This is a genomic window from Vreelandella lionensis (assembly GCF_044543515.1).
Classification (GTDB): Bacteria; Pseudomonadota; Gammaproteobacteria; order Pseudomonadales; family Halomonadaceae; genus Vreelandella; species Vreelandella lionensis.
On sequence record NZ_JBITWC010000022.1, the window covers coordinates 1 to 56,835 of the forward strand.

A 56,835-nucleotide genomic window follows, 5' to 3' on the forward strand; every position below is an offset into this window, starting at 1 on the left:
GGAAGGGTCTTTGAGCATATCGGCCACCACTAAAAACGATACGCTTATCAAAGCAAAACCCTGGCCGAAGGGCCAGGGCTTTGTCAGCAGTCTGAAACCCCGCTTCGGCGGGGTTTTTTTATGAGTGGTAAAGATGAGCAGACGTTAGATCACCCGCGGTTCTGGCTCTAGTAATACACCAAACCGATCAAACACGGTCTGAGCAATAGTGTCTGCAAAACGCAGCAGTCCTGGGCGATCTCCTCCCCCAAAGTGTACTAACACCAATGCCTGGCGATCATGAACGCCAAACGCCCCCTGCCGATGGCCTTTTAAACCACACTGATCAATCAGCCAACCTGCTGCCAGCTTAGTTTGGCTATTGGGCTGAGGAAAATGCGGCATGTCTGGATACTCCTTCAACAGCCGATGCGTATAGTCATTACTCACTAGCGGATTCTTGAAGAAACTGCCCGCATTCGCTAGCACAGCTGGGTCAGGCAATTTTTCCTGGCGAACCGCACAGACCGCTTGAGCCACGGACAAAGGGGTCGGTGACTCCGACACGCGAGCCGCCAAATCGCCATAGCCAAGCACAGGCTTAGGCATGGCAGACAGCCGCAGCGCAAGTTGGGTAATGACGACCCTCCCCGCTAGTGTTCGCTTGAAAATACTGTCGCGATAGCCAAACTGGCACGCGTCAGCGTTCAACCAGTGCATCTCGCCAGTTGCCAACTCGACAACCTGGACCGCTTTCAACACATCGCTGAGCTCGACACCATAGGCACCAATATTTTGTACCGGTGCGGCGCCGCAATCGCCAGGGATCAACGCTAAATTTTCAACCCCCCACAAGCCATGCGTCGCCAATGCCATTACCAGGGCATGCCAGCTCACACCGGCACCCACATAGGCGGTGACGTCATCACCACTGCGCTCCAGCCACCAATGGCGAAGTGCCGGGCGAAGCGCCATACCATGAAGCGTTGGTGGCAGCAGCACATTACTGCCACCGCCTAGCAGGGTAATTGGCCACTGATGAATACGCGCACTATACAAGGCGGCCTGCAGGCTAGAGAGCGTTGTCGGTGCAATGTAGCGCGCCGCTTGGCAAGGTAGGCGAAGCGTATTGGCTGTAGTGAGGTCCACCCAGACGGATGCCCCGTCCAAGCTATTAGCGCCCACAGGTCAGCTCTGCAATCAGTCCGGTACTGGCTTGCTCAATCATATCCAATACCTGCTCAAAGCCCGCTTCTCCGCCGTAATAAGGATCAGGAACATCGGTATTCGCGAGTCCTGCATACTCCAACAGCAGCCCTACCTTAGCCTGGCTGTCGGCCGGTTTTAGCGCCTGCATCGCCGCCAGGTTATCGCTGTCCATGCCCAGTACGTAGTCGAATTCCAGGAAGTCACTCGTTTTTAACTGACGGGCGCGCAGATGGCTAATATCGATACCACGGCGCAGCGCGGCTGCCTGGGCACGGGGGTCGGGCGCTTTGCCAACATGCCAACTGCCAACACCGCAGGAGTCGATTTCAACGCGTTTGCTTAACCCTGCACGGTCGAGCGCCTGCTGAAAAACGCCCTCCGCGGTTGGTGAACGGCAAATATTGCCCAGGCAAACAAAGAGAACACGCGTCATGAAATGCCTCCTTCACGCTCGGCAGACAACAGCGACCTTACCCGCGCCAAATCCTCTTCCGTATCGACTCCAGCGGGATTTATCGCGCTCGCCAGCGCCACTTGAATAGCATAGCCATGCTGTAGCGCCCGGAGCTGCTCCAACTGCTCCAGCTGCTCCAAGCTGGAGGGCGCTAGATCCCGATAGGCGGCTAAGAAGCTCGCCCGGTAGGCGTAGATACCAATATGGCGCAGCCAAGCATCGGTTTCTAGTAGGCTTGGCTGTGCTTTAAAGTGCTCGCGGTCCCAGGGAATCGGCGCTCGCGAGAAGTAGAGCGCCCGCCCCTGTAGCGACCGCACGACTTTCACCACGTTAGGATTAAACAGCGTATCAACATCCGCAATCGGCTCGGCTAGGGTGGCAATCGCCGCCTCGGGGTCATCCGCCAGGCGCAGTGCGACCTGATCAATAAGTGCCGGAGGAATCAGCGGCTCATCCCCCTGCACATTCACGACCAGCGTGTCATCACTTAGGCCTAGATGGTCGGAGACCTCGGCGAGCCGGTCAGTGCCCGAGGGGTGGTCATCGCGAGTCATCACCACGTCAGCCCCATAGGGCAGCATGGCATCGCGAATCCGCGTATCGTCTGTCGCCACCACTACGCGGTTGGCCTGGCTTTGACAGGCTCGCCGCCACACATGGGCCACCATGGGCTCACCGGCGATCTCTAATAGAGGTTTGCCCGGCAAGCGAGAGGAGCCAAAACGAGCGGGTACAACGGCAATAAATTGCGGCGCAACATCAGACATCACGCCTCTCCGGTGCGGCCAGGCGAGGTAGGTAACTTTTCATCAGCATCCATTTGCCGCGCCTCTTCAGGCAGCATGACAGGAATCCCATCCTGTATGGGATAGGCTAAACCGTCGTAGTGGCAGCAAAGCTCCTGGGCGTCACGATCATACTTCAGTTTGCCGTTGCAGAGCGGGCAAACCAGCATTGCCAATAGTTCCTTATCCATCGGTGCATCCCCTTTGTGTCAGTACGGACAGCCTGTTTGCCAGCCAGTCCTCAAATGCTTGTGGAAGCTGCGCCTCCACCTCTAATACCCAGCTATCAGACGGTGCAAACGCCTGACACTTTACGGCGTCTTTCGCCGTCATAATGATTGGGCGTGGCGGCGTAAATTGAAACACGTGTTCATCAAATGGCTGGTGGTCTGCCAGGGGATGCATCTCCCCTTCCACGCCTAACTCCCGCAGCGTATTGAAAAAACGCTGAGGGTTGCCAATACCTGCCAGCCCATGCACCGGCAGCGCAAATGGCAGCGGCTGCAACGGATAGTGCTGCCCAGTAGGCAGCTGCCGCCAGCGCTGAGGTACCAGCTGCATAGCCACACTAGACACTTCCAGCGGGCGTTGTAGCGCTCCGTTGACAATCACAGCGTCCACACATGCAAGTCGCCCGGGCGCTTCTCTTAAAGGCCCAGCGGGCAGGCAGCGCTGATTGCCTAGCCCACGAGCACCATCGATAACCACCAGTTCAATATCGCGCCCTAAAGCCAAGTGCTGCAAGCCGTCATCGCTAATCAGTACATCGCAGCCCTGTTGCACCAGTCTTTCAGCACCCCGCGCTCGCTGCGGGTCCGCCACCACCGGTACTCCGGTTTGCTGTGCCAGCATCAGCGGTTCATCACCGCTATGCGCTGGGTCTGTAGAAGGCGTTACTAACAGAGGATAGTGCGGCGCTTTACCGCCATAGCCGCGGGTGACGATACCGGGTGAAAATCCCTGCTGTACCAGCCAACGGCTAAGCCAGGCCACAAGCGGTGACTTGCCCGTACCGCCTAACGTAATATTGCCCACCACGATCACCGGCACCGGTGCTTGCCAAACTGGTTTATTTCCCTCGCGGTAGCACTGTGCTCGGCGCCCTATAAGATAACGGTATAAATCACCCAACGGATAGAGCGGTGCTAGCCAGTTACTGCCGCCATAGGCAGCCTTTATCCAGCGCTGAGCAAGGCTCATTCACTCTCCTGAAACTGAAGCTGGTGCAGCGCGGCGTAGGCCCCACCTTTTTCAAGCAGCGCCTGATGGGTACCCTGCTCAATAATCCGCCCTTGATCCATCACTAGAATGCGGTCGGCACGCTCAATGGTGGAGAGTCGGTGAGCAATAACCAGGGTGGTGCGCCCTTCACACACGTGCTCCAACGCTTTTTGGATATAGCGCTCTGACTCGGTATCCAGTGCGGAGGTCGCTTCATCCAGAATCAGAATGGGCGCATCTTTAAAAATGGCCCGGGCGATGGCGAGCCGCTGGCGCTGCCCACCCGAGAGCATCACCCCATTCTCGCCGACGACCGTGGCGTAACTTTCTGGCAGCTTTTCAATAAACTCGCTGGCGTAGGCTGCCTCGGCAGCCGCCTTAATGGCGGCCGAGTCTGGGTCAGCCACTCCGTAAGCAATATTGTCAGCAATGGAGGCGTTAAACAGGGTGACCTGCTGGGACACCAGGGCAATATTCTGGCGCAGCGGCCCTAAGGCGTACTCATCGGCATTCACGCCATCAATCAAAATCTGCCCTTCACTGGGGCGATAGAAACGCGGCAGTAGGCTGACGAGTGTTGATTTACCGCTGCCCGAGCGGCCCACAATAGCCACCAGCTCGCCGGGAGCAACGTTAAGATTCACGTTGTGCAGTACGCTGGGCTGGTCGTCACCATAGCGGAAGCTGACGTTCTCAATCACCACATTGCCCGTTAGCTTGCTGGGAATGCGAGAGCCTTCATCCTGTTCAGGGGTGAGGTCTAACAGGCCAAACAGCTCAGAGGCCGCTGCGATGCCCTTCTGAATCTCGCTGTTAATCTCGGTGAGCTGGCGCACCGGCTTAATCATCAGGGCAGCGGCGGTGATAAAGGCGACAAACTCCCCCGGCGTCATGTTTTCCATCAGCGAGGGCGCCATGGCCAGCCACACTAGCAGCGCCATAGAGATCGCCACCAGCATCAGCACGACAGGCGAACTAACCGCTCGGGTCATGGCCTCTTTCATACTCTGGCGACGGTTCTCTTCGCTCACTCGCTCAAAACGCTGTTTCTCGTACGCTTCTGCGCCGTGGGTACGTACCACGCGATAGCCCGAAAGCGCCTCAGAAGCCACATGAGTCACATCGCCCATGGAGTGTTGAATACGCTTGGAGATACGCCGAAAGCGCTTACTCACATAGCTCACCACACCGGCAATAATCGGAGTAACACCCAAAAACAGCAGCGTTAGCATCCAGTTGGTCCAGAATAGATAGCCTACCAGCCCCACGACAAACAACCCCTCACGCAGGATGATCGTCACCGCATTGGTCGCTGCACCGGCTACCTGCTCAACGTGGTAAGTGACCCTTGATACCAAGTGGCCGCTGGAGTGGTGGTCGAAGAACCGGCCTGGCAGATGCAGCAAGTGGGCAAACACATCGCAGCGCAGCGTGTGAATGACGTAGCGGCCTACATAAGCCATAAAGTAGGTGCTTAAGAAGGTTCCCAACCCGCGAGACGCGAACATCAGCACCACGAAGAGCGGCAGGAAAAACCTGAAGGCGGCATCTGGGTTTTGAATTCCATCAATCAGCCGCTTCATCATTTCCGCCAGCGCGGTACTTGAAGCTGCGTAAATCACAAAACCCACCACCGCCAGCGCAAACGCACGCCAGTGTGGCTTAACGTAACCCAATAACCGTTTATATAACATCCAACCTGAATCAGTCACACGCGCTCCCAGCAGTAGTGTGCAGTGTGGGCGATTCTACCTGATGGTGGCGCGCTTCAACACCGCTTATGGCCACCTGCCAAGGCGCGCAGCGGCTGAAAGGTGACTGGCTGCTGCGGTATCAGCGTAAATTTAAGCGCGCCGTCCTGGGCGGTGTTCCATAGGCAGCTATGCTGCTGCCGAAAGCGCCGCACAACGTCGTCGGCAGGGTGGCGGAACGCATTGTCTCGCCCAGCGCTGAAAACCACGTGATGTGGCTGCGTCTCGCGCACAAACTGAACACCCGAGCTGGTGCCGCTGCCGTGGTGGCCCGCCACCAATACACTCACGTTGCCATTCAGCTGCGATAGAAGCTGTCGCTCCACTTGGCGCCCTACGTCACCGGTGATCAGCAGGCTATGCTCACCCGCATACACTGCTAACACACAAGAGCGATCATTAGAGGATAGAGTGTTCTCACCGCTCGGTGGCCAGAGTATTCGATACGTAATACCGTCACGCTGCCAGCGTTGCCCCTGCTCGCAGCGCTGGCTTGGGATAGATAGCGACTCCTCTGCTGGCGCCCACCACTGCGCTACTTGGTGATCCGCCAGTAGCGCATCTACGCCTCCGGCGTGGTCAGTATCCGCATGACTGACCATTACTTGGTCAAAATCTTGACCTGGGGGCCATAGGCTTTGCAGGGGCATAAAGCCACTGCGAAAACGTGGCCCCGTATCATAGAGCAGCCGAAAATTGGCACTGCGCAGCTCTATTAACTGCCCTTGGCCCACATCGTAAACCGTCACTTGAAGCTGCCCAGGCGGAATCGCCTGCTCTCTCGGCCACCAGGGAATTGTCACCAAGAGTACCGCCGCACCCACGCGTAACCAACGCGGCACGGCGGGCAAGCCCCAGCACAGCGACAGCAGCACCAAGCTCCCCGCCAATGGATAGGCCAAATGCGCGGGAGGCTGCCAGAGCGGTGCGGCTTCCACAGCGACAACCAACAGCTGATGAAATACCGCTAAGGCTTGCTCAAACACCCACCAGGGCACTAGACCAACAAGCGGAAGGGGTGACAGCAGCCAGCCGAGTAGCGCGGTAGGCACCATGACCGAGCTGACCCATGGCACCGCCACTAAGTTGATCAAAGGGGCCGTAGGGGCTACACGCCCAAAGGCAAACAACACCGCTGCGGCCATTAAAGGGGCCAATAACAGTTGAGAACGCAGCAGTGCCCAGCACCAGCCTTTTACACCGCGCGGCCTGGACCGACCCTGCCAGATAATAATCAGCCACCCTACCGCCATAAACGAGAGCCATAACCCAGGCCGCCAAAGTGCTAGCGGGTCAACCATCAGCACCAGCGCCAGTGCAAGCCACCAAGCTTGCCAGGGCCCCGGTGCATGGCGGCCACTTAGTACCCACAACCCCAGCAACGTCATAATCATCGCGCGCATTGCCGGTGGCGCCAACCCGGCCAACACGGCGTAGCCAACGGCGGCCGCGCCCGCAAGCCACCAGGGCCAAGTGCGCAGCCGCCAGTTGGTAGGCGAAACGACACGCGCAGCATAACGTCCTAGCAGCAGCACGAATGACGCCACCAGCCCCACATGCAGGCCCGAGATCACCACGAGGTGCGTGGTACCCGTAGCGTTTAACAGCGCCCAGTCATCTTGGTTAAGCTGTTCGCTATCGCCAAGCGTCAATGCGGCCAGCCAGCGCTGGGTACGTGCCTCTAAAGGCAGCTGTGCTAGAAAGTCGGATGCCAATTGGCGCAGCCGAGGAGAAGCGTGCGTAAGCCGCTGCGGCGCAGGATCGGGGCGAATATATCCAGTAGCGTGGATGCCTTCACGCCATAACCACTGCTCATAATCAAAAGTATTGGGGTTGATAAAGCCATAGGGCGGCCGTAAGCGCAGCGTCATTTGCCAGCGCTCGCCAACCACATACTCATGGTCGTAAGCGCTCACCCGAACGCTGTTTAATTGATCACAACGGGGAAGATGGGCAGGGGCTGTGCAGCGCTCGATACTCAATCGCAACCGCTGAACCCCTGACTGCTGCTGTACATCGGTCACTTTGGCATGCACCGCTATATCCTGCCCGCTCAGCCCAACGGGCAGCCGATGCCCCCACTCCTGCTGAATACTAAAGGCAACGGACCCGCCTAAGAGAAACCATACTAGGGCCCGTGGCCGCCATACGCCAACGCTTAGCCCCGCCATCATGAGGACCAGTGGCAGCAGCCATGTACCGCCCTGCCCACCGGCCCACCAAGCCAACAGGCTACCGCCAAGCGCTGCTAATGCCGTGGGCATTGCAATGCCCTGCCCCATCCGCCCCTCCCTGGTGCTCAACCATTACTGTGCGCGCCGTAGCCGAAGCCCTACGCTATATGGATAATAGAAACGATCTAAAGTAAGAGTACCTGACATGCCGCGCCGTTTCCTGCAGCGCTACATGCCAAAACCCGATACGCTAAGGCGCCAGCGTTCGTTGCGCTTTATGGCACCGCTGATTGCGGATCCGGGCTTATGGCTACTAACTCGACGCAGCGTTGCGAACGCGTTTAGCGTCGGGCTGTTTTGCGCGATGCTACCCATCCCCTTTCAGATGGTGGCGGCGGCTCTGGGTGCGCGGCTAAGTCGTTGCAATTTGGCACTTTCGGTAGGGCTTGTGTGGGTCACCAACCCACTTACCATGCCGCTGATTTTTTATGTGAATTATCGAATAGGCACTTTTTTGCTTGGGGCGCCCGCGCGGGAGGCCCCTTCCCGCATCTCAACCCGCTGGGTAGCTGAGCAGATGCACGACATCTTGCCACCGCTGCTACTGGGCTCTCTGATTACTGCGATTGTGCTTGCGGTCGTCGCTAACATTGGCATTCGCCTTATCTGGCGCTGGCACGTCTCCCATAACTGGAAGCGCCGCCGCCTTAAAAGACGGCGGCGCAGGGCTCGCATCGAATCAGAGTTTGACGACTAAACTAGCGCATCGCTATGCCTGAGCGACCAAGCGCCCCCCATCCAGCTTCATGACACGGTCTTGATGGGCAGCCAAGCCCACATCGTGAGTCACAATCACAAATGCACAGGCGCTCTCTTTGGCCAGCTCATCCATCAGCGCCAGAATAGTCGCTGCAGTAGCTTGATCCAGGTTACCGGTCGGCTCATCCATTAATACGAGGCTGGGGTCGGTCACTAGCGCCCGGGCAATCGCCACTCGCTGGCGCTCACCGCCCGATAGCTCACCCGGCTTATGGTCGGCACGCGCTTTCATCCCCACCCGCTCTAGGATCTGCATAGCGCGCTGTTCAGCCACTTTTTTAGACTGGCCGCGAATAATCAGCGGCAGCGCAGCATTCTCCACCGCCGTAAATTCCGCCAGCAGATGGTGGAACTGATAAACAAAACCAATATATTGATTGCGGAAGCGGCCCAGCGCGGCTTCATTCAGGCCCGAAAGTGCCTCACCGCCAATCACGACGCTGCCATCGCTCGGGCGGTCTAGGCCGCCCAACAGGTTTAACAGCGTGGTCTTGCCTGAACCCGAACTTCCTACAATCGCAACGCGTTCACCGGCACGGACGGTCAGTTCAAGCTGATCCAGTACGGTGAGATCCTGAGGGCCTTCGCTGTAAATGCGGGTGAGTCCACGGCACTCCAGCATGACGGCGTTAGAGGGTGTTGACGTCATCGGGGCATCCTTATTCATAGCGCAGTACATCAGCAGGCTGAACGCGAGCGGCTCGCCAGGCGGGATAGAGCGTGGAGAGGAACGTCAGGCCAAACGCGGCCAGCACGATGTCACGCACATCGCTCCATTCCAGACGCGACGGCAGGTCGCTGATGAAGTAAACCCCCGCATCCAGGAATTGAATACCAAACGCCGTTTCAAACCAGCCAATCAAATCGGAAATGGTGAGCGCCAGCAGAATGCCCACGGTAACCCCTACCGCAATGCCGATCAGGCCAATCGCTAGTCCCTGCACAATGAAAATACCCATAATGGAGCCCGGCGTAGCACCAATGGTGCGTAAAATGGCAATGTCCGCACGCTTATCCGTCACCACCATCACTAGCGTCGACACAATATTGAACGCGGCAACCGCAATAATCACGGTCAACAGCAGCGCGATCATGCGTTTTTCCATCTGAATAGCTTGGAAGAGATTGCCATGGGAGAACGTCCAGTCGGAGCCGCTGTAGCCTGGGCCCAACTCGTTCACAATGGCCTGAGTTTCGCTACCGGCGATAAACAGGTCGTCTAGCTCTAGGCGCAAACCACCAACCGCATCGCCCATGCGTGCCAGCGTTTGCATATCTTCAATATTGGCGTAGGCCAAATTGGCGTCTAGATCGGCACCTACGCTGAAAATACCGCTGACGGTAAACCGCTTCAGCCGGGGGAAAACGCCTGCCGGAGTAATCGATGCCTCGGGCACCAGCAGCGTCACGCGGTCACCCACGCCAACGCCTAGCCTGCGGGCGAGCATCGAACCCAGCACAACATTCCACTCACCGGGCACAAGGTCGGCCAACTCACCCTGGCGCATGTGCTCGCCAATAATAGAGACCTGGTCTTCCCAATCCGGATGAATGCCGTTGACCATCGCGCCTTGGTTGCGGCCGCCAGCGGAGAACATGCCCTGCTGTTCAACGTAAGGGGCCGCACCAATCACTCGATCGCGCTGTACTAATTGCTCTGCCAACGCCTCCCACTCTACCAGCCCTTCCTGGGACTCAATTTTGGTGTGGGGCACCATGCCTAAAATGCGCGTGCGCAGCTCGTGATCAAATCCGTTCATAACCGACAGTACAAGAATCAGTACCGCCACCCCTAGCATCAGCCCCAGCATCGACGTTAAGGAGATAAACGAAATAAAGTGGTTCCGGCGTTTAGCGCGCACATAGCGCAGCCCCACCAGAAAAGGCAAACGATCAAGCATGGCTACATTCCTTAATAATGGGCGTCCATGGTACGGTTTTTTTAACATGGCTGCATGTGCAAACGCAGCCTTAGAGTCGCCCTCTCCAAGGCCGTTCCCTTTATAACGGTATCGCTTGCAAGTTGAGGAGCAACCCCCTAAATTGCGCCCGACCCTCTTGCCCGCCGGGTAAGCTTATTCTGACTAGTGAGAGCACCTTTTACGTTGGCTACCAAGACTCACCGCTTATTGCCCGAATGGCACCCTCAAGATGGCCTACAGCTCACCTGGCCCCGTCCAGACGGAGACTGGGCTTATATGCTGTCGCGTATCGAAGCAACGCTTGAGCGCATTGTGCTTGCCACGGCGCGCTATCAGCGCGTGATCATCAGCGTGCCAGACGAGGCGACCCATCAGCGCCTGACCGCCACGTTCGATGCCTACGGCATCCCCAAACATCAGCTGCTGCTGATTGTCGCACCCACCGACGATACCTGGGCGCGAGATCATGGGCCGATCACGGTATTGGACGAAGATAACCAGCCGCTGCTGCTGGATTACACCTTTACCGGCTGGGGCGGTAAATTCCTTGCTGAGCGGGACAATCAGCTAACCCAGTGGCTAGCCGATGCGGGCGTATGGGCCTGCCCAGTCTCTTCTCGGGAGATGGTGTTAGAAGGCGGGGCTATCGAGACTGACGGCGAAGGCACGCTGCTCACCACGGAAGCGTGCCTGCTCAACCCAAACCGCAATCCGTCGCTCTCTCGAGAAGACGTTGAAGCGCGTTTGGCGGATGACTTTGGCGTAGACCGCGTGCTGTGGCTAGCCAATGGGCATTTAGAAGGCGACGACACGGACAGCCATGTGGATACGCTGGCACGTTTTTGTAACCCCTCGACCATTGCCTATGTGCGTTGTGACGACCCCACTGACCCGCACTACACGGCCCTGCAGGCAATGGAGCAGGAGTTAAAAGCCTTCCGTCAGCGTAACGGAGAGCCCTACCAGCTTATTCCGCTGCCCTGGCCCCAGGCTTGTTTTGACCCGGAAGATGGGCATCGCCTACCGGCCACCTATGCGAACTTTTTGATTATTAATGATGCGGTGCTGGTGCCTACCTATGGCGACCCAGCGGATGTCACCGCACTGCAAGCGCTGGCCGTCGCTTTCCCAGAACATACGCTGATCCCCATTGAGTGCGTCAGCGTAATTCGTCAGCACGGCAGTCTGCACTGTTTAACCATGCAGCTACCCAAAGGTACGCTTGCTCCTGCTACCACTCACTCTTAAGGAGGGCAGCATGTCCCAGACACTTAACGTGGCGGTGATTCAACAAGCCGCATGGCCCGATAAAGCGCTCAGCCTGGCCGAAAGCGAGGCGGGCATTCGCAAAGCAGCCAGCCAAGGGGCACAGCTAGTGCTGCTGCAAGAGCTGCATGCTACCCACTACTTCTGCCAATACGAAGACCCGGCACTGTTTGATCTCGCCGAACCGCTGGATGGCCCGACGGGACAGCGGTTGGCGGCACTGGCAAAAGAGCTGGATATCGTGCTGGTAGGCTCGCTGTTTGAAAAGCGCGCGGCGGGGCTCTACCACAACACCGCCGTGGTGTACGACCGCGCCAAAGGGCGGGTTGGCCAGTACCGCAAGATGCATATTCCAGATGACCCAGGGTTCTATGAGAAGTTTTACTTCACCCCTGGCGACGCCGACGACGCACGCAAAGAGGGCTTTACGCCGATTGATACCTCAGTGGGTCGGTTAGGCATTCTGGTGTGCTGGGACCAGTGGTACCCGGAAGCCGCCCGCTTAATGGCGCTGGCGGGTGCTGAGCTACTGCTCTACCCCACCGCCATTGGCTGGGATCCTAATGACGACGACGCGGAAAAAACCCGCCAGAAAGATGCCTGGACGCTGATTCAGCGCGCCCACGGCGTCGCGAATGGCCTGCCCGTCTTGGTGGCAAACCGCGTAGGCTTTGAGGCCGACCACTCCGGCGTGGGTGATGGTATCGCGTTTTGGGGCGGTAGCTTTATTTGCGGCCCACAAGGTGAGCTACTAGCCCATGCCGGTGAAGAGACTGAGCAGTTGGTCGTGAGCCTGGATATGGCGCGTAGCGAAAACACCCGCCGTATTTGGCCCTACCTGCGCGATCGCCGTGTCGACGCTTATGGCGACCTAACCCGCCGCTACCGCGATTAAGCTTATTCGAGCATCTGAAAATCAAAAACGCCTGCTCTGTTACCAGAGCAGGCGTTTTGCTATCAGCACTTAAGCCGACATCGTTTATTTCCCGGCACTTATTTCCAGAAATCGCGAATCGACGCAATACCCTGAGCACCCACCGCACGAGCGTGGTTGGCGTCAAAGCGGGTCATACCGCCCAGCGCGAACACCGGCATACCCGCCCGCTCTACCAGCTGCTGGAAGTCGTGCCAGCCCATGGGAGCCACTTCTGGATGCGACGGCGTAGTGCGCAGCGGCGACAGCGTAACAAAATCACAGCCCAGCACTGCCGCTTGGGAGAGCTGCTTTTGATCATGCGTGGAGGCGGACAGCCACTTGTTTTCCGCAATCGGGCGACGGTCCAGCTGCATTAAACGCGCACTGGTCAGGTGAATACCATCCGCATCGACCTGGTCCAGGAGTGCAGGCTCACCGTTGAGCAACAGCTTAGCGCCGTACTCACGGCAAAGCTTGAGCGCTCGCTCAGCACGGGCAACGTAGGCCGCGTCATCTAAGCTTTTGGCACGCAGTTGCACAAGGCGAATGCTGTCTTCGCGCAGAGCGCGCTCCAGCAACGACGCGAAGCGCTCATCGTCAGGCTCTTCACCGGTAATCAAGTACTCGGTGGGTAGCATCACCGCACGCAGAATGGGCAGATTCGCCGCTGGGAACGGGTAGTTCACCAACTCATTCATCGGCACCCAGCGCACCGCCTGGCCTTCACGACCAAACGGTTCTCCAGCAAACTCATGCACCTGCCACACATCGAGCAGAATGTGCTTATCAGGATACTCATGGTGAACGCGAATGAGCGGTTGGGCACGAACAATCTCAACGCCTAACTCTTCATGCAACTCACGTTTAAGGCCTTCCAGCCCAGTTTCATAAGGGGCTAGCTTGCCACCGGGAAACTCCCAAAGACCGCCGTGATCGACGTTGGAAGGCCGGCGCGCGATCAGCACGTGCTTTTGATCGGCGCTGATCATCGCAGCTGCCGCGACATGAACCCGTCGTTTTACCATTACACTCATTACGTCTTATCCACTTTGTGCGCGCCGCCTTTATATTGCACGGCGCTATCTCGCTGCGTTAGCACGTTGCCGCAGCCTTAGCTGCGGTAATCCGCGTTGATGGACACATAGTCATGGGAGAGATCCGAGGTCCACACGGTAGCGGCCTCGTCACCACGCCCCAAATTAATGCGAATTGTGATCTCTTCCTCGGCCATTACGGCACTGCCAGCCGCTTCGGTATAGCTACCGGCGCGGCCACCGTTCTCCACTAGGCGCACATCGCCTAAGTCAATCACGACCCGGCTGACGTCAAACGCCTCAACCGGCGCTCGACCCACCGCCGCCAAAATACGCCCCCAGTTGGCATCCGAGGCGTAGAGCGCGGTTTTTACTAGAGGCGAGTGAGCTACGGTAAACGCCACATCCAGCGCTTCTTGGCGAGTGCTGGCCTCATTCACCTGTAGTGTGATGAATTTGGTCGCCCCTTCGCCATCGCGAATAATCGCCTGGGCGAGCTCGGTCATCACCCGCTGCAGAGCGTTACGGAAAACAGCAATGTGCTCGTCGCTTTCGATACGCGCGCCCGTGCCGGTTGCCGCTAGCATACAGGCGTCGTTGGTAGAGGTATCGCTATCCACAGTGATGCAGTTGAACGAGCGATCCACCGTTTCTCGCAGCAGCGTGGCGAGCAAGGACTGCTCAATCGCCGCATCGGTGACTACAAACCCCAACATGGTGGCCATGTTGGGTTTAATCATGCCCGAACCTTTGGTAATCCCGTTGATGGTGACCTGCTGATCGCCAATATCAACGGTGACTGTGGCACCTTTAGCACGGGTATCGGTGGTTAGAATGCCCTCCCCTGCCCGCTGCCATGCTTGGCTTGAGTCGGCCAGCGTATCAAACGCACCAGGCAAGCCCGCCAGCAGGCGATCCATGGGCAGCGGCTCGCCTATCACGCCCGTTGAGAACGGTAGCACCTGGGCTGTCTCAACGCCCGCCTGCTCTGCCACGGCCGCACAGCTTGCATAGGCATCCTGCAGGCCCGTCTCGCCCGTTCCCGCATTGGCATTGCCGGTATTGATCAGCCAGTACCGGGGCGCAAGGCTGTTGTTAGCACACGCGTCCAGATGCGCTTTAGCGACGACCACTGGAGCAGCACAAAAGGCATTCCGAGTGAATACGCCTGCCACGGTGGCAGTCTCTGGTAGCTCGATCACTACCATGTCACGGCGATCCGGCTTCTTGATGCCCGCCATTGCAGTGCCTAGGCGCACCCCGTTAAGGGGTGGCAATTCCGGAAAGGGAAGGTTTCCCACCGCCATGTTTCTCTCCTCTACGTTCGCTTACGCCATACGTGATTAGCTTAATTTGCCGCAGCACTGCTTATATTTTTTACCCGAGCCACACACACAGGGGTCGTTGCGGCCAACTTTCGGGTTTTCCCGGCGCAGCGGACGGCCATCAGCCCCGGGCGCTGTCTCGCTAGTACCGGCATCAGGCGCATCGTGGCGGCTGGCGGCAGTCGCTTTTTCACGAGCAAGCTCTTCACGGCGTTTCTGCTCTAGGGCATCCACTTCTTCTGGCTGACGCACCTGAACGTGGCTGAGAATACGCGTGACATCGGCTTTGATGTTGGTCAGCAGATGTTGGAACAGCTCGAAGGATTCGCGCTTGTACTCCTGCTTGGGGTTCTTCTGTGCATAACCACGCAGGTGGATACCGCGACGCAAGTGATCCATGGACTGCAGGTGCTCTTTCCAGCGGGTATCCAGCACTTGGAGCATCACCTGCTTCTCGAAGCGGCGAATCAGCGCCGCACCTGCGGACTCGATTTTAGCCTCATAGGCCTCGCGGTGCATGGTTTGCAGACGTTCACGCAGCTTCTCTTCGCTAAAGCGCTCGTCTTCCTCGGCCCACTGCATCACTGGCGCGTCGAGATTGAACTCGGTTTTCAAGTGGGCTTCCAAGCCGGGCAGGTCCCACTGCTCAGCCAGGCTCTGGGGCGGCACGTACTCGCTAATCGCGTCTTCCATCACCTCTTCACGAATCCCCACCACCGCGGCGGAGACATCGTCAGACGCTAGAATTTCGTTACGCTGCTCGTAAATCACGCGGCGCTGGTCGTTGGCCACGTCGTCGTACTCAAGCAGCTGCTTGCGAATATCGAAGTTACGCCCTTCCACTTTCTTCTGAGCGCGCTCTACCGCATTAGAGACCATTTTGTGTTCAATGGCTTCACCACGCTCAAGGCCCAGCGCCTGCATTAAGCGCTTCACTCGATCGGAGCCGAATAGGCGCATCAGGCTATCTTCCAAAGAGAGGAAGAAGCGTGTGGAACCCGGATCGCCCTGGCGGCCTGCACGGCCACGAAGCTGGTTATCGATACGGCGGGATTCGTGGCGCTCAGAACCTACGACATGCAAGCCACCAGCTTCCAGCACCGCGTCGTGGCGCTTTTGCCATTCGGCTTTTAGCGCATCAATTTGTGCTTGGCTAGGGTTTTGCAGCTTCGCGGCTTCGGCTTCCCAGTTACCGCCCAACATAATGTCAGTACCGCGACCCGCCATGTTGGTAGCGATGGTAATCGCACCGGGCCGGCCAGCCTGGGCAATAATTTCCGCTTCGCTTTGGTGCTGTTTGGCGTTCAAAACGTTAAATTTCAGCCCAGCCTCACGCATTAGGCGCGCCAGATACTCAGACGTTTCGATAGAGGCGGTACCCACCAGCACTGGGCGGCCCGCTTCGGTCTCTGTTTTCACGTCTTTGATGATGGCTTCGTACTTCTCTTCCGCGCTCAGGTACACAAGGTCGTTGAGATCTTTACGCGCCAGCGGGCGGTTGGTGGGAATGACGATCACATCAAGACCGTAAATCTGACGGAATTCGAAGGCTTCGGTATCCGCCGTGCCCGTCATGCCCGATAGCTTTTCATACAGGCGGAAGTAGTTCTGGAAGGTGGTAGACGCCAGCGTTTGGCTTTCACGCTGAACCGTAACGCCCTCTTTAGCTTCCACGGCCTGGTGCAGACCTTCAGACCAACGGCGCCCCGGCATGGTACGGCCGGTGTGCTCGTCGACAATCACCACCTGCCCTTCGGCAACGATGTAATCAACGTCCAGATGATAGAGATGGCGAGCGCGCAGCGCCGAGTGCATATGCTGTAGCAGGTTGAGGTTTTGCGCTGCGTAGAGCGATTCGCCCTCACCCAGCAGCCCTTCGGCCCGCATGAGCTCTTCGACTTTATTGTGACCCTGCTCGGTCAGCTCTACCTGCTTCTGCTTTTCGTCGAGCACGAAATCGCCGCTCACCGGTGCTTCGTCATCTTCGGAGACTTCACCCTGCTCGAGCTGTTGGGCGAGGCGGTTCACGATGCCGTAGAGGTCGGTGTTCTCGTCTACCGCGCCGGAGATAATCAACGGCGTACGTGCTTCATCAATTAGGATGGAGTCGACTTCGTCCACAATCGCGTAGTGCAGGCCGCGTTGGACTTTATCTTCCAGCGAGAACGCCATGTTGTCGCGAAGATAGTCAAAGCCAAACTCGTTGTTGGTGCCGTAGGTAATGTCGCACTGATAAGCATAGCGCTTCTCTTCGCCGGTCTGCCCTGCAAAGATAACGCCTACCGTTAGCCCTAAGAATTCATAAAGCGGGCGCATCCATTCCGCATCACGGCGGGCGAGGTAGTCATTCACCGTCACCACGTGAACGCCTTTACGGGTCAATGCGTTCAAGTAGACTGACAGTGTGGCGACTAGGGTTTTACCTTCACCGGTTTTCATTTCCGCGATACGGCCACGGTGCAGGGTCATACCACCGACCATCTGCACATCAAAGTGGCGCATGCCCATTACTCGCTTACTGGACTCACGAACGACAGCAAAGGCTTCTGGAAGCAGGCTATCCAGCGTCGCCCCATCGTCTAACCGCTGACGCAGCTCAGTGGTTTTCGCTTGAAGTTCCGCATCGCTTAGGCCCGCCAGGGTCTCTTCTAACGCATTAACGCTCTGCACGCTTTTATGCATGCGCTTTACTTCACGGTCGTTTTTAGAGCCGACCACTTTACGTAACAAGTTATTAATCATGAAATTTCCAGATCATCGTGAGCGACCCATCCAGGTGCGCCCTTATATAAGGCAAATAGGCGTAATGTTAACCAATGCGTTGTTCGGCGGGCGGGCCACGAGGGGTCACTACATCGCTGGCAGCAACAAGTCGAAGCGTGATCAGCGGTAGCAATAGAGGACGGCTGCAAACGCTGGGCAATCGGCGCGTTTGGCGACTAACCCAGCGACGAAGCGCACGGCGCTTCTTGGCAATCCAGTACGATTGAGCCCGTAGCATCGCAGGCACCCAAAAGCAGATGCAGACATTGCGGCCACTGCTTCTCAATGCATCTGAAGGGTGTAAACTAGCGGGCAATAAGCAGCTCACCAACAGGCCAGCCAGCCACCAACGCGCTAAGCCATAGCGTCGTTGACGCCTTGGCGAAGCAGATACTATCTCTGACGTTGATGACATGCTGTGGACTGGCTCCCGAGCGTGTTAGGCTCTTTTCATTGGCGGTCAATCACAGGCGCTGTTTGTATTCGCCAGTACGACGTCACTAGCAACACCCTAGGAATTAAGTTGATGAGTATAAAGGTTAAGCGTTCTCGCGCACAGCCCATTGCCCAACTGCTGACCAAGTCTGGCGGCGTTGGACAGCTAATGCGCCAATCACGCTTAATTGATCAAGCGCAACGCCACCTTCGCGCCCATTTGCCTGAAGAGATGCGCGAGCACATTTTCGTCGGCGGCTTCAGCAACGGACGCCTTACGCTGATCAGCGGACAAGCCAGCTGGTTAACGTGGCTACGCTACGAGCAGTCGCGGCTACTGTCACTGCTTCACCAATTACCGGGCTTTGAAGGCGTGACAGGGTTTACGCTCAAAGTTCGTCCAGTGCGCCCGATCGAGTCACCTAAGCGTTACACGCGCACACTGTCAGATGATGCGGGCAAAACCCTGGCCGAATGCGCCAAAGACACCGACAACCCCGCGTTAAAAAACGCTCTGGAGCGGCTTGCTTCTCACGCGCGCTCTACAGAACCAAAACCTTAGCAACGCGAGCCCTTAAACGCATAAAGCACCGCCTTAGCGATGCTTTATAAAGTGGGGGGCCGTTTCGTTATTTCAACTCAACTCCCCCAACATTTTGCCTTATGCCTAATTACGCCATGGCAGGAGCGGCATAGGAAATAGGCGCCACTGCTTTCTCTTCTTCAAACGTAACGATTTCATACGAATCGGGCTGTGCCATCAGCTCCCGGCAAAGCTGGTTATTCAGCGCATGGCCGGATTTAACACCTCGGAACTCGCCAATCAGGCTGTAACCAAGCTGATAAAGGTCACCAATGGCGTCTAGCACTTTATGTTTGACGAATTCGTCTTCGTAGCGCAGGCCGCCTTCGTTCACAATACGGTAGTCATCCACCACAATGGCGTTTTCTAAGCTACCGCCCAGCGCCAGATTGTTCGAGCGAAGGTACTCTAAATCGCGCATAAAACCGAAGGTTCGTGCACGAGAGACTTCTTTCACGAACGATGTGGTCGAGAAATCGATCAGCGCCGTTTGCTTCTGCTGTTCAAAGACCGGGTGGTCAAAGTCGATAGCAAATGACACCTTGAAGCCTTGGTGAGGCAAAAAGGTAGCCTCTTTATCACCATCGGTAACGCTAACCCGACGCTTAATGCGGATAAATTTCTTCGCTGCCTCCTGCTCCAAAATGCCCGCTGATTGAATCAGAAACACAAAGGGGCTGGCACTGCCGTCCATAATTGGCACTTCGGGCGCACTGATATCGACGTAGGCGTTATCAATCCCCAAACCGGCAAAGGCTGACATCAAGTGCTCAACGGTCGCGACTTTGACGCCTTCATGGGAGAGCGCTGTGCATAGCATGGTGTCTTCCACCAATTCGGCACGGGCAGGCACGTTCACCACTGGGTCCAGATCGGTTCTGACAAACACAATACCGGTGTTGGCCGGCGCCGGGCGCAAAGCCATGTGGACTTTTTTGCCAGAGTGCAGACCCACTCCAGTGGCGCGGATGACGTTTTGTAATGTGCGTTGTCTGATCATGGGTAGTGGTCAAGCTCTGATGACGGCGGATCGTAGCCTAACGCTACAAAGTCCGCAGGGGGAAAGAAAGTTATCAAACAGTGTTCACTTTAACAGCAAACGAGCGTTTTAACCAATAAAACTCTCGTTTGCTGCCTCAATGAGCCTGATAGCGCGGTTTAATCCGCTTGGCGGCGCAAAAATGCGGGGATATCGAGATAGTCATCAGCATCCGCTGAACGACGTTTTTCTGGACGCGGCTTTGCCGCTGCTTCCGGCGCTTCTGCGCGTGCAGCAGCCTGCTGACGCATGACCGTCGGCTGCTGCAGCTTGCGGTAGTCGGAAGAGGAGGCATCTGCCGCAGAGCGACGCGCAGGTTCGCGAGCTGCTGCTTTTGATTTGCTGCCATCTAGCCCTGCTGCCACTACCGTCACACGCAGCTCGTCGGACATTTCCATATCGATTGAAGTACCGACCACAATCGTCGCTTCTTGAGAGGCGAACTCTTGTACCGTCGCCCCCACATCGTTGAATTCGCCAATGGAGAGATCCGGCCCAGCCGTGATATTGACCAGGATACCGCGAGCGCCATGTAGATCGATATCTTCCAGCAGCGGGCTGCGGATGGCTTTTTCTGCCGCCTCACGTGCACGGTTCTCACCCGTCGCGCCGCCTGTACCCATCATCGCCATGCCCATTTCGGACATCACGGTGCGTACGTCAGCAAAGTCGACGTTGATGATACCTGGGCTAGTGATCAGCTCTGCGATGCCCTGTACCGCACCTAGAAGCACATCGTTAGCTGCGCTAAAAGCCGTCAGCAGCGTGGCATTCTTGCCCAGCACCGATAGCAGCTTTTCATTGGGAATAGTGATCAAGGAATCAACGTGCTCAGAGAGCTCTTTCATGCCCTCTTCCGCAGCGCGCATACGCTTGGGCCCTTCAAACGGGAACGGACGCGTAACGACCGCAACAGTCAGAATACCCAACTCCTTAGCCACCTGAGCCACCACCGGAGCGCCGCCCGTGCCTGTACCACCACCCATACCGGCAGTAATAAAGACCATATCGGCGCCGTTTAACAGCTCAGCAATGCGCTCGCGATCTTCCATCGCGGCTTGACGACCCACCTCTGGGTTAGCGCCAGCACCAAGACCCTTGGTGATTTCGCTACCTAGCTGCAGCACCGTTTTTGCGGATACACGTTTAAGTGCCTGAGCATCCGTATTGGCGCAGATAAATTCAACGCCTTCGATATTGCTCTCGACCATGTGGTTGACAGCATTACCGCCGCCGCCGCCAACACCGACTACTTTGATGACCGCACTGCTCGAGGGTGCGTTATCTACCAATTCGAACATAAGCCCCGTCTCCTGAACCGCGCTTGCGGCCCTATCAGAAATTTCCTTTGAACCAGCCTTTGATTCTTGCCAGCGCCGAATGGCCATCCTTGATATCACGCCGGGCTAACTCATTACGTCCTTTATGGGCCGCAACGACTCCCCCGTGGCTTTCTAGGCCTTGCCCATGACGAGTTTCCTGCAGTGCATAATGCAGTAAACCAACGCCCGTCGCATAGATAGGATTGCGAACCACATCTGCCAAGCCTCTGACATTTTGCGGGCAGGCAATACGAACCGGCATATGGAAAATTTCTTCCGCCAGTTCGCTTACACCTTCCATGCGCGAGGTGCCGCCGGTGAGCACCACACCCGCAGCCACCATATCTTCATAGCCGCTGCGACGTAATTCGTCTCTTACTAACGTAAAGAGTTCCTCGTAACGAGGTTCGACCACTTCCGCTAGCGCCTGACGCGATAGATCTCTGGCTGGGCGATCACCCACGCTAGGCACTTTAATCATCTCATCGCTTGCAGCAAGCTGGGTTAATGCGCAAGCGTATTTCACCTTGATTTCTTCAGCGTGCTGGGTCGGCGTTCGCAGTGCCATCGCGATGTCATTGGTGACTTGGTCACCTGCAATGGGGATCACCGCTGTATGGCGAATGGCACCTTCTGTGAAAATCGCCATATCGGTGGTACCACCACCGATATCCACCATACATACCCCGAGCTCACGCTCATCTTCAGTCAGCACAGCCATACTAGAGGCCAACTGTTCCAAAATAATGGCATCCACATCTAAACCGCAGCGCCGTACACACTTTTCAATGTTTTGCACAGCATTCAGGGCCGCCGTTACTAAGTGCACTTGTGCTTCAAGTCTTACCCCTGACATCCCCAGCGGCTCACGGATGCCGCCTTGGGTATCAATGGAAAACTCTTGAGGTAACACATGTAACACTCGCTGGCCTTCTGAAATCGCTCGTGCGCGGGCCGAGTCGATCACCCGTTCAATGTCTGAAGGTGTTACTTCACGCTCCTTAATCGCGACAACGCCGTCGGAATTCATGGAGCTAATATGGCTACCCGCCACGCCCACATAAACCGAGTGGATGTCGCATCCTGCCATCAGTTCGGCTTCTTCCACCGCACGCTGAATGGACAGAACCGTTGACTCAATATTAATCACAACGCCGCGCTTCATACCGCGCGAGGGGTGGGAACCGATACCGGCAATCTCAATCCCCCCATCATCGGTGGGTTGACCGACTATCGCGACGACCTTGGACGTTCCGATGTCCAGCCCGACAACCATATTGGATGCGTTGGGTGAGCCTGCCATGAGTCGGTAAATCTCCTTGCCGTCATTTTAATAGGGTAGATATTGCCAATTGGCATTAAAACGCCAACGCAATAACCAATTTGCGTTTAATAACTTTAACTAGAACACTATCTAACCAAGCTAACCAAGCTAACCAAGCTAACCAAGCTAACCGCTGACAGGATAATAAAACTCATCCACATCACCGCTAGGGACATAGTATAGAAACAATAGTCGCAATACGACTAGCGCACACCCACGATAATTGGACTGGATGGCAATTTAAACCCCATTCATGGGTTTTTCGGCGTTGGCAACCACTCACATTTACCTACTTTTTGCACATTGCCACGAGCGGTTACTCATTGACCTCTTGCTGTTCACGCTCTTGAAAATCCGTTTCACCATGCCAAGCCACCGCAACACCATTAGGATAGCGTAAATCAATATAGCGGATATGCTCACTAAAGCTTGCAAGTTCGCGCTGCCAAGAAGCAGATAACCTTGCCAAACGCTCTCCATGCTGACGTCTACCTAGCATGACCCAGGCCCCGTCTCCCAGCTGTAAGCGCCAAGCACCGCGAGGCTCTAAGCGTAGCTGAGAAAGCGATAGCGACAAACTGGCAAAATGGGGAGTCAACCGCTGGTAATACGCCAACACCTCTTCACTGTTGCCCGCTGGCCCTGAGAGGTCGGGCAACCCTTCAGGTGCATCTAACGGCGCAAATGCAAACGGCTCCCCTTCAGGATTAAGCAGGAAATCATCGTTCCAACGCGCTACAGGCACCTGCTCCACTAGCTCAAACACCAAAGCGTTAGGCCACTCGCGGGAAATTCGCACTTCATTCAGCCAGCCAATACCTAGCGCACGCTGGCGTAGCTCGCCTAGATCTGCCGATAGCCACGTTGCATCCTGCACAAGCGGCGCTAACTGCGTACGCAGATAATCAGCACTAACGTACTCCCATTCGCCACGAATCGACACGCGCTCAATGGGACGATCAAGCCATAGCCACAGTGCACGGCCGCCCGCACCTAGTAGCAGCGCCAGCAGCACAACGCCCAGCCATGCGTTGCGTTTTTTCATAACGCTCCTATTGCCCAGCTACTCATTACGGCATGCTCGGCTGAACGGCGGTCTGTAAAATACGCATGACCAACTGATCAAAATCGATCCCGGCGTAGGCGGCTGCCTGCGGTACCAGGCTGTGGTCGGTCATGCCGGGCACGGTGTTAACCTCTATCAGCCAACACTTACCAGCTGCGTCACGCATTACATCAATACGCCCCCACCCTTCGCCACCTACCGCTAAAAAGGCCTCTTTACATAGTGCTGCCAGCGCTTGCTCATCTTGCTCAGACAAACCACAGGGCAGATGGTACTGCGTGGTGTTAGCAATGTACTTAGCTTCGTAGTCATAGAATCCACCCGGCACTTCAACGCGAATAGCGGGCAGCACGTCATCACCCAGGAGCGCGACCGTGTATTCATCCCCGACAATAAACCGCTCAGCCATTACCCGCGCATCAAACTTTGCGGCAGCCGTGTAGGCGGCTTTTAATTCATCCCGGTTTTTGACAATACTGATGCCCAAGGTGGAGCCTTCATGGACTGGCTTGACCATCATAGGCAGCCCAAGCTGGTTTACTACGGCCGCCCAATCAGCGTTTTCACTTAGCATGATGCTTTCAGGGGTAGGCAAGCCAACGGCCTGCCACACCTGTTTAGTGCGCTGTTTATCCATGCCCAATGCAGATGCCAGTACGCCGCTGCCGGTATAGGGCACGCCGAGCAGCTCTAACGCGCCCTGAAACGTGCCGTCTTCTCCACCACGCCCATGTAGCGCCACAAACACGGCGCTAGGCGCCAGACGCTCAAACCCTGCTAGACCACCCTCTTTAGGGTCGTAGCCGAGCGCATCCACACCCTGACGTTTTAAAGCGGCAAGAATAGCGGCGCCGCTTTTCAGGGAAACATCCCGCTCAGCCGATGTGCCACCGTAAACCACTACGACGCGGTCTAGAGAACCGGTTTGCCCGCTGTTCATAGCGCCACCTCATCCATCTCAAGTTTTGCCTGAGCAAGGCGCAGCGAAATACCGCCAACGTCGCCGGCCCCTTGAGTAATCAAAATATCTCCAGGCCGTAGCACATTATTCAACAAGGCAGGCAGCTCCTGCTTGTGCTCGACAAACAGCGGATCGACTTCACCACGCTGTCGAATAGAGCCCGCCAGCGTTTTCCCTTCAGCTCCCGGCAGCACGGCCTCACCTGCGCTGTATACATCCAGTAGCACCAGGGTATCCACCTGAGAAAGCACACGCACAAAATCCTCAAAAAGATCCCGCGTACGGCTGTAACGGTGGGGTTGGTAAAGCATCACAAGGCGTCGATCAGGCCAACCTGCTCGCACCGCCTGGATTACCATATCGACTTCACGAGGATGGTGACCGTAGTCATCCACTAGCATGATATCGCCACCGCCGGAAGGTGCTGGAAAGTGTCCATGCACTTGAAAGCGTCGCCCTACCCCGGCGAACCCAGTTAGCCCGCGCTGGATCGCATCATCACTTACGCCTGCGTCAGTGGCCACAACGATAGCCGCCATCGCATTGAGGGCGTTATGACGGCCCGGCATAGCGAGCCGAATGGCCAGCGGTGCCGCATCACCAGGGCGCAGAGCGGTAAACGAGACTTCTCCCGCCTGTTGAGAAAAATCAACGATGCGGTAGTCGGCATCTTCATCAAAGCCGTAAGTGACAAACTGGCGTTTAACTTGGTCACACAGCCCACGCACATGAGGATCGTCAATACACAGCACCGCAAGACCATAAAACGGTAGATTGTGCAAAAATTCGATGAAAGTGCTTTTCAGGCGCTCAAAATCGCCGCCATAAGTCGCCATGTGGTCAGCATCGATATTGGTAACAATCGATACCATGGGCTGAAGGTGAAGGAACGAGGCATCGGATTCATCAGCTTCAGCGACTAAGTAATCACCTTCACCTAAACGAGCATTGGCGCCTGCGCTCGTCAGTTTTCCGCCAATCACAAAAGTAGGGTCCAGGCCACCCTCGGCCAATAGTGTTGCTGTCAAGCTAGTGGTGGTTGTTTTACCGTGAGTCCCCGCGACGGCAATACCGTGACGGAAGCGCATCAATTCTGCCAGCATTTCGGCACGGCGCACTACCGGCACGCGGTGCTCATGTGCCCAGCGTATTTCAGGGTTGGTTTCATCGATTGCGCTGGAGACAACAACCACGTCGGCCCCCTGCACATGCTCTTCAGCATGACCAATGGCCACGCTTACTCCGCACTGGCGCAGCCGCTCAACCACGGCGGAGGCTTTCATGTCGCTACCGCTAACTTGGTAGCCCTGGTTGGCTAATACTTCGGCAATACCGCACATGCCTGCACCACCGATACCTACAAAATGCAGCCGCTTAATACGACGCATACCGGGGCCAGTTGGGCGAGCCCCCTGCGGCGACATGTTAGTCACTGAATCGGTCACGCAGTTTCTCCTTGCTTCACTAATCCCAAACAGCCTGCTGCAAGACGCTCGGTGGCATCTAAATAAGCGGCTTGGCGCGCTTTAGACGCCATTTCCGCCAGCCTGTCGGGATGAAGTAATTCGTCTAATAATTGAGTTAAGCGCTCAGGCGTGAGGGCTGATTGGATGACACACTGCGCCGCTCCCGCCTTCACCAACACATCAGCATTGACTCGCTGATGGTCATCTACTGCAAATGGAAATGGCACTAACAGCGCAGGCTTTGCCGCTGCAGCCAACTCGGCAACCGTTAACGCACCAGCGCGGCAAACCACAAGATCCGCCCATGAGTAGGCGGCCGCCATATCATCGATAAAGGGGCTAACATCGGCCACAATGCCAAGCTCTGTATATGCCTGGGCGGTGGCTACGTCGAGCTCTTTACCGGCTTGATGGCGCACATCCGGGCGCCGCTCTGGTGGTAGCGCGGCAAGCGCTGGCGGCAGTCGCTCGTTTAGTGCTACAGCACCGAGCGAGCCACCCACAACCAGCAGCCTAAGCGGCCTATTAGACAGCTCAGCCACCTGCTTAGGGCTCTCGCCTAGCGCCGCAATCTCTTCACGCACGGGGTTACCAATAACTACTGCACGACTGCCAAACGCATCCTCAAAGGCGGCGTAAGTACGCGTCGCCAAGCGCGAAAGCACTTTATTGGTGAGGCCTGCGACGGCATTCTGTTCATGAATGACCAGCGGTACACCCGACAGCCGCGCCGACAGCCCACCCGGGCCACTGGCAAAGCCCCCCAGGCCGACCACAACATCAGGTTTAAAGCGTTTAATGATGCGTCGCGCCTGCATCACCGCTCGGGAAAGATTGATGGGCGCTTTGCACCAGCCTGCCAGCCCTTTGCCCCTCAGCCCTTCAATGGCAATCGTGTGTAGCATAATACCAGCATTAGGCACTAGCCGATTTTCGATACCACGCGGGCTTCCCAGCCATTCAACGTCGACACCCTTGGCCTGTAAAGCATGCGCCAAAGAGAGCGCAGGAATAACGTGCCCACCGGTTCCACCGGCCATAATCAATATCCGTCGACGCGAGTTCGTCGCCACAAACGACTCCTTGAATAATTACGATAAACGCGGTTCTCGGCGTGCTCGGTAGGGGGTGGGCGTACGCCGGGGGCGGTGCCGAGTCTCAGCATCCACACGCAGCAGTAGCCCAATCATCATTCCCGTCACCAACAGACTTGAGCCGCCATAGCTGATTAGCGGCAGAGTAAGCCCTTTTGTGGGCAGCAACCCAGAGCTTACGGCCATGTTAATGAACGCCTGAGCCGCCACAATAAATCCAATGCCGTAGCTAACGTAGGCGCCAAACAGGTGTCCTGCCAGCTCCGCGCGGCGGCCGACCCACATGGCGCGTACAATAAATAGAGTAAACAGTAGCACCACTAAAATGGCACCAATCATCCCTAGCTCTTCGGCCACTACGGCAAAAATAAAGTCGGTGTGGGCTTCCGGCAGGTAGTGAAGCTTTTGAACGCTATTGCCAAGACCGGTACCTGTTACATGCCCACGACCAAACGCAATCAACGCCTGGGTTAACTGATAGCCGGTGGCAAATTGATCGGCCCAGGGGTCAAGAAAGCTTGTCCAGCGGGCCAAGCGGTAAGGCTCCATTACTACCATCATCACCGCCCCAACCCCCAGCACGCTTCCACTGCCGAGCAGTAAGGTCAGCGAGGCGCCGCTCATCATTAACATGCCAATGACACATACGGTGTAAACCACCATGCCACCGAAATCTGGAGCTAAGAACAGCAGGCTCGCGGGCACGGCAAGCACGGCCAATGGCCGCCACATGGTAAACGCCCGCCGCCGCAGCTCGTAGGTAAAGCGCGACATAAATGCCGCCATGTAAAAAATAAGGCCCACTTTCGCCAGTTCCGACACCTGCAAACTCGGCAGCGGCCCAGGCAGTGAAATCCAACGCTTACTGCCGTTCACCTCTTGGCCAATAACTAGCACCACCACCAGCATAAAAATGCTGACGAGTAGAATAAGCGCTGCGTTCTGCCGCCACAGCTCCAAAGGCACGCATAACATAAAGAGGCAGGCAACAATGGCTAATAATAGAAAGATGCCGTGCTGACGGGAGTAGTGGTAGCTGTTTTCCAGCAGCCCCACCGACGCAGAGCTGACCATAATCCAGCCAAGCCCCGCCAACGCCACCACCGCAACAATCAGCCAGATATCACAAGGCAGGTGCTGGGTCGTTAAGGCAGCGCGCAGGCGCTGTACTCTACTGAGAGATTCATCGCTCATGGCGTCAACTCGCTGCGTTTGTGCTCAACCCAGTGACGAAAGGCGTCACCGCGTGCCTGATAGTTGGCGAATTGATCCAAACTGGCACAGGCGGGTGACAGCAGCACGCAATCACCGGATTTGGCCATGGCGAAAGCAACCTCCATAGCTTGCGTTAAGTGTTCTACACGCTCAACCGGAATCGCCTCATTAAGCGCTTCAGCAAGGCGCGGCGCATCGGCCCCAAACACAATAGCAGTGCGAGCGCTATTCGCTAGCGGCGCAGCCAATGGAGAAAAATCCGCACCCTTGCCAACGCCGCCTGCCAAAAGAAGCAGCTTTCCTTGCAGGGTGGTGCCAATCCCGTTGATGGCAGCCAGCGTAGCGCCCACATTGGTACCTTTGGAATCATTGACCCAGCGAACGCCGTTTAGCTCGGCAATGGTTTCACTGCGGTGCGGCAAGCCTACAAACGCTTTTAGGGCACCGCACATACTGGCTTTATCAAAGCCTAGTGCGCGCCCCATCGCCAGCGCCGCTAACGCATTGGCGTAATTATGCTGCCCAGTTATACGCAGTTCATCGGCCAACAGCCATGGCATTTTGCCCTGCATTAGCCACCAATGGCCCTGTTGCTCGACCAGTCCCCACGCAGCATCACGGGGAGTATGTACCCCAAAGTGCTCGATATGCTCTAGCGGCTGATCCGGCCATGTTTGCGGATCATCAGCATTCACCACGGCGTGCTCTGCGCCGATAAAAATACGCTGCTTGGCCTGTCGGTAGCCCTCTAGATCGCCGTGGCGATCAAGATGATCATCGCAGAGATTTAAGAAGGCCGCAGAGGCCGCGCCTAAAGAGGGCGTGGTCTCCAACTGAAAGCTGGATAGCTCTAGGATGTATAGGTCGGCGTCTGGCTTTTGCGCCAGAAGATCAAGCGCGGGCGTACCTAGATTGCCGCCCACGGCGGCATTAATGCCAGATGCGGCAGCCATCTCGCCAAGTAGCGTCGTCACTGTGGACTTAGCATTGGAGCCCGTAATGGCCGCAATGGGTGCTTTCACGGCACGCTTGAACAGCGCGATTTCGCCTACCAGCATGGGCTCGCCAGTGGCAGGGTTATGGCGCTCAAGCAGCCCCTCCAAACCAGCCGTGCGAGGATCTACACCTGGGCTAATCACGACCTCGTAGGCCTGACAAAAATCCAAAGCAGCCAGAGAGCCACAATGCACCTGAACATCCGGGTACGTTTGGCGAAAAGCCTCCACCCCTGGAGGCGCTTCACGGGTATCAGCCACCATAAACGGCCTACCCAGCTGGGTAAGATGGCGGCAAATCGCCTGACCAGAGAGCCCTAGCCCAACGACTACCGTAAATCCGTTCGGTACCTGCACCATGTGGCTCCTTCTGCCATACGCCAAAGGCGGCCTGTGCGCCGCCTACTATTTCTTTGATTAACGAACTTTGAGCGTGGCCAAGCCTAGCAGCACAAGTACCACGGTAATTATCCAGAACCGCACGATAACCCGCGGCTCTGGCCACCCTTTCAGCTCGTAGTGGTGATGTAGCGGTGCCATGCGGAAGATGCGGCGTCCAGTTAGTTTGTAGGAGCCTACCTGGAGGATCACCGAGACGGTTTCCAGTACAAAAATACCGCCCATGATAAATAGCACGATCTCTTGACGGACAATGACCGCAACTACCCCTAACGCAGCCCCTAGGGCAAGGGCACCTACGTCGCCCATAAATACCTGGGCGGGATAGGTGTTAAACCATAAAAAGCCAAGACCTGCACCCGCGATGGTGGCACAAAATACTGCCAACTCGCCGGTGCCGTGGATAAAAGGGATATGCAGGTAGTTGGCAAACACCGCATTACCGCTGGCATAAGCAAATACAGAGAGCCCCATCGCCACCAGCACAGTGGGCATAATCGCCAAGCCATCCAAACCGTCGGTAAGGTTGACGGCGTTGGAGCTGCCAACAATAACGAAATAGCTCAGTACGATGTAGAAAACGCCCAGCGGCAGAGCGACATCTTTAAACATCGGAATTAGCAGGCTGGTTTCCGCAGGCGTGGTCGCCGTGGCATAAAGCACTACTGCGGCACCAATACCAACCACCGACTGCCAGAAATACTTCCAACGGGCAGGTAGGCCGCGCGGGTTCTTCTCGACGACCTTGCGGTAATCATCCACCCAGCCGATAGCACCAAAGCCCAGCGTTACCAGCAAAACCACCCACACGTAGTGATTGGTTAAATCTCCCCATACCAGCGTGCTAATCGCAATCGCCAGAAGAATCATCGCCCCACCCATGGTAGGCGTGCCTGCTTTAGAGAGATGCGACTGCGGGCCATCATCGCGTACCGCCTGACCAATTTGGCCTTCCACCAAGCGGCGGATTACCCATGGGCCTAACCAAAGACAGAGCATCAGCGCAGTGAGCGCTGCTAAAATAACGCGCAGTGTCAGATAGTTAAAAACTTGAAACACAGACTGGTATTGGGCTAAAAAATTCGCCAAGTGAAGTAACATGAACGGCGCTTACCTTGTTTCATCCGCACGCAGCGCAGCAATGACCGTTTCCATGCCTGCACTACGTGACCCTTTCACCAGCAGAGTGGTGTTAGGCGGAAGAGTATTAATAACATGACGCACAAGCGTCTCGTGGTCGTCAAAGTGTTGCCCGCGACCAAAGGCACTTGAGGCCGCGCGCGCCGCCTCGCCAAACGTTAATAGCGTATCGATGCCTAACGACGCGGCGTAGCGGCCAATCTCTGCATGTAAAGCTTGGGACTCGCTGCCCAACTCACCCATTGCCCCGAGTGCACACCAGCGTGGCGCTGGGAAGCTAGCGAGCGCATCCAAGGCAGCTTTAACCGCCCCTGGATTTGCATTGTAAGTGTCATCCAACAACGTTGCATTGCGTAACCCCGGCACCACGCTTAGCCGCCCGGAAAGCGAGGTTAAACCGCTTAATCCTGTCACGACGTGCTCTGGCGTTACTCCTAGCGCTAGCGCTGCTGCCGATGCGGCCAGGGCATTACTGACATTATGTTTGCCGATAAGCGGCAACTGCACTTCACCCATGATTTGGCCGTGCGCAACAAGCGTGAAAGCATACCGCCCCTGGGGGTCGCAGGAAAGTGCCCTCGCGTGAACGTCCGCATCGTCATGTAAGCCATAGCTTACAATTTGCCGAGGGGCAGCACAGGCGGCCCAAAAAGCGTAGTAGCGGTCATCCCTATTAATGACGGCAGTACCATGACCGCTAAGACCCGAGAAAATTTCACTCTTCGCCTGAGCAATTTGGCCCATGCCGCCAAACTCGCCCACATGAGCGCCAGTCACGTTAGTGATAATAGCGACCTGCGGTGCAGTGAGCTGGCTAGTCCAGGCGATCTCGCCTAAATGATTAGCGCCTAGCTCAATAACGCCCGCTTGATGTTCGCTCGATAAGCGCAGCAGGGTTAATGGCGCACCAATATCGTTATTCAAGTTGCCTGCTGTCGCCAGCACGCAACCTAGCGGTGCTAGCAGCGCAGCAGTCATCTCTTTTACCGTGGTTTTACCGCTATTACCCGTCACCGCCACCAGCGGCAGGATAAAGCGCTGACGCCAAGCCCGCGCGACCAACCCAAGTCCTAACCGCGTATCGGCGCACACCAACTGAGGTAGAGCGCTATCCACCTCGCGCTCTACCAGGGCTGCTGCGGCCCCTTGCTCTTTGGCATGCTCTACAAACTCATGGCCATCAAAGCGCGGCCCTTTTAGCGCGATAAATAAACAGCCCGGCACAACTTTACGCGTGTCGGTCACTACCGCTGAAATGGGCAAGCTGGCGCTCTCAGACGAGATATCGCAGCCAAGGGCGGCGGCTACTTCTGCCAACGCCCACATTAGGGGGTTCCCCGTGTGGCAAGGGCGTGGAGCACCTGCTCGTCATCTTGATAAGGGTGGCGAACTCCGTCTATCTCTTGATAGGTTTCATGACCTTTTCCTGCGACGAGAATCACATCGTCAGGAGCGGCTTGATGAACCGCGTGAAGAATAGCTTGTCGGCGGTCACCTCTATCATCTACTGGCACACTACCGGCAAAGCCTGCGTGGATTTGCTGACGAATCTGCTCGGCAGACTCACTGCGTGGGTTGTCATCGGTGACGACCACGTGATCAGCCAGTTGCTCTGCTACTTTCGCCATTTCAGCGCGCTTCCCTGTATCCCGCTCACCGCCGCAGCCAAACAGGCACCATAGCTTGCCTTGACTGCCCAAATGGGCACGCAAAGCACCCAACGCACTCTGCAGTGCATCTGGCGTGTGGGCATAATCTACCACCACGCTAGGGGCGTTATCACCACCGTAGCAGGCCATGCGTCCCGGCACAGGAGAAAGCGCTGCTGCTGCTTCAAAGATCGCATCCAGCGGCTCACCTAATCCGTAAAGTACGGCCATGGCAAGTAGTACATTATCCAGGTTGAAACGCCCCACGAGCCCTAGCTGCAGGACTTTTTCGCCTTCTGGGGTGGCTATCAGCGCCTGCTGCCCAAGGGCATGGGGCTGCCAATCCAGAACGCGCAGCGTCACGGCTTCATCACTGCCAGTGGCCAATACACGTACGTTCTCGTCGCACCCTGCCAACATTAAACGCGCCAAGGGGTCATCACCATTAACGACCGCAAGGGCTAATTCTGTACGGCGAAATAGCTTGGCCTTTGCCGCCGCGTAGGCCGCCATGCTGCCGTGATAGTCCAGATGATCTCGGGTGAGGTTGGTAAAGACGCCCACATTCACATTCACAGCATCTAAGCGCTGCTGATCTAGTGCATGGGACGAGGCTTCAAGCGCGACGCGCTTTACACCTTGGCGAGCCAGCTCGCCAAGTGTCGCCTGCAGCGCCAGCGGGCCTGGCGTCGTTAAACCGCTTTCCAAAAGTTTACCCGGACGGCCGACGCCTAAGGTGCCAATCACGCCGGCTGCGGTACCCAACTGCTCACTTAGCTCCGCAATGTAGTGAGTCACAGAGCTCTTTCCGTTGGTGCCCGTGACCGCAATAATTTCCAGGCCGCTTGGTACATCAAATAGCGTTCGGCCTAGCTCACCTAGGCGTAGCGAAAGATGCGGCAGGAACAGCACCTGCCCTTCCAATCGCACGTCACTCTCTTTGGTGTGGGCCAGTACCAACGAGGCACCGCTCGCTAATGCCTGCTCGATATACTCTCGTCCATCACGCTGGCTGCCGGGGACGGCGACAAACACATCACCTTCCGTCAGCTTGCGAGAATCAGTGATCAAGTTGAGCTGCTGAGGAAGGTCAGGTAAGGCTGGCAAACTGGCGCTTGGCCATACGTGGTGCAACGCTTTCCGTAACTGTTCTGGGCATATGGTCATGCCATCTCCTTAAACACTATTCGACCTCGTAGTCAGGCGGCACATCCAGTAGCCGCAACGCATTACCGGTGACACTAGAGAACACCGGCGCTGCCACCGCTCCACCATAAAATTCGCCTGCTTTGGGATGGTCAATCATCACCACCGTCACGATACGCGGGTCCGAAATGGGCGCAATACCCGCAAAGACGCTGCGATAGGCATCAGTGGCGTAGCCTTGCTGGCCCGTTTTACGCACGGTGCCGGTTTTTCCGCCAACGCGATACCCTTCTACACGGGCACGTCGCCCACCTGTATAGGCGCCAACCGAGGTTTCTAAGATTTCTAGTAAGTCGTTGGCAACACTCGGCTCAATGGCCGGGATACCTTGGGGCGGCTCTGACAACCTTAACAGCGAAGGGGGTAAGCGTTCACCATTATTAGCCAACGCAGTATAAGCACTGGCTAGCTGAACGGCCGTTACCGATAAACCATAACCATAAGAGAGAGCTGCTCGCTCACTTCTAGACCACTGAATCCGAGCCGGTAGATTGCCCGTAGATTCCCCTGGGAAGCCTGTTCCGGGGCTTTGCCCCAGGCCGAGCTGGTTATACTTCTCCCAAATAGCCGTATCGCTTAGCTGCAGAGCCAAGCGAGACATCCCAATGTTAGAAGATTTTTCAAGAATACCCGCGAGATCCAGTTCACCGTAGTTACGGAAGTCTCGGATCGTAAATTGATCAAGCCTCATCCATCCAGGCGATGTATCTACCACAGCATCACGGCCAACAATACCGCTTTCAAGCACCGCTGCCATGGCTAACGGCTTCATGACCGAACCAGGCTCGAATACATCCACCAGCGCTTGATTACGCAAACCACGAGGATCTAAGCCCGCTCGGTTATTGGGGTTGTAAGACGGCAGATTGGCCATTGCCAGGACTTCACCTGTACGGGCATCCATCATGACCAAAACACCACCATCTGCTTGATGTTCAGCCACTGCAGCGCGCAATTCGCGATATGCCATGTACTGGATACGCTGATCAATCGCCAGGGTCAGCTCTCCGCCTGGCTGCGCTTCACGAATCACGCCCAGCTCTCGCACCAGCCGACCACGACGATCTTTAATCACACGGCGCTGACCAGGATGACCCGCTAGATAGGGCTGGTAAGAGAGCTCCAACCCCTCCTGACCTACATCATCAACGTTGGTCACACCCAACAGTTGGGCGGCTACTTCACCAGCGGGGTAGTAGCGCTTGTACTCGCGCTGGGGGTAGACACCCGGGGTGCGCAAATCAAGAATGCGTTGTGCGGCTTCCGGCGTCATTTGGCGGCGTAGGTACATGAACTCTCGGCCGCTATAACGAGCCACGCGGGACTCAAAATCATCCAGCGTCATCCCTAGCGCCTGAGCCAACATTACTCGCTGAATGGCATCGGAAGGCAGCTCTTGGGGGTTTGCCCACAACGTGACGACCGGCGTGGATATTGCCAGTGGCTCGCCGTTACGGTCAGTGATCATTCCGCGGTGAGCAGGAATAGCTTCATGGCGCAGCGTGCGGGCATCACCCTGGCTCTGCAAAAATGGGCGATCAATCACCTGTAGCAGTGTAATTCGCCCAATCAAAATGGCAGAGGCGAGACCAACTGCTAACAAAATAAAGAAAAAGCGCCCACCAGCAAGCGGCGGCGCGATAGGATATTGGCGGGACTTCCCTCCCCGACCTTCACGCTTCATGGCCGAATCACCTCGACATCATTTACGTCAGGAATACGCATCTCTAGCCGTTCCGTGGCAATTTGTTCAATGCGGGCTGGCGTTGCCCAAGCCCCCTCTTCCAACAGCAGTTGGCCCCACTCGGTCTGGAGCTGGTTTTCTTCCTGCTCTAACCGCTGAAGCTCAGCAAACTGTACCCGCGTCATATGGGTGGTGGTCACTACTGCTAAGCCGGTCAATAAACAGGCAAAAAACAGCACAATCATGGTGATGGGCCACAGGCGAAGGCGCAGTTTAAACGGCCACTCCGCCCTCAGCGTGGAAGCCCAATGCTCTAGCCGTTCAATACTCATTGTTAGCCTCGCTTACGGGCCGCCCGCATAACGGCACTACGCGCGCGGGGGTTAGCATCCACTTCCTCGTCGCTCGGGCGACTGCCTTTGCCCAGTGCTTCAAGGCGACGATTCAACTGATCATCACGAATGGGCACACCCCGTGGCAAGTGGGTGTCACCGCGCACATGATGGCGGATAAACCGCTTCACACGGCGATCTTCCAAGGAGTGAAAGCTGATGACCACTAGATGACCGCCCGGCGCTAGCGCTTCAAGCGCTGCCTCTAAGGCGGCATCTAGCTGGTCAAGTTCCCCATTAAGATAAATACGCAGCCCCTGAAACGCTTTGGTCGCCGGGTGCCGACCTTTTTCCCATGCTGGGTGGGCGGCTTTCAGCACCTCCGCCAAATCCACCGTGTGGGTAAAAGGCTTCTCCACGCGTCGTTTCACCACGGCGTTAGCTAGGCGCTTGGCGTAGCGCTCCTCACCGTAGGTTTTAAAGACGTTGGCAATATCGGCTTCACTGGCTCGCGACAAAAACTCGGCGGCACTTTCCCCTTGCGTGGGGTCCATGCGCATATCTAGCGGGCCGTTGCGCATAAAGCTAAAACCGCGCTCAGGATCATCAAGCTGCGGGGATGAGACGCCCACATCCAGCAAAACACCAGAGAGTTTGCCGTAGAGCCCCTGCTCTTTGGCAAATTCAGCCAAGTGAGCAAATTCACGCTGAGTAATGTGGAAACGGGAGTCTTCTATCTCAGCAGCGGCGGCAATGGCCTGAGGGTCGCGATCCATGGCCAACAAGCGACCCTGCTCGCTTAAGCGCGAAAGAATTAACCGGGAGTGACCGCCACGGCCAAAGGTACCATCTAGGTAGATACCTTCAGAATCATGGACCAGTGCATCTACCGCTCCTTCCAATAAAACGCTGGTATGACGAAAACGGGTGACCTGATCAGCGTCAGCAGAAGGCATGTTACTCTCACACATAATTTGGGAAGGCGTGCTTGGCACGCCTTTCATGGAAATGGGGAGTCGGCCGATAAGCCGGGTTCTGTCGTGGACAGTCATTCCTCTAGGCGCTGCGTCACCGCAGCGCTCAAGCAACCTACCCGGACCCAGCGCGGGCCACGCCGTTGGATCCCTATTTGGTCTTGCTCCGAGTGGGGTTTACCATGCCACGCACTGTTGCCAGGCGCGCGGTGCGCTCTTACCGCACCCTTTCACCCTTACCGGCCCCGAAAGGCTTAGGCGGTCTACTCTCTGCTGCACTTTCCGTCGGCTTACGCCGCCCAGGCGTTACCTGGCACTCTGCCCTATGGAGCCCGGACTTTCCTCCCCTAGCGGCCCTTGCGAGCACACTAGCGGCGACTGTCTGGCCAACTCCGGCGGCAAGCATACCAGCGCCCTGCGTTCGCCTCAATGCTGACCTTTCATTGCCTGCAATCGGGCGTACCACTCCTTCTTACGCCCGCCTAGCATTTTGGCAGCAATCGAGGCCCCCTGCTTGACGCCCACGCCCTCTGCCAGCAGAGCGGCTAACAGCTCATTGGCCTCTATCGACTGTTCATCCCCCTGCACCGCCGGAGGAGCACCAGAAATAATTACCACAAACTCACCCCGGCTCTGGTTAGGATCTTCAGCGAGCTGATCACGAAGCGCTTCCGGTGATCCCTGAAGAAATGTTTCAAAGGTTTTGGTCAACTCTCGTGCCAGCACCACCGTGCGCTCGGGCATTTGCTCACATAGCGCCTCAAGCGTATGCACAATGCGGTGGGGCGACTCGTAAAACACCAACGTTTCTTCACGGCTCTGCCACTTCTCCAACGCTTGGCGGCGCGCGCTGGGTTTAGCGGGCAGAAAGCCCCCAAACGTAAAGCGGTCGGTGGGCAGCCCCGCTCCAGAAAGCGCGGTGACCAGCGCGCACGGCCCAGGCAGCGGAACAATGTGCCGCCCTCTAGCGCGCAGCTCACGCACTAGTACAAACCCAGGGTCACAAATCAGTGGCGTACCGGCGTCACTGATCAGCGCGATACTCTCGCCAGCCGCTAAGTAGCCATCCAGCGTATCCACCCGCTGGGCTTCGTTGTGCTCGTGTAGCGATATCATCGGCGTATTCACCCCTAAGTGGGCAAGCAGCCGCGCGCTATGTCGCGTATCTTCCGCCGCAATACGCGATACATCGGCTAATACCCGAGCAGCACGCGGCGTTAAGTCGTCCAAATTCCCAATTGGCGTGGCAACCACGTACAATGTGCCCGGATGTTGGTGTGTCATCGTGACTCCCGATTTGTTAATGGCTTGCCCTGACGGTGCGCTATGCTTATGGAAAACCACGCTAACCTGCTGATTGACCGCGACAGCGCAAATGGAAACTAAGGAAGGATACATGAAACAGTCACTTCGTGGCCTGTTGGCCACTGCCTTCACGGCACTTCTCATCACCGGGTGCGCCATGCAACCGCCGAGCGTGGTTGACCGAGTACCCGACCAGGATGCCGGCCGCTTGCTCAGTCAAGCGGAACAGCAAGCCCCAGAGCAGGCTGCTCGCACACGTCTGGAAGCCGCCAATATTTTGGCCCGCCAGGGCCAGCGTGAAAACGCCTTTGATACCGCCAGCAGCATTGATGAAACGCTGCTTAACGACACCGATCGCGTGCGCTGGGCCATGCTATTTTCAGAGCTTGCTCGCGGGTTAAACGACCCACGCGCCGTGTTGCGCGCAACGCAAGTCTTGGACGATGAGCTGCCTATGCAGGCAAATCAGCAGCAAACCCTTGCTGAACGCCAACAGTGGGCACAGCAAACGCTTGATCAGCAGCCGGGGCAAGTTCAAGTCACCTTACCTGAACTTGAGGGCACCGAAATTCGTCGTATTGTGATTGCACTACCGGAATCTGGCCCGCTAAGCAGCGTTGCCAACACACTTGCCACCGCCATACGCCGCCATAACGAGATTAGTGCTGATGGCGTTCAGTTAAGTTTTATCGATGCTGCCCAGTACTCGCTCGACGAACTGTATAGCCGCGCTCAGCAAATGAATGCCCAGCTAATGATTGGCCCGCTCGATAAGGATCAGGTGTCTCAGCTTGAGCAACGTGACAGCGTACCGCTGCCTACACTAGCGCTGAACTATGGCAGCGGTGCCAACAATCAAGCACAACGCCTACTGCAGTACGGTTTATCTGCAGAAGATGAAGCCCGTCAGGCAGCGCGCCGTGCTTATCAGGATGGCCAGCGCCAAATGTCGGTGATGGTGCCGGATAATGATTGGGGCCGCCGGGTAGGTGAAGCTTTCTGGAATGAATATCAGCGCTTAGGCGGTGAAGTCACTAATGCAGTGCGCTATAATCCGAGCAGCCCAGTTTCCAACGCTGTGCAAACCGCGCTGAATGTTAGCGGCGAGCGCGCCCGCCTTGGCAACATTGACGCCCTTTTCCTACTAGCGCTTCCCGATTACGCACGCCAGGTGCCGCCCACGCTGGATTATTACTACGCTCCTGACCTGCCCATCTACGCCACCTCGCACTTACATGAAGGCCGGCTGCAAACGCGCTTGGATCAGGATCTGAACGATGTGATGTTCATGGACATTCCCTGGCAAATTCCAGATGCAGCAGTAGGCGGAGAAGAGGTACTACCTTTTTACCCTACCTACCAGCAGTTGCGCGATGAGGCAGATGCCTCGATGTTCCGCTTGATGGCCATGGGTGTTGATGCTTATGAACTTGCTAAACGGATGTCGGACCTGTCCAGCCTAAACGGTTTAAACGGCAGCACTGGGACGTTATCGCTATCAAATGATGGCCGCATCCACCGCGAACTGCCCTGGGCCAAGTTTCAAAATGGCACACCGTCACCCATTTTAATTCCTGGCCTACTGGGTAATGAGCAATAATCCCCAAACTGCCCGTTATCGAGGTGCAGCCATTGAGCGGTTAGCCGCTCAATGGCTGCAGCAGCACGGCCTTCGCCTGGTCACCAACAATCACCATGTAAAAGGCGGAGAGCTTGATCTTGTGATGTATGACCAGGATATTTTGGTCTTTGTCGAGGTCAAACATCGCGCCACAACGCGCCATGGACACCCGCTAGAAATGGTAAACGCGCAAAAACGTCGTCGGTTAATTCGCGCGGCGACGCTTTATATTGCCAAACACAACCTTTCCTGTCCCTGTCGCTTTGATATTCTAGCCATTACAGGCACGCCACCCACTCTCGAGTTTCAGTGGGAGAAAGCGGCTTTTGACGCTTATTAATACTCTTAACTAGGAAGCCCTGATGGACTTTCAATCCCGTATACTCAGCCATTTCAATGCCAGCATTGATACTAAAACCTATGCCAGCGAAGTACTGCCTCCTTTTATTGAAGTCGCCAGCCAAATGATGGTGCAGTGTCTGGTTAATGAAGGGAAAATTCTTGCGTGTGGTAACGGCGGCAGCGCCGGTGACAGTCAGCATTTTTCTTCTGAGTTACTGAACCGTTTTGAGCGTGAGCGCCCTAGCCTGCCTGCTTTAGCACTAACTACCGACACCTCGACCCTGACATCTATTGCTAATGACTATAGCTATAACGAGGTGTTCTCCAAGCAAATTCGCGCACTGGGCCAGCCAGGCGACGTACTGCTGGCTATTTCAACTAGCGGCAACTCCGCTAACGTTGTACAAGCGATCCAAGCGGCTCACGACCGCGACATGACCGTAGTAGCACTAACCGGGCGTGACGGCGGTAATATGGCCTCTTTACTGGGGCAAGACGACTGCGAGATCCGTGTTCCCGCCACCTCTACCGCACGCATCCAAGAAGTTCATTTGCTCGTTATTCACTGCCTTTGTGATTTAATTGACGAACAGCTGTTTGGTGGCGCTGAGTAATAGCGCACGCCTTGCGAATAATTACTGATCAAGGAGTCATCCTCATGGCCCTGCACTTTTCATCCAAAACACTATTGGCTGCCACGCTCTGCGGCGTGATCGCACTAAGCGGTTGCGCCAACAATAGCGCCTCAAACCCCTCTAACTACGGCCAGCGTAGCAATGACGTAGAAGCTGTCGACGCCACGATTGAACGCGAAGTAGAGCGCGCGCTAGCTCGTGCCGATGCCCGCCTAGGCGATGCACGCATTCGCGCCCACAGCTATAACGGAACGCTGCTGCTAGTTGGACAGGTACCAAGCGAAGAGCTGAAAAACATGGCGGGTAACGTTGCATCGAACTTACGCGGCGTGGACAAAGTTCATAATGAGCTTACCGTCGCCGCCAACCTGCCCGCCACCCAGCGGCTAACAGATACGTGGCTGACCACCAATGTCATAAGCTACCTGGCAACGAATGACCGCATTGACTCTTCCAAACTAAAGGTCACCACGGAAAACGCCAGTGTCTATTTAATGGGCATGGTGACTCGGGAAGAGGCAGACCGCATTGTGAATGCAGCCTCCTCCGTAGGTGGCGTGCAACGCATTGTTAAGGTTTTTGACTACCTTGACTAACGCCTAGATGCTAGAAAACAGCCTCGCCAAATAGTTGGCGAGGCTGTTTTGTATTTGGCTACCGAGACTGCTATCTGACTGATTACTTCACAACGCGCAGCGTCGGTTTTTTCTTGGGCTTGTCATCGCCAGACGCCTTATCAGACGACTGGCTGGACGCTTGCTCAGAGGTTGGCTCAGTGAGTGTCAGCTCAGGCTTTGCCGATTCTGTGTCAGTGTCTGCTTCTCCAGCTTCATCATCCTGCTCTTCAAACCCAGCAGCATCAAGCTCAGGCTCGTGACCGAACACCATACCCGCACCATTCTCACGGGCGTAGATGGCGATAAGCGCAGGCGTTGGGATCATCACCTGCATAGGCTGGCCACCAAATCGAGCATTAAAACCAATAGCCTGATTTTCCATAAACAGGTCACGCACCGCCGTCGGCGCTACATTGAGCACAATTTGCCCATTCTGAACAAATTGCCGTGGTACTTCCACCCCAGGCTGCGTGGCGTCAACCACGAGGTAGGGCGTTAATTCATTGTCTAACAGCCACTCATAGAGGGCTCGGGCGAGATAGGGACGGCTCGATTTCATAAGACTCCCTCCTCCTAACAAATATGGCCTCTTGCCCACAGAGCTAAGAGGCCGAATGAATTCAAGCGCGCATCTCTTTTTCACGCTCATTCAAAGATGCTTTAAACGCTTCGCGCTCAAATACCCGCGACATGTAACCTAACAGCGGCTTCACTTGCTTCTCGGGCAACTCAATATTCAGCTCAGGTAAACGCCACAGGATCGGTGCCAAACAGCAATCTACCAGCGTAAACTCTTCACTCATGAAATAAGGCATATCTTCAAAGATGGGCGAAATGCCAATTAGGCTTTCACGCAGCTCTTTACGCGCCTTATCGGCCTCTTTCTTACCACCGGTACGAATCTGCTCTAACATCGGGCACCATTCGCGCTCAATGCGATGCATCCACAGACGGCTTTGAGCACGCGCTACAGGGTAGACCGGCAGCAAGGGCGGATGAGGAAAACGCTCATCCAGATATTCCATCATTACCTTGGATTCATAAAGCACCAAGTCACGATCCAGCAGCGTCGGAACGCTGTTGTACGGATTGAGGTCTGCTAACTCTTCAGGCGGCTGCTCCTCAGCGACATCGACGATGTCGACCGCTACTCCTTTTTCAGCCAGAACAATGCGCACTCGATGACTGAAATGATCATCACTACCCGAGTAAAAGATCATTGACGACCGCTTGGCCACAACACCCATGAAAGCATCCTCGCATCAAAACAATTCTCGATAATAACATGCCAGCACCCTCTTATGGGAAGGTAGCCAACGATACATAATGACGCCGCAAACAAACAAAAGGCGCACGGCTTTCGCCGTGCGCCCGAACCGCCTATCCTACTTTACTGATTAGTGGACGTCTCGCCAGTACTCACGCTTGAGCAGGTAAGCAATCACACCAAAAATAAAGATAAAGATAAGTACTTTAGGTGCCAGGGCTTGCGCCTGCAGCTTGGAAGGCTCACCCACGTAGGCCAGGAAGTTGGTCAGGTCATACACCGCTTCCTCAAACTCCGCAGGTTCCATAGCGCCAGGCTGAGTGACTTGCAGCACATCACAAGACTGGTACTTACCGGAAAGCGGATCCGGCTCGTGGCCAGCCACCGGCTGATCGGTCTCTGCACACACCAACTCCTGAACACCCTGGAGGGGCTCCAGCACGTTAGGCATAGCCACCAAATCGAAAACGGTGTTATTCACACCAGTGGGACGACTCGGGTCTTTGTAAAAGCCCAACAGATAGGAGTAGATCCAGTCAGTGCCACGTAGGCGCGCTTCCAGCGTCAGGTCGGGCGGCGGAGCACCAAACCAAGACTCTGCATCGCCACGATCCATCGCAATGTGCATTTGGTCGTTGAACGCTAAATCTGAGGAGAAGATTAAGTTCTCTTCTACCAGATCCTGGGGAATACCCAGATCATCAGCCGCGCGCGCAAAGCGCTGGTGCTCAAGAGAGTGACAGCCCATGCAATAATTGACATAGAGCTTCATGCCATTTTGCAGAGACGCCTGATCCTGTAGGTCAGGATCCATGCTGTGAGGCACACTTGCGCCACCAGCCGCCATCGCGGTTACCGGCACTATTGCGAAGAGCAGTGCTAATAGTTGCTTTTTCATTAGCCAGTCACCCTTTCCGGAACGGGTTTGGTCTTCTCCAGCTTGGTGTAGAGCGGCATCAGCAGGAAGAAGGCGAAGTAAATGGCTGTACACACCTGCGCTAGAATTGTGCGGCCTGTTGTGGACGGCAGCACACCTAGAATACCAAGAATTACAAAGCTGATGCAGAACAGCAGCAGCATAACTTTTGACATCCAGCCTTTGTAACGCATAGAGCGCACAGGGCTGCGGTCAAGCCACGGTAGCACGAACAGCACAGCAATCGCCGCGCCCATGCAGACAACACCCAGGAACTTAGCATCAAGCCCGAACAGCGAGAAGGTAATCGCCCGCAGAATGGCGTAGAACGGCGTGAAATACCAAACAGGCGCAATATGGTCAGGCGTTTTCAGCGGGTTAGCCGGTTCAAAGTTCGGCTTCTCGATGAAGTAACCACCCCCTTCCGGGAAGTAGAACACCACCACGCAGAAAACAAACAGGAAGACCGCAATACCCACCAAATCTTTCACGGTGTAGTAAGGGTGGAAAGCAATGCCATCAAGCGGCTTACCGGTCTCATCTTTCTTCTGCTTGATATCGATGCCGTCGGGGTTATTAGAGCCCACTTCGTGCAGCGCAATAATGTGCAGTACCACCAACGCCAAAATGACGATGGGCAGCGCGACGACGTGCAACGCAAAGAAACGGTTCAGCGTAATACCGGAGATCAGGAAGTCACCACGCACCCACTGAGCGAGGTCCGGACCAATGCCAGGGATCGCTGAGAACAGCGAGATAATAACCTGGGCACCCCAGTAGGACATCTGTCCCCAAGGCAGCAGGTAGCCCATGAAGGCTTCTGCCATTAGCGCAAGATAGATCGCCATACCAAAGATCCATACCAGCTCACGCGGGGCTTTATAAGAGCCATACATCAAACCGCGGAACATATGCATATAGATCACTACGAAGAAGGCGGACGCCCCCGTGGTATGCATGTAGCGAATCAACCACCCCCACTCTACATCACGCATGATGTATTCAACTGAGGCAAACGCGCCTTCAGCTGAAGGGTTAAAGCTCATGGTCAACCACACACCGGTTAAGATTTGGTTTACCAGCACCAGCAGCGCCAGCACACCAAAAATGTAGAAGAAGTTGAAGTTCTTCGGCGCGTAGTACTTGGTCAAGTGGTCTTGCATCATTTGAGTGGCAGGGAAACGATCATCCACCCAACGCATGATACCGCTTTCGGCCTTTGCCTTATTTGGATTAGCCATTAGGCACTCTCCTCGTCTTCGCCGATCACGATGATGTCATCGCTTTCAAAGCGATAGGGCGGCACTTCAAGGTTAGTCGGCGCAGGAACGTTACTAAAGACGCGACCGGCTAAGTCAAAGCGAGAGCCGTGGCATGGGCAGAAGAAACCACCCGGCCAATTATCGACGCCCACCCCTTCCGCATCCGGCTCAGGCCGGAACAGAGGAGAACAACCCAAATGCGTACAGATACCGATCAATACGCCAATTTCAGGTTTAATGGAGCGCAGGCCACCCTGGATATAAGTAGGCTGCTGTGGCACTTCTGATTCCGGATCCGCTAGGCTATCTGCCCCTAGCGCCTCGGTACGCTCGATCATCTCAGGCGTACGGTTGATAATCCAAATCGGGCGACCACGCCATTCGACGGTCATACGCTGCCCCGGCTCAAGCTTGGAAATATCTGCTTGAACCGGCGCGCCTGCCGCCCTTGCCTTGGCACTAGGCTGCCAAGATGCCACAAAGGGGACCGCAACCCCGACAGCGCCCACCGCCCCCACAACGGAGGTGGCGCCTACGAGGAAACGGCGCCGACCTTTGTTTACGCCGTTATCTGCCATTTCTGGTTTCTCCCATCAGCTTACCCGTTCCGTCGCAAAGGCGTCTTGCGACGACGAATATCAAATACAGTCTATGTTAAAAAAACAAAGCGCTCTGCACAAGAACAACCGCCCCGGACCATGGTGGTACGAGCGTTATAATTTTTTGATATTCCAATAAAAAACGCCCAGGTCTTTGACCTGGGCGTTTTTGCCGCATAGCGTAAAATTAACGCTTGGAGAACTGCGGACGACGACGTGCTTTACGCAGACCAACTTTCTTACGCTCAACCTGACGAGCATCGCGGGTAACGTAACCAGCGGCACGCAGCGTAGGACGCAGGTCTTCGTTGTAGTTCATCAGGGCACGCGTGATGCCGTGACGAATAGCGCCAGCCTGTGAAGAGCCGCCGCCGCCTTCAACGGTAACGTAGACGTCGAACTGGTTTAGGGTTTCAGTCAGCTCTAACGGCTGACGAACAACCATGCGACCGGTAACACGACCGAAGTACTGGTCAAGCTCACGGTTGTTGACGGTAATTTTGCCGGAACCCGGCTTCAGGAACACACGAGCGGTGGAAGTCTTGCGGCGCCCGGTACCGTAATACTGCTGTGTCATGGCGAAGATTTCCTCAGATGTTCAGTTCAAGCGGCTGCTGGGCAGCATGCGGATGCTCGGCACCGGCGTACACTTTTAACTTGGAGTACATGGCGCGACCCAACGGACCTTTCGGCAGCATGCCTTTAACGGCAGACTCGATGATACGCTCGGGAGCGTGGTCGAGCATTTTGTCGAATGTCATGGAGCGCAGACCGCCCGGGTAACCTGTGTGGCGGTAGTAGGTTTTAGCCTTCGCCTTGTTACCGGTTACTTGGACTTTCTCTGCATTGATCACGACGATGTAGTCGCCGGTATCAACGTGAGGGGTAAATTCGGGCTTATGCTTGCCACGCAGGCGGCGAGCAATCTCGGTTGCCAGACGACCGAGCGTTTTGTCCGTAGCGTCGACAATGTACCAGTCGCGCTGGACGGACTGCGGCTTAGCACTGAACGTCTTCATGGATGAAATCACCAGATTAAGTGTGTTGGGTGACTCACACCGCCAAGCGGTGAAGCACCATCCCTATTTTTTTTGGTTGCTGACTTTAGCCAGCAACATGTAGCGAGGCGGCATTCTACAGTAAGCATGCGCCCAAGTTAAGTGCCGTAGCTATTTTTTTGATACATGCGCAGGCGCTAGGGTTTATGAGCCAGCGCCAAGTACTCGCGAGACTGCATCTCCTGGAGCCGCGACAGAGTACGCTGAAACTCAAATGTGAGCTTACCGTCGCTGTACAGCGACTCCACCGGCACCTCAGCGGACATCAACAGCTTTACGCCACGGTCATAAAACTCATCCACCATGTTGATAAAGCGCCGCGCCTGATCATCCGTTTTACCATCCATTCGCGGGACGTTGGCTACCAACACTGTGTGAAACTCCCGAGCAAGCTCGATATAGTCATTTTGGCTACGAGGGCCATCGCACAGCTCGGCAAACTCAAACCACACCACATCATCATGCAAGCGGCGAGTTTTCAGCACTCGGTGATTCACCTCCAGCGGTGCGCCCTCCTCACCCGGCTGTCCGGCAATTTCTCTGAAGCTGCGTGCCAATTCCTGCTCGGCAGCGTCATCTAAAGGCGCATGGAAAATTTCTGCACGCTCAAGAGCACGCAAGCGGTAGTCGACCCCTGAATCAACGTTGACCACCTCACAGTGACGGTTCACCAACTCAATAGCAGGCACAAATCGTGCACGCTGCAAGCCGTCTTTATAGAGGTCATTGGGTACAATATTCGACGTCGCCACCAGCACAACACCACGTTCAAACAGTGCTTCCAGCAAATTGGCCAGAATCATCGCGTCGGTAATGTCTTTAACAAAAAACTCATCAAAGCAGATTACCCTCGCCTCTGCCGCAAATTTACCGGCGATGAGCGTAAGCGGATTTTTCTCGCCCTTATAGTGTGTCAGTTCGTTGTGCACCCGCTGCATAAAGCGGTGGAAATGCGTGCGCATCTTCTCGGGAAACGGCAGTGCTTCATAAAAGGTATCGACTAAGTAAGTTTTTCCACGCCCCACGCCACCCCAAAAATAGAGCCCTTTCACCTGCGGTACTGGGGGTTTGGCCGGTTCATTTTTCTTACCCAGCAAGCCTGCCATTTTGGCCTTGATGCCTTTACTGGCGACTATCGCTTTGGGCACCGTGGTCGGCGATGACACCAACTCATCATAGAGGCGCTGCAGATGCTTCACTGCTTGTTCTTGGGCAGAGTCATATTGGAAATCGCTACGCTTGAGGTCTTCTTGATAACGCTCAAGCGGCGTTGGCCGGCGCGTTTGATCAGACGCCTGACGTGCAGATACTGATGCCATTAATGTGCTCCCGCAACGCATTGTCCAAGCCGTATCCTCGACGCGCCACCGCCCGCCAGATAAAGCTTGCTCAATAAAATGGGGCTAATTATACGCCGCTTAAACGCTAAGCGCATGAGTGGATTGACCCAACCGACTTAGACGCGCCTATAATGGGGCTGTTTTTAAAGCCACGCCCTGTGTTCAGTGGCGCGCATTACTTAGGGAGAAGACTGTGGAAGCAAGCTCGCCATTCACTTTTGCAATCATTGGATTAATCGTCGGTTTTATCATCGGCTTAGTGTGCTATCGACTTTTCAGCAAAGGTGCGCGGGATGCCGCTTCACTCAAGCAGACACTGCTTGAACGTGAACACCAAATCGCTGAACTAAAGAAAGGCATGAGCAGCCACTTAACGAGCATTCAGCAGCGCTTAGAAAACATTCGCCACGAAGCTGATCAGCTTGAGCAACAGGTAGAAAACGAAGCAACTCAGTGGAAACTATCCAGCGTTAAGCCGTCATCCAGCACCACCACAAGCGACACTGAAAACGACAGCAACGTGGCAATGCCTAGAGACTACGCAGCGGGCAAAAACGGTACGCTGTCAGAAGATTTTGGCTTAAAAGAGAGCCACCAACCTACTGAAGGTACAGCAGCACAACCTCCCCGCTACTAAGGCAAACGCCGCCATTACTGCCGCGTATCGCCAGCAGGGCACCCGATCAATGAGCGACAGGTGCCCTGCGCCCTTGAGTTAGGCAGGATTATCAATATCCACAAAACGATGCTCCACACCGAACTCACTGCCTAGCCACTCACCAAGTGCTTGGACACCATAACGCTCAGTGGCGTGGTGGCCCGCCGCAATATAGTGAATCCCCATTTCACGCGCCAAATGCGTGGTACGCTCAGATATTTCTCCAGACACAAACACCTGCGCCCCTGCTTCGTAGGCAGCGGTGATCATATCCTGTGCTCCGCCCGTACACCATGCGATTCGCTCTATAGGCTGCTCAGCAAACGGCGCTTCCACAACAAGAGGAGACCGCTGAAGCGTGGTGCTTATTTGCTCAGCAAGCTCACCTATACTTTGGGGCGCAACCAAACGCCCCGACCAGAGCAGCCCTTCCCCCAGCTCCCCATCCAAACAGCCTTCTACTTTCCAACCGAGCCGCTTAGCTAACTGAGCATTGTTGCCCATCTCCGCATGGGCATCTAATGGCAAATGATAGGCAAGAAGGCTTATATCATTGGCGAGCAACGTTTTAATGCGGCGCTGTTTCATCCCTGTAATAGGCACTGGCTCGTTTTTCCAAAAATAACCGTGATGCACCAACACCATGTCAGCCTGCCATGCTACCGCCTCATCCAACAGCGCCTGGCACGCCGTCACTCCTGACATCACTCGCTTGACGGTATCACGCCCTTCAACTTGCAACCCATTAACCGTAAAGTCCTTAAATTGCTCGGCTCGCAGCTGATGGTCACAAGCGGCGACAAGTTGATCGCGATGATTCACACTCACTCCTTAACAGTTTAAACAGCCACCGTGAGGCACAGCGGCATTCAGTGTTACCATAACGCCATTGTAAAACTCGCTCCGCATTATCGCGAACCTCGCGACTATTTAGACTGCCACCCGCTGAGGAATCCTCGCATGCACCGTTCTGTGCTGCCCTATTTATGGCCCATTACCACGGGGCTCTTGCTAGCTGCCGTGCTACTGCTCGCGTTCCCAGAGCAGTTGCCAAACCCGTTTCGACAGACTCCGCCCGCAGCGGTGGAAACACCCCCGGCACTGGTACCCACTACCAGCAACGAGCAGAGCACTAACCGACCTGCGCCCGACATTCGCCAAGCAGAACCTCTTGCCCGCAACCAGGGCCCGGCTAGCTACTCCGATGCAGTTAACCAAGCGGCGCCTGCGGTGGTGAACATCTATTCATCCCGGATTGTAGAGCGCGACCAGCATCCACTGATGTCAGACCCCTTTTTCCGGCAGTTCTTCAGCGGTGACGATGCCACAACCCATCAACGGATGCTCTCCAGCTTGGGATCTGGCGTCATTGTCAGCAAAGATGGCTATGTACTGACTAACCATCATGTGATTAATGGCGCGGATCAAATCCAGGTTGCCCTACGCGATGGGCGTGAAACGCTGGCCGAAGTGATTGGCACAGACCCAGAAAGCGACTTAGCAGTGCTGCGCATTGATCTTGAAAATCTACCGGTGATTGAGCTTGCCGACTCAGAACAGGTCGCCGTCGGCGATGTGACACTGGCAATTGGCAACCCCTTCGGCGTTGGCCAAACCGTCACCATGGGCATTATTAGCGCCACAGGGCGCAGCCATTTAGGGCTTAATGCATATGAGGATTTTATTCAGACCGATGCGGCCATTAACCCCGGCAACTCAGGCGGCGCACTAGTTAATCCTGATGGCGCTCTAGTGGGAATTAATACGGCAATTTTCTCACGTTCAGGCGGCTCTCAAGGTATCGGCTTCGCAATTCCCGCCAACCTTGCCCACAGCATACTCAATGAGCTGGTGACTCGCGGTCGCGTAATTCGCGGCTGGCTGGGCATTGAGGCTCAGGCGCTTTCGCGAGAGCTCGCAGCCTCGTTTGGGCTACGCACCCCACAAGGCGTGATCGTGGCAGGCGTGGTAAGCGGCGGACCTGCCGCACAGGCAGGCTTACAACCGGGGGATGTACTGCTCTCTATTGATGGCCAAGTCATTTTAGATGCACGCGCTACTATGAGTGACATTGCATCTATTCCTCCCGGCACGTCACTGCCTCTGACGATTGTCCGCGGCGGTGAGCGAATGGAGATGACGCTGGAGGTAGGCGAGCGCCCTGTGCCGACCAACGCAACATCAGCCGACAGGCAGAGCGGCTCTTAAAGCCGCCCTGCTGCACTAAACACACTGCCCGTTAATCGCGAATCCGGTACTCGGCAGAGCGAGCATGGGCAGTGAGGTACTCCCCACGGGCCAACACCGAAGCGACTTTACCCAGCTCAGACGCCCCTTCAGGGGAACAGTGGATAATGGAAGAGCGTTTCTGGAAGTCGTACACCCCGAGCGGTGATGAGAATCGCGCCGTGCCGGATGTCGGCAGCACATGGTTCGGCCCCGCGCAGTAATCTCCCAGCGCTTCCGACGTGTGGCGCCCCATAAAGATAGCGCCCGCATGGCGGATATCGTCTAGCCATGCCTCAGGCTCAGCAACCGACAATTCAAGATGCTCAGGAGCGATACGGTTAATCATCTCAACCGCTTCGGCCTGATCTGTACACAGAATCAGCGCGCCGCGACGGTTCAGGGATGCGCGGGCAATCTTTTCGCGCTCTAGCGTTGGCAGTAGCCGCTCAATAGAAGCCGCCACCGCATCGAGGTGCGCGGCGTCCCAGCTCACCAAAATCGCTTGCGCGTCTTCGTCATGCTCTGCTTGGGAGAAGAGGTCCATGGCAATCCAATCCGGATCGGTTTGCCCATCCGACACCACCATGATTTCGGAAGGCCCGGCAATCATATCGATGCCGACCTGGCCGAACACGGCCCGCTTAGCAGTGGCCACGTAGATGTTGCCGGGTCCCACAATTTTATCGACCCGAGGAACGCTTTGCGTACCGTAGGCAAGCGCGGCAACGGCCTGGGCGCCACCAATAGTGAACACGTAGTCCACGCCCGCTAGGTGCGCCGCCGCCAATACCAGATCATTCAACACACCATCAGGGGTAGGTACTACCATGACGATTTCACGCACACCTGCCACGTGGGCAGGAATGGCATTCATCAGCACGGACGACGGATAAGCCGCCTTACCGCCTGGAACATAGATGCCTGCCCGATCAAGCGGCGTAACTTTCTGCCCTAACACCGTGCCATCGGCTTCTTCATATTGCCAAGAGGTCGGTTTTTGCCGCTCGTGGTAGCGCTTAATACGCTCGGCAGCCATTGCCAGGGCATCACGCTGCTCAGCAGGCAAACCGTCATACGCCTTCTTTAACTGCTCTGGCGTTAGGCGCAATTGCGCCATCGATTCGACCGATAGACGGTCAAAGCGGTTGGTTGCCTCAATGACCGCCTGATCACCGCGTTGCTTAACGTCTGCCAAGATTTCCTCAACACGAGCCTGGACCGCTTTATCAGACACGCCCTCCCAATCCAGCAGCGCATCGAGGCGCTGATGGAAAGCCGTTTCACTGGTCGAGAGGCGGGCAATGGTGGCTGTGGTTGTATCGCTCATGATGAACCTCGTGTCATTCGATAGGCTGCGTCTGACGCTTTTTTACAGCACTTTCCAGGCGCGCTAGCAGCGGCTTAATACGGTCGTGCTTCATGGTCATCGCCGCTTTGTTGACCACCAAACGCGTGCTGATATGGGCAATGAGCTCGCGGGGTTCCATGCCGTTAGCGCGAAGCGTATTGCCAGTGTCGACGATATCGACGATCTCATCGGCCAAGTTCATGAGCGGAGCCAGCTCCATCGCCCCGTAGAGCTTGATGACCTCTGCCTGGATCCCCTGCTCGGCGTAGTAGCGACGCGCCACGTTGACGAACTTGGTCGCCACGCGGCGGCGTGCTTTGGCAGGGGGCTGCCCGGTAACACCCGCAGTCATCAGCTTGCAGCGAGCAATCTCTAGGTCTAGCGGCTCATAAAGGCCTTCCGCGCCATGCTCAAGCAGCACGTCTTTACCGGCGATACCCACATCCGCCGCACCTAGCTGCACGTAGGTGGGCACATCGGTGGCGCGGATAATTACCAGCTTGACGTCCGGCAAGTTGGTATCGAACAGCAGCTTGCGGCTTTTACTTAAGTCTTCAGCGGGCGTAATGCCCGCATCTGCCAACAGGGGCAGCGTTTCATCCAAAATACGCCCTTTTGAAAGGGCTAAAATCAGTTGCTTACTCATGGTCTAAGGCCAGTGTTGTCCGCGTGGCTTAGCCGGGGATACGGCGAATTTTCGCCCCCAGCAGCTGTAATTTTTCTTCGATACACTCGTAGCCACGATCAATATGGTAGATGCGATCGACCAGGGTCTCTCCTTCAGCCATCATAGCCGCAATGACCAGAGATGCCGAAGCACGAAGGTCCGTTGCCATCACCGGGGCTCCAGAAAGCTTATCAACGCCCTTAATTAACGCGGCGTTACCCTCCAGTACGATATTCGCGCCCATCCGGTTCAGCTCTTGAACGTGCATAAAGCGGTTTTCGAAGATCGTCTCCACCACCCGTGAATGCCCTTCTGCGACGGCATTCATAGCGACGAACTGCGCCTGCATATCGGTGGGGAATGCGGGATAAGGCGCCGTACGGATATTGACCGCCTTCGGGCGCTTGCCATGCATATCCAGCGAAATCCAATCGTCACCGCTGTCGATCTCCGCACCCGCCTCCTCCAGCTTAGCGAGTACCGCTTCAAGAATATCGGCCCGGGTACGCTTCACTTTCACCCGCCCGCCGGTCATTGCCGCCGCGACCAGGAAGGTGCCCGTCTCGATACGGTCGGGCATGACATCGTGCTCGCAGCCGTGCAGCGAGGCAACGCCATCGATAACGATGGTGTCCGTGCCGTGACCACGAATCTGCGCGCCCATCTTGATCAGGCATTCGGCCAGATCCACGACCTCCGGCTCACGGGCGGCGTTTTCAAGAATGGTGCGCCCCTCTGCCAAGGTCGCTGCCATCAGCAGATTTTCCGTACCAGTGACAGTCACGGTATCGAAAAAGATCGTTGCGCCTTTTAAACGGCCGTCGACACGGGCACGAATATAGCCCGCTTCAACGTGGATCTCCGCCCCCATGGCTTCCAGACCACGCAGGTGCAAATCCACCGGGCGTGAGCCAATGGCACAACCACCAGGCAGTGAGACATCCGCCTTACCAAAGTGCGCCAGCAGCGGCCCCAGCACCAGAATAGAGGCGCGCATCTTTTTCACCAGCTCGTAAGGCGCATGGCATTGAGTGACCTGAGAGCCATCCAGTTGAATGCTCAGTTTTTCACCCATCACAGGCTCAACGCCCATTCGTCCCAATAGCTCAAGCGTGGTGGTAATATCCTGCAAATGCGGCAGGTTACCGATAACCACCGGGCCATCTGCCAACAGGCTCGCGCATAGAATAGGCAGCGCGGCATTTTTCGCACCGCTTGCCCATACTTCGCCATCCACCGAGCCATTGCCCGTAATAATGAGTTTATCCATGGAGCGGCCGTTACTGAGCGTTTTCCGCCGCAGTTTGCCACTGCGTCGGAGTAAACGTTTTAATGCTGATAGCGTGCAGTGCGCCCGAAGCGATTTCCTCGCTAAGCGCTGCGTATACAAGCTGTTGACGCTTCACTGGAGAAAGACCTTCAAAGGCTTCACCAACTGCAATCACCTGAAAATTGCAGCCTTCACCCTGGATGTGAAACTCACACCCATCGATGCGGGATTCAAGCAGTGCTTTTACCTCGTTGGGTTGCATGAGACAGGAAACTCCTTTGGGGTCGTTGAAATAGTAAGCAATAGGCGAACATGATAAAGAAAAGCGACACGCTTGGCGATGCCGTGCAAGCCACCAATAAATAGAGCAGCCCGTGGGCTGCTCTAAAGATCGCTCAGTTCAAGCTGAAACGGATGAAGAAGTAAGCGCATCCAACTCCGCCAAAGAGGCCAGCCGCTTGAGCGGGGCCGACAAGACAATCGAACGAACCGTGATCTGCAGAGCTTGGCAAGCACGCAGCCATTCAAATAAGACACTAATAGCAACGCTGCTGGCCTTACTGACTTGCTCAAAGTCAAAGCAGACCTCTAAACACTTGGCACTGCGTAGCCATTTCACACCTGCAGCGGCCACCTCAGTCGCTACATTCATTGTCAGGTCGCCAGCAACCATGAGCGCATCACCCTGAATCGTTAGGGATACCTCTGAACGAGACAGCAGCGATGTCACGCGTCGCCTCCCTGCTCTAGCTCGTCCACACCTATTTCTGGTGCCCAACCACGGATGACCGCATCATAATCGCGGTTATTGTCACGCATGGCTTGGTCGAACTGATTACGGAAGGTCAAGCCCAGGTTAATGCCGTTGACAATCACGTTCACGACACGCCATTGGCCGTCAGAAAGACGCAGGCTATAGCTCACCGGGTAGACTTGACCATTGCTCGCCACGACTTCCATATCGACGCTGGCTTGATCTTCATAACGCTGGCCGCGCTGCTCGTTCAGTACACGCAACTCATCGTAATCAAAGGTCACCAACCCACGGGTGTAGGTATCGATCAAGGTTTGGCGAAATACATTGGCAAACTGGCTACGCTGTTCGGGCGTCGCATTACGGAAATAGCTGCCCATCACGCTGGCACCGATATAGCGAAAATCAGCCACTTCATTAAGGCTATCGTTTACTAGCGCTTTCAGCTCATCCAGGTTGTTAGCGTAGTAATCCTTTCTACCATTGACCTGACTCATGAATGATTCGATATTTTCACGAATCATCGCCTCTGGAGACTGCGTTTGCGCCTGGGCTATCAGCGGGGTTATCAGCAGCATTACCGCGAAAGCCATCCGCTGAACGAAAGCAGGTAAAACGTTATGCATCATACTGACCTCTTTACTGAAGATAACTGAACGCATTTAGTTGCTGACCATATTGGATACGAATTGCTGAATAAGTTCTTCAAGCACCAAAGCAGACTGCGTATCGCGAATAACATCGCCCTCCTCTAGCACGTCGGGCGCGCCGCCTACGCTCAAGCCAATGTACTGTTCACCCAACAGGCCTGCTGTCAATATCGCAGCGGTGGTGTCCTGAGAAAGCTGGCCTTCAAGCTCGCTATTAAGGCTTAGCGTCACGCGGGCATCATACCACTCAGTATCCAACTCTATTGCCTCTACCCGGCCCACCGTGACACCCGCCATGGTGACGCGTGCACGCGGTTTCAAACCGCCGATGTTGGCAAAGTTTGCCTCAAGACGGAACGTATCAGAGGGCGCTGAGAGCGTTAAGCCGCTGACTCGCAGGCCGAGAAATACCAGCCCTATGATGCCAGCCAACATAAACAGGCCAACGCCAAACTCCATGGTTTTGCTGCGCTTCATGACATTACTCCACCCTTAAAGGCCGCCGAACATAACGGCGGTTAAAACGAAATCCAGCCCTAGCACCGCTAACGAGGAGTAGACCACCGTACGGGTGGTAGCTCGAGAAATCCCCTCAGAGGTTGGTACTAGGTCATAACCCTGAAACACAGCAATCCAGGTCACCACCAGCGCGAACACCACGCTCTTGATCATGCCATTGCCGATATCATCGATGAACGACACGCTGGCCTGCATATTGCTCCAATAAGAGCCCTCAAACACGCCCAGCCACTCTACGCCCACCAAGTAGCCGCCCCAGATGCCTACCACGCTAAAGCCCACAGTAAGAATAGGCAGCGCCACAAAGCCTGCCCACAGCCTTGGAGCTACCACGCGTCGCAGCGGGTCTACCCCAATCATTTCCATACTGGTGAGCTGCTCGGTGGCCTTCATCAGGCCAATTTCAGCCGTTAATGCAGACCCTGCCCGCCCGGCAAACAGCAGTGCTGCCACTACAGGAGCCAGCTCACGTAGTAGCGAAAGCGCCACCATTTGGCCCAGCGCCTGCTCGGCGCCGAAATCCACCAAAATGGTATATCCCTGAAGCGCCAGCACCATGCCAATAAACAGCCCTGACACCAGCACAATGGCCAACGACAGCACACCAACAAAGTGCATTTGACGCAACCAAAGCGACCACCCTTCTCGAGAAGGCACGCCCACTGCCGATTGGGCGAGAAACACCGTGGCGCGCCCCAGGGCCTCGACCACATCACACCCTTTCCGACCCAGGCGGGTAACCCGCGCCGTGTAGTGAGAAAATTTAGACTGCATCTACCCTGCCTTAAGTGCTAAATCGTGACCGAGAATATCCCGGTAGAGCGTCTCTGCGGGATAGTGAAACGGCACGGGACCATCTGGCTCGCCGTGCATAAATTGGCTCACACGAGGGTCTTGATTCACCTCTAGCGAGCTCGGAGTGCCGTGCGCCACCACCTGCCCATCCGCAATCAGGTAGAGGTAGTCGGCAATACTCAACGTTTCCTTGATATCATGGGAGACCACTACCGAGGTCAGCGACAGCGCCTGATTGAGCCGCTTGATCAATTGCACCAGCACGCCCATAGAGATAGGGTCCTGGCCTACAAATGGCTCATCATAAAGGATTAACTCAGGGTCAAGTGCGACTGCCCGCGCTAATGCCACCCGCCGCGCCATACCCCCTGATAGCTCAGCGGGAGTTAAATGCCTTGCCCCCCGCAACCCTACTGCCTGCAACTTTAGCAACACTAAGTCGCGAATCATGGTATCGGGCAAGTCAGTATGCACCCGCAGC

The 56,835-nt window shown here is 55.9% G+C and carries 57 protein-coding genes and 1 other RNA gene (1 of these 58 only partly in view); 10 read left to right on the plus strand and 48 right to left on the minus strand.

Features of this window, described 5'->3' with window-relative positions:
* Positions 1–144 precede the first annotated feature (144 nt).
* From murB to ACIGG6_RS13690, 7 genes are read right to left on the minus strand one after another with little or no spacing between them, the layout of a single operon-like run.
* Positions 145–1,128, minus strand: a complete 984-nt coding sequence (gene murB, locus ACIGG6_RS13660) for a UDP-N-acetylmuramate dehydrogenase (protein WP_399845130.1) — start codon at positions 1,126–1,128, stop codon at positions 145–147.
* A gap of 25 nt (positions 1,129–1,153) precedes the next feature.
* Complete coding sequence (locus tag ACIGG6_RS13665; protein WP_399845132.1) at positions 1,154–1,621, minus strand: low molecular weight protein-tyrosine-phosphatase; 468 nt, start codon at positions 1,619–1,621, stop codon at positions 1,154–1,156.
* The gene (gene kdsB, locus ACIGG6_RS13670) at positions 1,618–2,409 is read right to left on the minus strand and encodes a 3-deoxy-manno-octulosonate cytidylyltransferase (RefSeq protein ID WP_399845133.1); all 792 of its coding nucleotides are present in this window, start codon (positions 2,407–2,409) and stop codon (positions 1,618–1,620) included. The genes ACIGG6_RS13665 and kdsB overlap by 4 nt, the downstream gene beginning before the upstream one ends.
* Positions 2,409–2,618 (minus strand): Trm112 family protein, encoded by a 210-nt coding sequence (locus tag ACIGG6_RS13675; RefSeq protein ID WP_044629207.1) that lies wholly within the window; start codon positions 2,616–2,618, stop codon positions 2,409–2,411. The genes kdsB and ACIGG6_RS13675 overlap by 1 nt, the downstream gene beginning before the upstream one ends.
* Positions 2,611–3,627 (minus strand): tetraacyldisaccharide 4'-kinase, encoded by a 1,017-nt coding sequence (gene lpxK, locus ACIGG6_RS13680; protein ID WP_399845136.1) that lies wholly within the window; start codon positions 3,625–3,627, stop codon positions 2,611–2,613. The genes ACIGG6_RS13675 and lpxK overlap by 8 nt, the downstream gene beginning before the upstream one ends.
* Complete coding sequence (gene msbA / locus ACIGG6_RS13685; RefSeq protein WP_399845138.1) at positions 3,624–5,360, minus strand: lipid A export permease/ATP-binding protein MsbA; 1,737 nt, start codon at positions 5,358–5,360, stop codon at positions 3,624–3,626. Before msbA ends, lpxK begins: the two co-directional genes overlap by 4 nt.
* 56 nt (positions 5,361–5,416) lie before the next feature.
* Positions 5,417–7,681: a DNA internalization-related competence protein ComEC/Rec2 gene (locus tag ACIGG6_RS13690; RefSeq protein ID WP_399845139.1), complete on the minus strand. Its 2,265-nt coding sequence runs from the start codon at positions 7,679–7,681 to the stop codon at positions 5,417–5,419.
* 97 nt (positions 7,682–7,778) lie between these two features.
* On the opposite strand from ACIGG6_RS13690, the gene ACIGG6_RS13695 reads away from it, so the two are divergent.
* Positions 7,779–8,330 carry a DUF2062 domain-containing protein gene (locus ACIGG6_RS13695; protein WP_399845142.1) on the plus strand — a complete coding sequence of 184 codons (552 nt, stop codon included), beginning with the start codon at positions 7,779–7,781 and terminating at the stop codon, positions 8,328–8,330.
* A 12-nt stretch (positions 8,331–8,342) separates the two neighbouring features.
* Here ACIGG6_RS13695 and ACIGG6_RS13700 read toward each other — a convergent pair whose 3' ends face one another.
* Together ACIGG6_RS13700 and ACIGG6_RS13705 are read right to left on the minus strand one after the other, a co-directional pair.
* Complete coding sequence (locus ACIGG6_RS13700) at positions 8,343–9,041, minus strand: ABC transporter ATP-binding protein (protein WP_399845144.1); 699 nt, start codon at positions 9,039–9,041, stop codon at positions 8,343–8,345.
* 10 nt (positions 9,042–9,051) lie between these two features.
* Positions 9,052–10,293 carry a lipoprotein-releasing ABC transporter permease subunit gene (locus tag ACIGG6_RS13705; protein ID WP_253503016.1) on the minus strand — a complete coding sequence of 414 codons (1,242 nt, stop codon included), beginning with the start codon at positions 10,291–10,293 and terminating at the stop codon, positions 9,052–9,054.
* Positions 10,294–10,497: 204 nt separating this feature from the next.
* Between ACIGG6_RS13705 and ACIGG6_RS13710 the strand changes: the two genes are divergently transcribed.
* Together ACIGG6_RS13710 and ACIGG6_RS13715 are read left to right on the plus strand one after the other, a co-directional pair.
* The gene (locus ACIGG6_RS13710) at positions 10,498–11,562 is read left to right on the plus strand and encodes an agmatine/peptidylarginine deiminase (RefSeq protein ID WP_399845147.1); all 1,065 of its coding nucleotides are present in this window, start codon (positions 10,498–10,500) and stop codon (positions 11,560–11,562) included.
* Positions 11,563–11,572: 10 nt separating this feature from the next.
* The gene (locus ACIGG6_RS13715; protein ID WP_399845150.1) at positions 11,573–12,475 is read left to right on the plus strand and encodes a carbon-nitrogen hydrolase; all 903 of its coding nucleotides are present in this window, start codon (positions 11,573–11,575) and stop codon (positions 12,473–12,475) included.
* A gap of 98 nt (positions 12,476–12,573) precedes the next feature.
* Here ACIGG6_RS13715 and ACIGG6_RS13720 read toward each other — a convergent pair whose 3' ends face one another.
* The 4 genes from ACIGG6_RS13720 to ACIGG6_RS13735 form a co-directional block, all read right to left on the minus strand.
* Positions 12,574–13,530: a Nudix family hydrolase gene (locus ACIGG6_RS13720; RefSeq protein ID WP_399845152.1), complete on the minus strand. Its 957-nt coding sequence runs from the start codon at positions 13,528–13,530 to the stop codon at positions 12,574–12,576.
* 77 nt (positions 13,531–13,607) lie between these two features.
* Positions 13,608–14,837, minus strand: coding sequence for a bifunctional glutamate N-acetyltransferase/amino-acid acetyltransferase ArgJ (argJ, locus tag ACIGG6_RS13725; protein ID WP_399845153.1), 1,230 nt, complete (start codon positions 14,835–14,837; stop codon positions 13,608–13,610).
* Positions 14,838–14,873: 36 nt separating this feature from the next.
* Positions 14,874–17,597 carry a preprotein translocase subunit SecA gene (gene secA / locus ACIGG6_RS13730; protein ID WP_399845156.1) on the minus strand — a complete coding sequence of 908 codons (2,724 nt, stop codon included), beginning with the start codon at positions 17,595–17,597 and terminating at the stop codon, positions 14,874–14,876.
* A gap of 67 nt (positions 17,598–17,664) precedes the next feature.
* A complete protein-coding gene (locus tag ACIGG6_RS13735; protein ID WP_399845159.1) occupies positions 17,665–17,856 on the minus strand; it encodes a hypothetical protein in 192 nt (63 codons plus the stop codon).
* Positions 17,857–18,144: 288 nt separating this feature from the next.
* Between ACIGG6_RS13735 and ACIGG6_RS13740 the strand changes: the two genes are divergently transcribed.
* A complete protein-coding gene (locus tag ACIGG6_RS13740; RefSeq protein WP_399845160.1) occupies positions 18,145–18,615 on the plus strand; it encodes a DUF721 domain-containing protein in 471 nt (156 codons plus the stop codon).
* Positions 18,616–18,724: 109 nt separating this feature from the next.
* On the opposite strand, the gene lpxC is transcribed toward ACIGG6_RS13740, so the two are convergent.
* From lpxC to rsmI, 17 genes are all read right to left on the minus strand, one after another.
* Positions 18,725–19,636 carry a UDP-3-O-acyl-N-acetylglucosamine deacetylase gene (gene lpxC, locus ACIGG6_RS13745; RefSeq protein WP_399845163.1) on the minus strand — a complete coding sequence of 304 codons (912 nt, stop codon included), beginning with the start codon at positions 19,634–19,636 and terminating at the stop codon, positions 18,725–18,727.
* A 158-nt stretch (positions 19,637–19,794) separates the two neighbouring features.
* Positions 19,795–20,976, minus strand: a complete 1,182-nt coding sequence (ftsZ, locus tag ACIGG6_RS13750; RefSeq protein ID WP_399845165.1) for a cell division protein FtsZ — start codon at positions 20,974–20,976, stop codon at positions 19,795–19,797.
* A gap of 34 nt (positions 20,977–21,010) precedes the next feature.
* Positions 21,011–22,300: a cell division protein FtsA gene (gene ftsA / locus ACIGG6_RS13755; protein WP_253501707.1), complete on the minus strand. Its 1,290-nt coding sequence runs from the start codon at positions 22,298–22,300 to the stop codon at positions 21,011–21,013.
* A 337-nt stretch (positions 22,301–22,637) separates the two neighbouring features.
* The gene (locus ACIGG6_RS13760) at positions 22,638–23,366 is read right to left on the minus strand and encodes a cell division protein FtsQ/DivIB (RefSeq protein WP_399845168.1); all 729 of its coding nucleotides are present in this window, start codon (positions 23,364–23,366) and stop codon (positions 22,638–22,640) included.
* 25 nt (positions 23,367–23,391) lie between these two features.
* A complete protein-coding gene (locus ACIGG6_RS13765; RefSeq protein WP_399845170.1) occupies positions 23,392–24,327 on the minus strand; it encodes a D-alanine--D-alanine ligase in 936 nt (311 codons plus the stop codon).
* Positions 24,324–25,772, minus strand: coding sequence for a UDP-N-acetylmuramate--L-alanine ligase (gene murC, locus ACIGG6_RS13770; protein WP_128082401.1), 1,449 nt, complete (start codon positions 25,770–25,772; stop codon positions 24,324–24,326). The genes ACIGG6_RS13765 and murC overlap by 4 nt, the downstream gene beginning before the upstream one ends.
* A gap of 17 nt (positions 25,773–25,789) precedes the next feature.
* Complete coding sequence (gene murG / locus ACIGG6_RS13775; RefSeq protein WP_399845171.1) at positions 25,790–26,887, minus strand: undecaprenyldiphospho-muramoylpentapeptide beta-N-acetylglucosaminyltransferase; 1,098 nt, start codon at positions 26,885–26,887, stop codon at positions 25,790–25,792.
* Positions 26,888–26,905: 18 nt separating this feature from the next.
* Complete coding sequence (ftsW, locus tag ACIGG6_RS13780; protein WP_253501714.1) at positions 26,906–28,102, minus strand: putative lipid II flippase FtsW; 1,197 nt, start codon at positions 28,100–28,102, stop codon at positions 26,906–26,908.
* Positions 28,099–29,478 carry a UDP-N-acetylmuramoyl-L-alanine--D-glutamate ligase gene (gene murD / locus ACIGG6_RS13785; RefSeq protein ID WP_399845172.1) on the minus strand — a complete coding sequence of 460 codons (1,380 nt, stop codon included), beginning with the start codon at positions 29,476–29,478 and terminating at the stop codon, positions 28,099–28,101. Before murD ends, ftsW begins: the two co-directional genes overlap by 4 nt.
* Positions 29,479–29,535: 57 nt before the next feature.
* A complete protein-coding gene (gene mraY, locus ACIGG6_RS13790; protein ID WP_253501720.1) occupies positions 29,536–30,618 on the minus strand; it encodes a phospho-N-acetylmuramoyl-pentapeptide-transferase in 1,083 nt (360 codons plus the stop codon).
* A gap of 9 nt (positions 30,619–30,627) precedes the next feature.
* Positions 30,628–31,983, minus strand: a complete 1,356-nt coding sequence (locus ACIGG6_RS13795) for a UDP-N-acetylmuramoyl-tripeptide--D-alanyl-D-alanine ligase (protein ID WP_399845174.1) — start codon at positions 31,981–31,983, stop codon at positions 30,628–30,630.
* Positions 31,983–33,473 carry a UDP-N-acetylmuramoyl-L-alanyl-D-glutamate--2,6-diaminopimelate ligase gene (locus ACIGG6_RS13800; protein WP_399845175.1) on the minus strand — a complete coding sequence of 497 codons (1,491 nt, stop codon included), beginning with the start codon at positions 33,471–33,473 and terminating at the stop codon, positions 31,983–31,985. Before ACIGG6_RS13800 ends, ACIGG6_RS13795 begins: the two co-directional genes overlap by 1 nt.
* A gap of 16 nt (positions 33,474–33,489) precedes the next feature.
* Positions 33,490–35,196 (minus strand): peptidoglycan D,D-transpeptidase FtsI family protein, encoded by a 1,707-nt coding sequence (locus ACIGG6_RS13805; RefSeq protein WP_253501729.1) that lies wholly within the window; start codon positions 35,194–35,196, stop codon positions 33,490–33,492.
* On the minus strand, positions 35,193–35,528 hold the full coding sequence (gene ftsL, locus ACIGG6_RS13810; protein ID WP_044629182.1) for a cell division protein FtsL: 336 nt from the start codon (positions 35,526–35,528) through the stop codon (positions 35,193–35,195). Before ftsL ends, ACIGG6_RS13805 begins: the two co-directional genes overlap by 4 nt.
* A gap of 2 nt (positions 35,529–35,530) precedes the next feature.
* Complete coding sequence (gene rsmH / locus ACIGG6_RS13815; RefSeq protein WP_399845177.1) at positions 35,531–36,484, minus strand: 16S rRNA (cytosine(1402)-N(4))-methyltransferase RsmH; 954 nt, start codon at positions 36,482–36,484, stop codon at positions 35,531–35,533.
* A gap of 52 nt (positions 36,485–36,536) precedes the next feature.
* Positions 36,537–36,896, minus strand: an RNA gene (rnpB, locus tag ACIGG6_RS13820) — RNase P RNA component class A.
* A gap of 32 nt (positions 36,897–36,928) precedes the next feature.
* Positions 36,929–37,786, minus strand: coding sequence for a 16S rRNA (cytidine(1402)-2'-O)-methyltransferase (gene rsmI, locus ACIGG6_RS13825; protein ID WP_399845180.1), 858 nt, complete (start codon positions 37,784–37,786; stop codon positions 36,929–36,931).
* Positions 37,787–37,898: 112 nt separating this feature from the next.
* Here rsmI and ACIGG6_RS13830 point away from each other — a divergent pair, with 112 nt between their 5' ends.
* Genes ACIGG6_RS13830 through ACIGG6_RS13845 form a run of 4 tightly spaced genes read left to right on the plus strand, consistent with a single transcriptional unit; the run spans position 37,899 to position 41,001 of the window.
* Complete coding sequence (locus ACIGG6_RS13830) at positions 37,899–39,407, plus strand: penicillin-binding protein activator (RefSeq protein WP_399845181.1); 1,509 nt, start codon at positions 37,899–37,901, stop codon at positions 39,405–39,407.
* A complete protein-coding gene (locus ACIGG6_RS13835; RefSeq protein ID WP_253501743.1) occupies positions 39,397–39,768 on the plus strand; it encodes a YraN family protein in 372 nt (123 codons plus the stop codon). Before ACIGG6_RS13830 ends, ACIGG6_RS13835 begins: the two co-directional genes overlap by 11 nt.
* A 22-nt stretch (positions 39,769–39,790) precedes the next feature.
* Entirely contained in the window at positions 39,791–40,384 is a 594-nt protein-coding gene (locus ACIGG6_RS13840) for a phosphoheptose isomerase (RefSeq protein ID WP_054641051.1), read from the plus strand.
* Positions 40,385–40,428: 44 nt separating this feature from the next.
* A complete protein-coding gene (locus ACIGG6_RS13845; protein ID WP_044629176.1) occupies positions 40,429–41,001 on the plus strand; it encodes a BON domain-containing protein in 573 nt (190 codons plus the stop codon).
* A gap of 82 nt (positions 41,002–41,083) precedes the next feature.
* Here the strand turns inward: ACIGG6_RS13845 and ACIGG6_RS13850 are convergent, their stop codons facing one another.
* From ACIGG6_RS13850 to zapE, 8 genes are all read right to left on the minus strand, one after another.
* Entirely contained in the window at positions 41,084–41,581 is a 498-nt protein-coding gene (locus ACIGG6_RS13850; protein WP_399845185.1) for a ClpXP protease specificity-enhancing factor, read from the minus strand.
* 61 nt (positions 41,582–41,642) lie between these two features.
* Positions 41,643–42,269 carry a stringent starvation protein SspA gene (gene sspA, locus ACIGG6_RS13855; RefSeq protein WP_253501747.1) on the minus strand — a complete coding sequence of 209 codons (627 nt, stop codon included), beginning with the start codon at positions 42,267–42,269 and terminating at the stop codon, positions 41,643–41,645.
* Positions 42,270–42,419: 150 nt separating this feature from the next.
* Positions 42,420–43,187 carry a cytochrome c1 gene (locus tag ACIGG6_RS13860; RefSeq protein WP_253501749.1) on the minus strand — a complete coding sequence of 256 codons (768 nt, stop codon included), beginning with the start codon at positions 43,185–43,187 and terminating at the stop codon, positions 42,420–42,422.
* Complete coding sequence (locus ACIGG6_RS13865; protein ID WP_253501752.1) at positions 43,187–44,446, minus strand: cytochrome b; 1,260 nt, start codon at positions 44,444–44,446, stop codon at positions 43,187–43,189. Before ACIGG6_RS13865 ends, ACIGG6_RS13860 begins: the two co-directional genes overlap by 1 nt.
* Positions 44,446–45,045 (minus strand): ubiquinol-cytochrome c reductase iron-sulfur subunit, encoded by a 600-nt coding sequence (gene petA / locus ACIGG6_RS13870; RefSeq protein ID WP_253501755.1) that lies wholly within the window; start codon positions 45,043–45,045, stop codon positions 44,446–44,448. The genes ACIGG6_RS13865 and petA overlap by 1 nt, the downstream gene beginning before the upstream one ends.
* A 208-nt stretch (positions 45,046–45,253) precedes the next feature.
* Positions 45,254–45,643 carry a 30S ribosomal protein S9 gene (rpsI, locus tag ACIGG6_RS13875; protein ID WP_044629966.1) on the minus strand — a complete coding sequence of 130 codons (390 nt, stop codon included), beginning with the start codon at positions 45,641–45,643 and terminating at the stop codon, positions 45,254–45,256.
* 13 nt (positions 45,644–45,656) lie between these two features.
* On the minus strand, positions 45,657–46,085 hold the full coding sequence (gene rplM / locus ACIGG6_RS13880) for a 50S ribosomal protein L13 (RefSeq protein ID WP_044629965.1): 429 nt from the start codon (positions 46,083–46,085) through the stop codon (positions 45,657–45,659).
* Between the two features lie 176 nt (positions 46,086–46,261).
* Positions 46,262–47,443: a cell division protein ZapE gene (gene zapE, locus ACIGG6_RS13885; protein WP_399845187.1), complete on the minus strand. Its 1,182-nt coding sequence runs from the start codon at positions 47,441–47,443 to the stop codon at positions 46,262–46,264.
* A gap of 214 nt (positions 47,444–47,657) precedes the next feature.
* On the opposite strand from zapE, the gene ACIGG6_RS13890 reads away from it, so the two are divergent.
* Positions 47,658–48,101 (plus strand): ZapG family protein, encoded by a 444-nt coding sequence (locus tag ACIGG6_RS13890; RefSeq protein ID WP_054641297.1) that lies wholly within the window; start codon positions 47,658–47,660, stop codon positions 48,099–48,101.
* 78 nt (positions 48,102–48,179) lie between these two features.
* On the opposite strand, the gene ACIGG6_RS13895 is transcribed toward ACIGG6_RS13890, so the two are convergent.
* Complete coding sequence (locus ACIGG6_RS13895) at positions 48,180–48,944, minus strand: Nif3-like dinuclear metal center hexameric protein (RefSeq protein WP_392567143.1); 765 nt, start codon at positions 48,942–48,944, stop codon at positions 48,180–48,182.
* Between the two features lie 138 nt (positions 48,945–49,082).
* Here ACIGG6_RS13895 and ACIGG6_RS13900 point away from each other — a divergent pair, with 138 nt between their 5' ends.
* Positions 49,083–50,330, plus strand: coding sequence for a Do family serine endopeptidase (locus ACIGG6_RS13900; RefSeq protein ID WP_399845189.1), 1,248 nt, complete (start codon positions 49,083–49,085; stop codon positions 50,328–50,330).
* A 31-nt stretch (positions 50,331–50,361) separates the two neighbouring features.
* Here ACIGG6_RS13900 and hisD read toward each other — a convergent pair whose 3' ends face one another.
* From hisD to ACIGG6_RS13945, 9 genes are all read right to left on the minus strand, one after another.
* The gene (gene hisD, locus ACIGG6_RS13905) at positions 50,362–51,678 is read right to left on the minus strand and encodes a histidinol dehydrogenase (RefSeq protein ID WP_399845192.1); all 1,317 of its coding nucleotides are present in this window, start codon (positions 51,676–51,678) and stop codon (positions 50,362–50,364) included.
* Between the two features lie 13 nt (positions 51,679–51,691).
* Positions 51,692–52,345, minus strand: coding sequence for an ATP phosphoribosyltransferase (gene hisG / locus ACIGG6_RS13910; RefSeq protein ID WP_054641296.1), 654 nt, complete (start codon positions 52,343–52,345; stop codon positions 51,692–51,694).
* 28 nt (positions 52,346–52,373) lie between these two features.
* Positions 52,374–53,636: a UDP-N-acetylglucosamine 1-carboxyvinyltransferase gene (gene murA, locus ACIGG6_RS13915; protein ID WP_253501764.1), complete on the minus strand. Its 1,263-nt coding sequence runs from the start codon at positions 53,634–53,636 to the stop codon at positions 52,374–52,376.
* A 10-nt stretch (positions 53,637–53,646) separates the two neighbouring features.
* Complete coding sequence (locus ACIGG6_RS13920; RefSeq protein ID WP_044629957.1) at positions 53,647–53,898, minus strand: BolA family protein; 252 nt, start codon at positions 53,896–53,898, stop codon at positions 53,647–53,649.
* A gap of 138 nt (positions 53,899–54,036) precedes the next feature.
* Positions 54,037–54,366, minus strand: coding sequence for an STAS domain-containing protein (locus ACIGG6_RS13925; protein WP_044629956.1), 330 nt, complete (start codon positions 54,364–54,366; stop codon positions 54,037–54,039).
* On the minus strand, positions 54,363–54,983 hold the full coding sequence (locus tag ACIGG6_RS13930) for a phospholipid-binding protein MlaC (RefSeq protein WP_399845223.1): 621 nt from the start codon (positions 54,981–54,983) through the stop codon (positions 54,363–54,365). Before ACIGG6_RS13930 ends, ACIGG6_RS13925 begins: the two co-directional genes overlap by 4 nt.
* Positions 54,984–55,052: 69 nt before the next feature.
* Entirely contained in the window at positions 55,053–55,517 is a 465-nt protein-coding gene (gene mlaD, locus ACIGG6_RS13935; protein ID WP_253501768.1) for an outer membrane lipid asymmetry maintenance protein MlaD, read from the minus strand.
* Positions 55,518–55,532: 15 nt separating this feature from the next.
* On the minus strand, positions 55,533–56,333 hold the full coding sequence (gene mlaE / locus ACIGG6_RS13940) for a lipid asymmetry maintenance ABC transporter permease subunit MlaE (RefSeq protein WP_044629953.1): 801 nt from the start codon (positions 56,331–56,333) through the stop codon (positions 55,533–55,535).
* Positions 56,334–56,835, minus strand: the 3' portion of a protein-coding gene (locus tag ACIGG6_RS13945) for an ATP-binding cassette domain-containing protein (protein ID WP_399845195.1). The gene runs 320 nt beyond the window's last position; 502 of the gene's 822 nt are visible here — the last part of the coding sequence; its start codon lies off the right edge, out of view; it ends in the stop codon at positions 56,334–56,336.

Coding starts and splice junctions, on each gene's coding strand:
- ACIGG6_RS13835 (WP_253501743.1), top strand. CDS start 39,397: ATGAGCAATAATCCCCAAACTGCCCGTTATCGAGGTGCAGCCATTGAG.
- ACIGG6_RS13930 (WP_399845223.1), bottom strand. CDS start 54,983: ATGGCTTTCGCGGTAATGCTGCTGATAACCCCGCTGATAGCCCAGGCG.
- ACIGG6_RS13850 (WP_399845185.1), bottom strand. CDS start 41,581: ATGAAATCGAGCCGTCCCTATCTCGCCCGAGCCCTCTATGAGTGGCTG.
- sspA (WP_253501747.1), bottom strand. CDS start 42,269: ATGGGTGTTGTGGCCAAGCGGTCGTCAATGATCTTTTACTCGGGTAGT.
- lpxK (WP_399845136.1), bottom strand. CDS start 3,627: ATGAGCCTTGCTCAGCGCTGGATAAAGGCTGCCTATGGCGGCAGTAAC.
- petA (WP_253501755.1), bottom strand. CDS start 45,045: ATGGCAGATAACGGCGTAAACAAAGGTCGGCGCCGTTTCCTCGTAGGC.
- rpsI (WP_044629966.1), bottom strand. CDS start 45,643: ATGACACAGCAGTATTACGGTACCGGGCGCCGCAAGACTTCCACCGCT.
- ACIGG6_RS13690 (WP_399845139.1), bottom strand. CDS start 7,681: ATGGGGCAGGGCATTGCAATGCCCACGGCATTAGCAGCGCTTGGCGGT.
- kdsB (WP_399845133.1), bottom strand. CDS start 2,409: ATGTCTGATGTTGCGCCGCAATTTATTGCCGTTGTACCCGCTCGTTTT.
- ACIGG6_RS13740 (WP_399845160.1), top strand. CDS start 18,145: ATGAGTATAAAGGTTAAGCGTTCTCGCGCACAGCCCATTGCCCAACTG.
- murA (WP_253501764.1), bottom strand. CDS start 53,636: ATGGATAAACTCATTATTACGGGCAATGGCTCGGTGGATGGCGAAGTA.
- argJ (WP_399845153.1), bottom strand. CDS start 14,837: ATGGCGGTGGGAAACCTTCCCTTTCCGGAATTGCCACCCCTTAACGGG.
- ACIGG6_RS13800 (WP_399845175.1), bottom strand. CDS start 33,473: ATGACCATATGCCCAGAACAGTTACGGAAAGCGTTGCACCACGTATGG.
- ACIGG6_RS13735 (WP_399845159.1), bottom strand. CDS start 17,856: ATGCTACGGGCTCAATCGTACTGGATTGCCAAGAAGCGCCGTGCGCTT.
- rplM (WP_044629965.1), bottom strand. CDS start 46,085: ATGAAGACGTTCAGTGCTAAGCCGCAGTCCGTCCAGCGCGACTGGTAC.
- ACIGG6_RS13720 (WP_399845152.1), bottom strand. CDS start 13,530: ATGAGTGTAATGGTAAAACGACGGGTTCATGTCGCGGCAGCTGCGATG.
- ACIGG6_RS13765 (WP_399845170.1), bottom strand. CDS start 24,327: ATGAACAGCGGGCAAACCGGTTCTCTAGACCGCGTCGTAGTGGTTTAC.
- ACIGG6_RS13865 (WP_253501752.1), bottom strand. CDS start 44,446: ATGGCTAATCCAAATAAGGCAAAGGCCGAAAGCGGTATCATGCGTTGG.
- ftsZ (WP_399845165.1), bottom strand. CDS start 20,976: ATGTTCGAATTGGTAGATAACGCACCCTCGAGCAGTGCGGTCATCAAA.
- ACIGG6_RS13695 (WP_399845142.1), top strand. CDS start 7,779: ATGCCGCGCCGTTTCCTGCAGCGCTACATGCCAAAACCCGATACGCTA.
- murC (WP_128082401.1), bottom strand. CDS start 25,772: ATGTCGCCGCAGGGGGCTCGCCCAACTGGCCCCGGTATGCGTCGTATT.
- mraY (WP_253501720.1), bottom strand. CDS start 30,618: ATGTTACTTCACTTGGCGAATTTTTTAGCCCAATACCAGTCTGTGTTT.
- ACIGG6_RS13715 (WP_399845150.1), top strand. CDS start 11,573: ATGTCCCAGACACTTAACGTGGCGGTGATTCAACAAGCCGCATGGCCC.
- ACIGG6_RS13705 (WP_253503016.1), bottom strand. CDS start 10,293: ATGCTTGATCGTTTGCCTTTTCTGGTGGGGCTGCGCTATGTGCGCGCT.
- ACIGG6_RS13840 (WP_054641051.1), top strand. CDS start 39,791: ATGGACTTTCAATCCCGTATACTCAGCCATTTCAATGCCAGCATTGAT.
- lpxC (WP_399845163.1), bottom strand. CDS start 19,636: ATGATCAGACAACGCACATTACAAAACGTCATCCGCGCCACTGGAGTG.
- ACIGG6_RS13700 (WP_399845144.1), bottom strand. CDS start 9,041: ATGACGTCAACACCCTCTAACGCCGTCATGCTGGAGTGCCGTGGACTC.
- ftsW (WP_253501714.1), bottom strand. CDS start 28,102: ATGAGCGATGAATCTCTCAGTAGAGTACAGCGCCTGCGCGCTGCCTTA.
- ACIGG6_RS13920 (WP_044629957.1), bottom strand. CDS start 53,898: ATGCAACCCAACGAGGTAAAAGCACTGCTTGAATCCCGCATCGATGGG.
- ACIGG6_RS13860 (WP_253501749.1), bottom strand. CDS start 43,187: ATGAAAAAGCAACTATTAGCACTGCTCTTCGCAATAGTGCCGGTAACC.
- rsmI (WP_399845180.1), bottom strand. CDS start 37,786: ATGACACACCAACATCCGGGCACATTGTACGTGGTTGCCACGCCAATT.
- ftsL (WP_044629182.1), bottom strand. CDS start 35,528: ATGAGTATTGAACGGCTAGAGCATTGGGCTTCCACGCTGAGGGCGGAG.
- hisG (WP_054641296.1), bottom strand. CDS start 52,345: ATGAGTAAGCAACTGATTTTAGCCCTTTCAAAAGGGCGTATTTTGGAT.
- ftsA (WP_253501707.1), bottom strand. CDS start 22,300: ATGGCAGGCTCACCCAACGCATCCAATATGGTTGTCGGGCTGGACATC.
- ACIGG6_RS13795 (WP_399845174.1), bottom strand. CDS start 31,983: ATGTGGGCGTTGGCAGAAGTAGCCGCCGCCCTTGGCTGCGATATCTCG.
- ACIGG6_RS13900 (WP_399845189.1), top strand. CDS start 49,083: ATGCACCGTTCTGTGCTGCCCTATTTATGGCCCATTACCACGGGGCTC.
- hisD (WP_399845192.1), bottom strand. CDS start 51,678: ATGAGCGATACAACCACAGCCACCATTGCCCGCCTCTCGACCAGTGAA.
- ACIGG6_RS13830 (WP_399845181.1), top strand. CDS start 37,899: ATGAAACAGTCACTTCGTGGCCTGTTGGCCACTGCCTTCACGGCACTT.
- mlaD (WP_253501768.1), bottom strand. CDS start 55,517: ATGAAGCGCAGCAAAACCATGGAGTTTGGCGTTGGCCTGTTTATGTTG.
- zapE (WP_399845187.1), bottom strand. CDS start 47,443: ATGGCATCAGTATCTGCACGTCAGGCGTCTGATCAAACGCGCCGGCCA.
- ACIGG6_RS13675 (WP_044629207.1), bottom strand. CDS start 2,618: ATGGATAAGGAACTATTGGCAATGCTGGTTTGCCCGCTCTGCAACGGC.
- ACIGG6_RS13845 (WP_044629176.1), top strand. CDS start 40,429: ATGGCCCTGCACTTTTCATCCAAAACACTATTGGCTGCCACGCTCTGC.
- ACIGG6_RS13760 (WP_399845168.1), bottom strand. CDS start 23,366: ATGAAAAAACGCAACGCATGGCTGGGCGTTGTGCTGCTGGCGCTGCTA.
- secA (WP_399845156.1), bottom strand. CDS start 17,597: ATGATTAATAACTTGTTACGTAAAGTGGTCGGCTCTAAAAACGACCGT.
- rsmH (WP_399845177.1), bottom strand. CDS start 36,484: ATGCCTTCTGCTGACGCTGATCAGGTCACCCGTTTTCGTCATACCAGC.
- murD (WP_399845172.1), bottom strand. CDS start 29,478: ATGGTGCAGGTACCGAACGGATTTACGGTAGTCGTTGGGCTAGGGCTC.
- mlaE (WP_044629953.1), bottom strand. CDS start 56,333: ATGCAGTCTAAATTTTCTCACTACACGGCGCGGGTTACCCGCCTGGGT.
- ACIGG6_RS13805 (WP_253501729.1), bottom strand. CDS start 35,196: ATGAAGCGTGAAGGTCGGGGAGGGAAGTCCCGCCAATATCCTATCGCG.
- ACIGG6_RS13665 (WP_399845132.1), bottom strand. CDS start 1,621: ATGACGCGTGTTCTCTTTGTTTGCCTGGGCAATATTTGCCGTTCACCA.